The organism is Clostridium sp. AF35-15 (genome assembly GCF_003477745.1).
Taxonomy (GTDB): domain Bacteria; phylum Bacillota; class Clostridia; order Lachnospirales; family Lachnospiraceae; genus Otoolea; species Otoolea fessa.
In genome coordinates, this window is sequence record NZ_QUDY01000016.1 from 1 (window position 1) to 50515 (window position 50515).

42 protein-coding genes are annotated in these 50515 nt (G+C 50.0%); 22 read left to right on the forward strand and 20 right to left on the reverse strand.

The window, feature by feature from the left end; genetic code table 11:
- The first annotated feature begins 119 nt into the window (after nucleotides 1-119).
- The 6 genes from DWZ76_RS14040 (at nucleotide 120) to DWZ76_RS14065 (ending at nucleotide 5288) form a co-directional block, all read left to right on the forward strand.
- Nucleotides 120-1412, forward strand: a complete 1293-nt coding sequence (locus DWZ76_RS14040) for an IS110 family transposase (protein WP_118472998.1) — start codon at nucleotides 120-122, stop codon at nucleotides 1410-1412.
- Nucleotides 1413-1882: 470 nt separating this feature from the next.
- A complete protein-coding gene (locus DWZ76_RS14045) occupies nucleotides 1883-2188 on the forward strand; it encodes a (2Fe-2S)-binding protein (protein WP_022359568.1) in 306 nt (101 codons plus the stop codon).
- On the forward strand, nucleotides 2188-3312 hold the full coding sequence (locus DWZ76_RS14050) for an NAD(P)/FAD-dependent oxidoreductase (RefSeq protein WP_118473022.1): 1125 nt from the start codon (nucleotides 2188-2190) through the stop codon (nucleotides 3310-3312). Before DWZ76_RS14045 ends, DWZ76_RS14050 begins: the two co-directional genes overlap by 1 nt.
- A complete protein-coding gene (locus tag DWZ76_RS14055) occupies nucleotides 3306-3806 on the forward strand; it encodes a 4Fe-4S binding protein (RefSeq protein ID WP_118472999.1) in 501 nt (166 codons plus the stop codon). The genes DWZ76_RS14050 and DWZ76_RS14055 overlap by 7 nt, the downstream gene beginning before the upstream one ends.
- Nucleotides 3799-4146 carry a (2Fe-2S)-binding protein gene (locus tag DWZ76_RS14060; RefSeq protein ID WP_118473000.1) on the forward strand — a complete coding sequence of 116 codons (348 nt, stop codon included), beginning with the start codon at nucleotides 3799-3801 and terminating at the stop codon, nucleotides 4144-4146. The genes DWZ76_RS14055 and DWZ76_RS14060 overlap by 8 nt, the downstream gene beginning before the upstream one ends.
- The gene (locus tag DWZ76_RS14065) at nucleotides 4143-5288 is read left to right on the forward strand and encodes an FAD-binding oxidoreductase (protein WP_022359572.1); all 1146 of its coding nucleotides are present in this window, start codon (nucleotides 4143-4145) and stop codon (nucleotides 5286-5288) included. The genes DWZ76_RS14060 and DWZ76_RS14065 overlap by 4 nt, the downstream gene beginning before the upstream one ends.
- Before the next feature lie 61 nt (nucleotides 5289-5349).
- Here the strand turns inward: DWZ76_RS14065 and DWZ76_RS14070 are convergent, their stop codons facing one another.
- The 4 genes from DWZ76_RS14070 to DWZ76_RS14085 all read right to left on the reverse strand — a co-directional run bounded on the left by DWZ76_RS14070 (nucleotide 5350) and on the right by DWZ76_RS14085 (nucleotide 9715).
- Complete coding sequence (locus DWZ76_RS14070) at nucleotides 5350-6846, reverse strand: Na+/H+ antiporter NhaC family protein (RefSeq protein ID WP_107001699.1); 1497 nt, start codon at nucleotides 6844-6846, stop codon at nucleotides 5350-5352.
- 155 nt (nucleotides 6847-7001) lie between these two features.
- Complete coding sequence (gene spoVG, locus DWZ76_RS14075; RefSeq protein ID WP_107001781.1) at nucleotides 7002-7286, reverse strand: septation regulator SpoVG; 285 nt, start codon at nucleotides 7284-7286, stop codon at nucleotides 7002-7004.
- A 36-nt stretch (nucleotides 7287-7322) separates the two neighbouring features.
- Nucleotides 7323-8444, reverse strand: coding sequence for a glucose-1-phosphate adenylyltransferase subunit GlgD (gene glgD / locus DWZ76_RS14080; protein ID WP_022359575.1), 1122 nt, complete (start codon nucleotides 8442-8444; stop codon nucleotides 7323-7325).
- A complete protein-coding gene (locus DWZ76_RS14085; RefSeq protein WP_118473001.1) occupies nucleotides 8441-9715 on the reverse strand; it encodes a glucose-1-phosphate adenylyltransferase in 1275 nt (424 codons plus the stop codon). The genes glgD and DWZ76_RS14085 overlap by 4 nt, the downstream gene beginning before the upstream one ends.
- Before the next feature lie 418 nt (nucleotides 9716-10133).
- On the opposite strand from DWZ76_RS14085, the gene asnS reads away from it, so the two are divergent.
- The 3 genes from asnS (at nucleotide 10134) to DWZ76_RS14100 (ending at nucleotide 14588) form a co-directional block, all read left to right on the forward strand.
- A complete protein-coding gene (gene asnS, locus DWZ76_RS14090; protein WP_107001706.1) occupies nucleotides 10134-11525 on the forward strand; it encodes an asparagine--tRNA ligase in 1392 nt (463 codons plus the stop codon).
- Nucleotides 11526-11652: 127 nt separating this feature from the next.
- Nucleotides 11653-12723: a DNA repair exonuclease gene (locus DWZ76_RS14095; RefSeq protein WP_118473002.1), complete on the forward strand. Its 1071-nt coding sequence runs from the start codon at nucleotides 11653-11655 to the stop codon at nucleotides 12721-12723.
- Between the two features lie 5 nt (nucleotides 12724-12728).
- A complete protein-coding gene (locus DWZ76_RS14100) occupies nucleotides 12729-14588 on the forward strand; it encodes an AAA family ATPase (protein ID WP_118473003.1) in 1860 nt (619 codons plus the stop codon).
- Between the two features lie 122 nt (nucleotides 14589-14710).
- Here DWZ76_RS14100 and DWZ76_RS14105 read toward each other — a convergent pair whose 3' ends face one another.
- From DWZ76_RS14105 to DWZ76_RS14125, 5 genes are all read right to left on the reverse strand, one after another.
- Nucleotides 14711-15892 carry a ribose-phosphate pyrophosphokinase gene (locus DWZ76_RS14105; RefSeq protein ID WP_022359580.1) on the reverse strand — a complete coding sequence of 394 codons (1182 nt, stop codon included), beginning with the start codon at nucleotides 15890-15892 and terminating at the stop codon, nucleotides 14711-14713.
- 109 nt (nucleotides 15893-16001) lie between these two features.
- Nucleotides 16002-16994: an ATP-binding protein gene (locus DWZ76_RS14110; RefSeq protein WP_118473004.1), complete on the reverse strand. Its 993-nt coding sequence runs from the start codon at nucleotides 16992-16994 to the stop codon at nucleotides 16002-16004.
- Complete coding sequence (locus tag DWZ76_RS14115; RefSeq protein ID WP_118293765.1) at nucleotides 16981-18045, reverse strand: DnaD domain protein; 1065 nt, start codon at nucleotides 18043-18045, stop codon at nucleotides 16981-16983. Before DWZ76_RS14115 ends, DWZ76_RS14110 begins: the two co-directional genes overlap by 14 nt.
- Nucleotides 18046-18593: 548 nt before the next feature.
- Nucleotides 18594-19985 (reverse strand): UDP-N-acetylmuramate--L-alanine ligase, encoded by a 1392-nt coding sequence (gene murC / locus DWZ76_RS14120; RefSeq protein WP_118473005.1) that lies wholly within the window; start codon nucleotides 19983-19985, stop codon nucleotides 18594-18596.
- A gap of 225 nt (nucleotides 19986-20210) precedes the next feature.
- Nucleotides 20211-20720, reverse strand: a complete 510-nt coding sequence (locus tag DWZ76_RS14125) for a QueT transporter family protein (RefSeq protein WP_107001712.1) — start codon at nucleotides 20718-20720, stop codon at nucleotides 20211-20213.
- Between the two features lie 417 nt (nucleotides 20721-21137).
- On the opposite strand from DWZ76_RS14125, the gene sstT reads away from it, so the two are divergent.
- Nucleotides 21138-22361: a serine/threonine transporter SstT gene (gene sstT / locus DWZ76_RS14130; protein ID WP_118473006.1), complete on the forward strand. Its 1224-nt coding sequence runs from the start codon at nucleotides 21138-21140 to the stop codon at nucleotides 22359-22361.
- A 389-nt stretch (nucleotides 22362-22750) separates the two neighbouring features.
- Here sstT and DWZ76_RS14135 read toward each other — a convergent pair whose 3' ends face one another.
- Nucleotides 22751-23515: a type III pantothenate kinase gene (locus tag DWZ76_RS14135; RefSeq protein WP_107001714.1), complete on the reverse strand. Its 765-nt coding sequence runs from the start codon at nucleotides 23513-23515 to the stop codon at nucleotides 22751-22753.
- A 6-nt stretch (nucleotides 23516-23521) separates the two neighbouring features.
- A complete protein-coding gene (locus DWZ76_RS14140; protein ID WP_118473007.1) occupies nucleotides 23522-24145 on the reverse strand; it encodes an ECF transporter S component in 624 nt (207 codons plus the stop codon).
- 598 nt (nucleotides 24146-24743) lie between these two features.
- On the opposite strand from DWZ76_RS14140, the gene coaBC reads away from it, so the two are divergent.
- Nucleotides 24744-25937: a bifunctional phosphopantothenoylcysteine decarboxylase/phosphopantothenate--cysteine ligase CoaBC gene (gene coaBC, locus DWZ76_RS14150; RefSeq protein WP_118473009.1), complete on the forward strand. Its 1194-nt coding sequence runs from the start codon at nucleotides 24744-24746 to the stop codon at nucleotides 25935-25937.
- A gap of 109 nt (nucleotides 25938-26046) precedes the next feature.
- Here the strand turns inward: coaBC and DWZ76_RS14155 are convergent, their stop codons facing one another.
- The 3 genes from DWZ76_RS14155 to DWZ76_RS14165 form a co-directional block, all read right to left on the reverse strand.
- Nucleotides 26047-26322, reverse strand: a complete 276-nt coding sequence (locus DWZ76_RS14155; protein ID WP_107001717.1) for a hypothetical protein — start codon at nucleotides 26320-26322, stop codon at nucleotides 26047-26049.
- A 59-nt stretch (nucleotides 26323-26381) separates the two neighbouring features.
- Entirely contained in the window at nucleotides 26382-26651 is a 270-nt protein-coding gene (locus DWZ76_RS14160; RefSeq protein ID WP_022359590.1) for a hypothetical protein, read from the reverse strand.
- A gap of 426 nt (nucleotides 26652-27077) precedes the next feature.
- Nucleotides 27078-28211 (reverse strand): M20/M25/M40 family metallo-hydrolase, encoded by a 1134-nt coding sequence (locus DWZ76_RS14165; RefSeq protein ID WP_118473010.1) that lies wholly within the window; start codon nucleotides 28209-28211, stop codon nucleotides 27078-27080.
- Between the two features lie 270 nt (nucleotides 28212-28481).
- Between DWZ76_RS14165 and bsh the strand changes: the two genes are divergently transcribed.
- From bsh to DWZ76_RS14205, 8 genes are all read left to right on the forward strand, one after another.
- Complete coding sequence (gene bsh / locus DWZ76_RS14170; RefSeq protein WP_118473011.1) at nucleotides 28482-29456, forward strand: choloylglycine hydrolase; 975 nt, start codon at nucleotides 28482-28484, stop codon at nucleotides 29454-29456.
- A gap of 193 nt (nucleotides 29457-29649) precedes the next feature.
- Complete coding sequence (locus tag DWZ76_RS14175) at nucleotides 29650-30090, forward strand: FKBP-type peptidyl-prolyl cis-trans isomerase (protein ID WP_022359593.1); 441 nt, start codon at nucleotides 29650-29652, stop codon at nucleotides 30088-30090.
- Nucleotides 30091-30374: 284 nt separating this feature from the next.
- Entirely contained in the window at nucleotides 30375-30827 is a 453-nt protein-coding gene (locus DWZ76_RS14180) for a MarR family transcriptional regulator (protein ID WP_118473012.1), read from the forward strand.
- The gene (locus DWZ76_RS14185) at nucleotides 30817-32175 is read left to right on the forward strand and encodes an MATE family efflux transporter (protein ID WP_118473013.1); all 1359 of its coding nucleotides are present in this window, start codon (nucleotides 30817-30819) and stop codon (nucleotides 32173-32175) included. The genes DWZ76_RS14180 and DWZ76_RS14185 overlap by 11 nt, the downstream gene beginning before the upstream one ends.
- A gap of 294 nt (nucleotides 32176-32469) precedes the next feature.
- Nucleotides 32470-32988 (forward strand): Hsp20/alpha crystallin family protein, encoded by a 519-nt coding sequence (locus DWZ76_RS14190; protein ID WP_118473014.1) that lies wholly within the window; start codon nucleotides 32470-32472, stop codon nucleotides 32986-32988.
- A 158-nt stretch (nucleotides 32989-33146) separates the two neighbouring features.
- Complete coding sequence (locus DWZ76_RS14195; protein ID WP_118473015.1) at nucleotides 33147-34334, forward strand: J domain-containing protein; 1188 nt, start codon at nucleotides 33147-33149, stop codon at nucleotides 34332-34334.
- 366 nt (nucleotides 34335-34700) lie between these two features.
- Entirely contained in the window at nucleotides 34701-36542 is a 1842-nt protein-coding gene (locus DWZ76_RS14200; RefSeq protein ID WP_118473016.1) for an NAD(P)-binding protein, read from the forward strand.
- Nucleotides 36536-38290, forward strand: coding sequence for a [FeFe] hydrogenase, group A (locus tag DWZ76_RS14205; RefSeq protein ID WP_118473017.1), 1755 nt, complete (start codon nucleotides 36536-36538; stop codon nucleotides 38288-38290). The genes DWZ76_RS14200 and DWZ76_RS14205 overlap by 7 nt, the downstream gene beginning before the upstream one ends.
- Before the next feature lie 116 nt (nucleotides 38291-38406).
- Here DWZ76_RS14205 and DWZ76_RS14210 read toward each other — a convergent pair whose 3' ends face one another.
- From DWZ76_RS14210 to DWZ76_RS14230, 5 genes are all read right to left on the reverse strand, one after another.
- Complete coding sequence (locus tag DWZ76_RS14210) at nucleotides 38407-39369, reverse strand: carbohydrate kinase (protein WP_181357259.1); 963 nt, start codon at nucleotides 39367-39369, stop codon at nucleotides 38407-38409.
- Nucleotides 39370-39466: 97 nt separating this feature from the next.
- Nucleotides 39467-40942 carry a glycoside hydrolase family 32 protein gene (locus DWZ76_RS14215; RefSeq protein WP_118473018.1) on the reverse strand — a complete coding sequence of 492 codons (1476 nt, stop codon included), beginning with the start codon at nucleotides 40940-40942 and terminating at the stop codon, nucleotides 39467-39469.
- 36 nt (nucleotides 40943-40978) lie between these two features.
- The gene (locus DWZ76_RS14220) at nucleotides 40979-41965 is read right to left on the reverse strand and encodes an ABC transporter permease (protein WP_118473019.1); all 987 of its coding nucleotides are present in this window, start codon (nucleotides 41963-41965) and stop codon (nucleotides 40979-40981) included.
- Nucleotides 41965-43473, reverse strand: coding sequence for a sugar ABC transporter ATP-binding protein (locus DWZ76_RS14225; protein WP_118473020.1), 1509 nt, complete (start codon nucleotides 43471-43473; stop codon nucleotides 41965-41967). The genes DWZ76_RS14220 and DWZ76_RS14225 overlap by 1 nt, the downstream gene beginning before the upstream one ends.
- 99 nt (nucleotides 43474-43572) lie before the next feature.
- Nucleotides 43573-44601 carry a sugar ABC transporter substrate-binding protein gene (locus DWZ76_RS14230; protein WP_107001728.1) on the reverse strand — a complete coding sequence of 343 codons (1029 nt, stop codon included), beginning with the start codon at nucleotides 44599-44601 and terminating at the stop codon, nucleotides 43573-43575.
- 377 nt (nucleotides 44602-44978) lie between these two features.
- Between DWZ76_RS14230 and DWZ76_RS14235 the strand changes: the two genes are divergently transcribed.
- Nucleotides 44979-46958 (forward strand): LacI family DNA-binding transcriptional regulator, encoded by a 1980-nt coding sequence (locus DWZ76_RS14235; RefSeq protein WP_118469467.1) that lies wholly within the window; start codon nucleotides 44979-44981, stop codon nucleotides 46956-46958.
- 6 nt (nucleotides 46959-46964) lie between these two features.
- Here DWZ76_RS14235 and DWZ76_RS14240 read toward each other — a convergent pair whose 3' ends face one another.
- Nucleotides 46965-47885: a LysR family transcriptional regulator gene (locus DWZ76_RS14240; RefSeq protein WP_022360660.1), complete on the reverse strand. Its 921-nt coding sequence runs from the start codon at nucleotides 47883-47885 to the stop codon at nucleotides 46965-46967.
- A 212-nt stretch (nucleotides 47886-48097) separates the two neighbouring features.
- On the opposite strand from DWZ76_RS14240, the gene DWZ76_RS14245 reads away from it, so the two are divergent.
- Both DWZ76_RS14245 and DWZ76_RS14250 read left to right on the forward strand, forming a co-directional pair.
- On the forward strand, nucleotides 48098-48961 hold the full coding sequence (locus DWZ76_RS14245; RefSeq protein WP_022360659.1) for a DUF6282 family protein: 864 nt from the start codon (nucleotides 48098-48100) through the stop codon (nucleotides 48959-48961).
- Between the two features lie 13 nt (nucleotides 48962-48974).
- A complete protein-coding gene (locus DWZ76_RS14250; RefSeq protein ID WP_107001732.1) occupies nucleotides 48975-50288 on the forward strand; it encodes an SLC13 family permease in 1314 nt (437 codons plus the stop codon).
- Nucleotides 50289-50515: the final 227 nt, after the last annotated feature.

Sequence of the window (50515 nt, forward strand, 5' to 3'; positions counted from 1 at the left end):
AAAGGAGCTTCCTGTATAATAAAAAGCGTAGACGTTGAAAATTGAAAATACCTCAGAGTACAATAAGACTACTGACTGGCAGGTTAGTAAAAATCTTATTATACAGAGAGGTATCTACAATGAAGTCTAACACACAGAACGCAAAAATTGAAGCTATTACAGAAAAAACTTTGGTACTCGGAATTGATGTCGGAAGTGAAATGCACTATGCCAGAGCTTTTGATTACAGAGGAATCGAGTATTCGAAGAAGCCATTTAAGTTTAGCAACACAGAGGCCGGATTTGTGACATTTAAGGAATGGATCCTGGACCTCAAAGAAAGACATGAGAAGGATAAGGTGATTCCAGGTATGGAACCGACCGGGCATTACTGGTTCAATCTTGGAAAGTTTCTACAGGATAATGAAATGAAACCGGTGCTTGTAAATCCTCACCATGTGAAAAAATCAAAAGAACTCGACGACAATAATCCGACTAAAAATGACCGTAAGGATCCGAAAGTTATAGCAGGATTAGTTAGAGAGGGACGTTACATGATCCCATATCTGCCGGATGGTGTTTATGCTGATCTTAGAACAGCATCAAACATAAGATTCCAGTTACAGGCGGAACTTACAAGAATTCAAAACAGGATCAGTCGTTGGTTCAATATATATTTTCCTGAATATAAGACGGTATACGGAAAGTCGGATGCCAAGAGCGGAATGCTAATCCTTAAAACAGCACCACTCCCTGAAGATATCCTGACGTTAGGTATCGATGGAGTGAACCAAATCTGGCGTGATGCGAAGTTAAGAGCAGTTGGAAAGGCGAGGGCGAAGATCCTGATAGAAGCTGCTGAGCACAGCGTTGGAAGCAAAGAAGGTGCGGTGTCTGGAAAAATGGAAATTCGAATGCTTCTGGAGGACTATGAATCCAGAAATACGCGTCTACAGGAAGTTATGGTTCTAATTGAAGAACTGGTAAGAAAGATTCCGATGACTGAAAAGCTGTTAGAGATCAAAGGTGTGGGAATCAGGACAGTGTCAGGATTCCTTGCAGAAGTAGGTGATATCAGCCGCTTCAACAATCCGAAGGAACTGCAGAAACTTGCAGGATTGGCATTGGTTGAAAATAGTTTGGGAAAGCACAAGGGCGAGACAACAATAAGCAGACGAGGTCGAAAGAGACTTATATATCTACTCTTTGAGGTTGCAATGTCACTTGTGTCGAAGAACCAGGAGTTCAGGGAACTCCATAATTATTACACAACCAGAAGACTAAATCCATTGAAGAAAATGCAGTCACTTATGGCAATTGCAGCTAAGCTGATACGAGTCTTTTATGCCATTCTGACGAAAGGTGTGGATTATGATCCGAAAAAGATGGTCAGTGACATCAAGAGACCAGCAGTTTATCTACAGGCTGCGTAAGAAAGATAAGTAACTGTAATGGAGGCTGTCATGTGGACAGCCACTGAATCAAGCGGAATGTAACAGATAACGTCCACTGATCACAGTGCTGGAACAGGAAGCGAGTCAGTAATCAATAATACAAAGAATGAGCCAGTAGTCGGCAGAAATCATCACCAAGGGGCATGACCCCGTAAAGGAGCATAGCTGACACCCTGGTTATGGGTAGGCAGAACGAAGGAAGTTAGGACCTCTGGAGACAGAGATGATCCTGGTGGATATAGGAGGTTAGCTGCCATAGAGGGAAGGGCATACGCAAGACCAGTAAAGCGAAAATCAATGACGTTTTATTTCGTATACCATTCAACCGCTATTTCAGTACCTGATACATCGAAATGCTCATAGCTGTGGCTTATTCACTGAGATATGAAAGGTTGAAAAACCTTGAATTTTCAATAAAAAACACTTGATTATATGAGGAGGAGATCTGTATGCGACTGGAAGAACATCCTGTCCTGGATTTTGACCGGGGAGAAGAGGTCGTTTTTTACTATAACGGTCAGCCCATCACCGGCTTTACCCACGAAACCATCGCCGCCGCCCTGCATGCGGCTGGCATCCGCACACTGGGACACAGTCCCCATCTGCACCGTCCAAGAGGTCTTTTTTGTGCCATCGGCAACTGTTCCTCTTGTTTCATGACTGTAGACGGTGAGCCAAATGTCCGCGTCTGCGTGACCCGCGTAAAGGCCGGCATGAAAGTGGAAGAACAGCACGGAAAGGGGGTTGTCCTATGATCAAACAGACCGAAATTCTCGTCATCGGAGGCGGACCGGCGGGTCTCTCTGCTGCCTGTGCCGCCGCCGAGCTGGGAGCCAGCGTCCTCTTATGTGAGCGCGATTACCTCCCCGGCGGTCAGTTAGTCAAACAGACGCACAAATTTTTTGGTTCCGAAAAACAATATGCCGGAGAACGCGGCATCCACATCGGAAACCTGCTGATAGAAAAAGCGAAACACCATCCAAATATTGAAATTTTGACAGAAGCAACCGTGCTGGGAATCTATGAGGACGGCATCGTTACTGTTTTTTATCACGGAAAACACATGAAAATCCGCCCATCCAAAATCATTCTCGCCACCGGCGCTTCTGAAAAGTTTCTGGAATTTCCCGGCAATGATCTTCCCGGCATCTACGGTGCCGGTGCCGTGCAGACCCTCATGAATGTCGCCGGCGTCAAACCGGCTGAACGTGTTTTAATGGTCGGTGCAGGCAATATCGGTCTGATTGTCTCCTATCAGCTGATGCAGGCAGGGGTTGAGGTTGCCGGCATTATCGAAGCCGCCCCAAAAATCGGCGGTTATCTGGTCCATGCCTCGAAAATCCGCCGCTCCGGTGTTCCTATCCGGACTGGCTATACGATCGAAAAAGCGTATGGAACCGATGCCCTTGAGGGCGTTGTCATCGTACAGGTTGACTCCCAGTTCCAGCCTGTCCCCGGCACGGAAGAGACGATTCCCTGCGATACGCTCTGTCTGGCAGTCGGACTGGCTCCGCTGACCGAGCTTTGCTGGCAGGCTGGCTGTGATATGGCATTTATCCGCGAATTATCCGGGCATATCCCGCTGACCGATGAAAACCTGGAAACCTCGGTTCCGGGCGTCTATGCAGCCGGCGATGTTTCCGGAATCGAAGAAGCCTCTTCCGCTATGGTGGAAGGCCGTCTCGCCGGATGTGCCGCTGCCGAAAGCCTCGGCTATGAGCCTGTCCGGGCGGCAGCCGAAAAGGAAGCTGCCCGTTCGGAGCTTTCTGAACTGCGCTCCGGTCCTGCCGGTGCCAGAATTTTAAGCGGTCTGGAAAAAGCCCGTAAACTTCGCCTGGAGCATGACATATGCAGGAAAGGAGGCGCGTCCGTATGTTAATTCAGACAGGAATCCCGGATAAAGAAGCCATTGAAGCAGTTACGCCGAATGAAACACGTTTTTTAAAGGGCGCCGTTGCCATCGCAGAGTGTTTTCAGAAAATCCCCTGCAATCCCTGTACAAAGGCCTGTGTAAAAAAAGCAATCCACATCGAGCCGGATATCAACGAGACACCCAAAATTGATTTTGATGTCTGCAATGGCTGCGGTGCCTGTATGCTGAAGTGCCCGGGTCTTGCCATTTTCATCGTTGATAAAACATACAGCCCGACCGAAGCCCTCGTAAAGCTTCCGTTTGAATTTCTGCCGCTTCCTAAAAAAGGAGAGCTTGCCTGCGGTCTGAACCGCTCCGGCGAAGCTCTCGGCTGGTTCCCGGTCGTACAGCTCATCCAGGGCGGCGCTAAAAATAAAACCAACATTGTCTGTCTGGCGGTTCCGAAGGAACTTGCCATGGACGTTCGGGCAATCAAAGTAGGGGGGTATCAAAATGGATGATAAAAACACAATCCTCTGCCGATGTGAAGATTTAACCCGCGAGGACATTTTAAAATGTATTCAGGATGGTTACCGCACCATCGACGAAATTAAACGTGTAACCCGCGCTGGAATGGGTCCCTGTCAGGGACGTACCTGCCGGATGTTGATCGCACAGGAACTCTCTTCCTATTATAAACTTCCTCTGGAAGAGGTCCTGATGCCAACCTTCCGCCCTCCTGTCAAACCTATCAGCATGGGCACTCTGGCAGACGCCTGGGAAGAAACCGTCCGGGACGGGGATGAAGGTTCTTACGGATCCTACGATCCGTCTGCTACAAAAGGAGGTGGCTGCGAATGAAAAAAGCCTACGATGTCATCATTATCGGCGGAGGCATTATTGGATGTGCCACCGCATTTGAACTCGCCAAGCGTGGAATCACGGACATCCTCCTGATTGAGAAACGCTTTCTGACCTCCGGCGCAACGGGCCGCTGCGGCGCCGGTATCCGCCAGCAGTGGGGATCCGAGCTGAACGCGCGGATCGCTCTGGAAAGTACCCATATCTTTGAACATCTGGAAGAATATACCGGCTATACGCGCAGCTGCGGTCTCCATCAGGGCGGCTATCTTCTGGTTGCTTATACAGAAAAAGAATGGGCACAATTTCAGGAAAACCTCAAAGTCCAGCATAAGCTCGGCATTGATTCCCGCGCCGTCGATTTAAAAGAAGCAAAAGAGATTGTTCCATACCTGAATACCGACGGTATGTTTGGCGCTACCTTCTGCCAGAAGGATGGTCACGCAGATCCGTTCCAGTGTACACAGGCCTACGCACAGGGTGCCAAACGGATGGGTGTTGAATTTCTGACCTACACCGAGGTCACCGGGCTTCAGACGAAAGCCGGACGCATCCACGCCGTTGAGACAACAAACGGAACCTTTGAAGCCAGAACCGTCATCAACTGTGCCAACGTCCATGCGCCAGAGCTGGCTAAAATGGTTGGTGAGGATATTCCTGTTACCTCGGAACGCCATCAGGCGCTGGTAACCGAGCCGGTTGCACCTCTCATCGACTGCATGGTTATGTCCTTCCACCGTTCCTATTATGTCCAGCAGACACCACATGGAAGCTTCGTCATGGGCATCGGTCCCCACGAAGCCCCCAGCTACAATTTCAATTCTTCCTGGCAGTTTCTGGAAAAGAACTGCGCTGTCATGTGTGAAGCACTTCCGATTCTGCGGAAACTGAAAGTGGTCCGCCAGTGGGCTGGACAGTACGATTTAAGCCCGGACTGCAACCCTGTCATCGACGAGGCGGCTGAGGCAAAAGGATTTTACAGCGTCTGTGGGTTCTCTGGTCACGGTTTCATGGTCTCCCCCCGCATCGCCATTCTCATGGCAAACCATCTCGCCGGGCAGGAGGACAGCATGGATATCAAGTTATTCAGCAAAGAACGCTACAAAACCGGCAAGCTCCTCCTGGAGCCGGCGGTTGTATAGATATAGCATAAACGCAAAAATCGGCAGTAAACGAACCAATTTTCGTTTACTGCCGATGCTTTTACGCCTCTTTCGTCCCTTTATTCTTTCGATCCAGAATAACCAGAACCACAATCAGCGCTGCGAATCCCACGCCGGTTCCCACCCAGCCATTGGCGGTAATTCCGGCCGCCAGATAACCGAGGAAACAGCACGCCGCTACGCACAGCACATACGGGATCTGGGTCGATACGTGGTTGATGTGGTGGCACTGGGCGCCAGCCGACGCAAGGATGGTCGTATCCGAGATCGGGGAAACATGGTCGCCGCAGACCGCACCTGCCAGAATCGAAGCCGTCACGATTGTAAGGCTGTTCATATTTTCAGCGCCAACCACCGCAAATGCAATCGGAAGCAGAATACCGAAGGTACCCCAGGACGTACCGGTCGAGAACGCCAGCCCCGCCGCGATGACGAACATCAGGGCCGGCATCAGGGAGCCGACCAGCGCATTGCCGCCCACTACCTCTTTGACATAGCCGCCGATGTTTAAGTAATCCGCACTGCAGATACCAGACAGAGTCCAGGCAAGGCACAGAATCATGATCGCCGGGATCATCGCCTTGACGCCGATCGTGAAGGATTCACAGAACTCATTGAACCGGATGACACGGCGGATCATGTAAAATGCAAAGATAAACACCAGTGTGAAGAAGGAACCAAGCACCAGGCTCAGTGCCGAATCACAGTTGGCGAACGCCTCGACCAGACCAACGCCGTCCAGGATGCCGCCTGTATACAGCATACCGCTGACGCAGAACGCAATCAGAACCAGGATCGGAAGAATCAGATCGATAACCTTTCCGTTGCCGGAGATCTCCATCGCCTCCGCCTCGACCGTCGTCTCTTTTCCGGTCTTTTTCACCTGTTCTTCATAGCGTTTCATCGCCGCGAAATCAAAATCGCCTGCTACCAAAAAGAGCATGAAGCAGATCGTGAGAAGCGCATACAGATTAAACGGAATCGTGTGAAGGAACAGACTGAAGCCGTCCACTCCGCTGTCCTCCGGAAGCGAAGAACCGACCGCTGCCGCCCAGCTTGAGATCGGCGCGATGATACAGATCGGCGCCGCCGTCGCATCGATGATGTAGGCTAACTTCGCACGTGTGATCTTGTGCTTGTCCGTCACCGGACGCATAACCGTGCCGACGGTCAGGCAGTTAAAATAGTCATCCACGAAAATCAGCATTCCGAGGAACATGGTTGCAAACAGCGCGCCCTTCTTCGTGCGGATCGCGTGGGACGCCCACTCACCATAAGCCTTCGACGCACCAGACTTTGTGATCAGTGCTACCACGATGCCGAGAAATGCCAGGAAAAGCAGAATGTTGACATTGCCCCCGATCTTCTCGCCCATGATCGCGATCATTGTTTCCACCGCATGAAGCGGATTTGGACCCGTAAATAAAAACGCGCCCGACATAATACCTATCAGCAGAGACAGGTACACCTCTTTCGTAATCAATGCAAGCGCAATGGCTACGATAGGCGGTATTAAAGAAAAAATCGTACCGCTCATAATTACCCCCTTATGGATTATCTGTACACATTCGGGCAAATTCTGCCCGTTTTTGAGCACACTATATCTACATAATAAATGTCCCCGGGCACTTTGTCCAGCGTCCGGGGACATTTTTTCATATTTTCTCTCTTTTTACTTTCTTTTCCTGCTTTTTACTCTGCTTTCTCCAGCTCTGCCAGTTCCAGAGCTGTCGCCTCGTATTTGGCAAGAATGACATTTTGAATCATGTCTCTGGTTTCCGAATTAATCGGGTGGGCAATATCCCGGTATTCTCCATCCGCAGCCTTACGGCTCGGCATAGCAATAAAAAGTCCTTTCTCTCCCTCAATAACCTTGATATCATGAACCACAAATTCATTGTCAAGTGTGATGGATACGATGGCTTTCATCTTACCTTCCTTCTCTATCCGCCGCACTCTTACGTCTGTAATCTGCATACCCATTTACCCCTTCCGTCTGTTCTTTGATGTACCCTATAATGTAAACCGCTCGTTCTTCTCAATGACAATCTTTACATCTTCCGGCGTACCGATGTGCGTCGTGTTGGCGCGGATCGTATCACGGCTCTCTACAATACAATTCTCAATCACTGTATTGTCCCCGATGTAAACATCATTTAAAATAACAGAATTCCGGATGATACAGTTATTGCCTACATATACCTTCTTAAACAGAACCGAGTTCTCCACCGTACCATTTAAGATACAGCCGCTGGATACCAGGCTGTTCTTGACATTTGCACCCGGATTGTATTTTGCCGGCGGAAGATCATCTACCTTGGAGTAGATCTCCGGGTATTCCTTGAAGAAATAGTGGCGTACATCCGGTTTTAGGAAATCCATGTTCGTCTTGTAGTACGAATCAACCGAAGCGATGTTGCTCCAGTAAGTTCCTAACTTATACGCGTAAATGCGTTTGAGGTTCTTATATCTGACTAAAATATCGGTAACAAAATCATACCGATCCTCTGCTGCACAGCGCTCCAGAAGTTCGATGAGCTGACGGCGGCGGATTACATAGATACCGCAGGAGATCATGCTGGAGGTCGCCAGCATCGGTTTTTCCTCAAAATCTGTGATACGTCCGTCATCATTTAACTTCACCAGACCGAAGCGGGTAACGTCCTCCTCCGGAGGCATCTCCTTGCATACTACGGTAATATCCGCTTTCTTTTCAATATGATACTCCAGTACCTTGCCGTAATCCAATTTATAGACACAGTCGCCGCCTGCAATGACCACATACGGCTCATGACTTTTCTTTAAGAAATCGAGGTTCTGATACAGCGCATCTGCGGTACCGCGGTACCAGTCGCTGCTCTCTGCCGTGATCGTCGGTGTGAATACATACATGCCGCCCTGCTTACGTCCGAAATCCCACCACTTGGAAGAACTCAAGTGCTCATTCAGGGAACGGGAGTTGTACTGCGTCAGTACCGCCACACTCTGGATGTGGGAATTGCTCATATTGCTCAGAGCAAAATCGACACTGCGGTAGCTGCCTGCGATAGGCATCGCTGCGATGGCTCTCTTATTGGATAATTCTCTCATTCTCTTGCTGTTGCCGCCAGCTAAAACAATCCCGATCGCTCTCATTGTATTCCACCTGCCTTTATGATATAATCGCCGCTCTCCAGCTCGCCGCCGTGATAATCGTCTGCCGTCGTCACACCGGAAATCGCTGTGTTCCGTCCTATCTTCACTCCATCCGGTATCACGGAGCGCTCTCCGATCGTTACCAGATCGAACTGATATACCTTCTTGTCGTACTTGCTCTCGGCATATTCTCCGACGCCGACCTCGGCATTCTCACCGATGGTAACGTCCTCCGCCACGATCGCCTTATCCACAACCGTGCCAGCGCCGATCGTCGTGCCCTTCATGATGATCGAATCACGGATCACCGCACCTTCTCCGATCGTAACGCCTGCTCCGATGACCGAGTTAATGACTTCGCCGTATACCTCGGTGCCCTCGCCGATGATACTGCGCTCTATCTTGGACTGCTCCGATATAAATTGTGGGGGAATAATATCGCTCTTCGTGTAAATCTTCCAGTATTCTTCATACAGGTTGAACTCTGGAATGATGTCGATCAGTTCCATGTTTGCCTCCCAGTAGGAGCCAAGGGTTCCGACATCTTTCCAGTAGCCGTTGTACTCGTATGCGAAGATACGTTTTCCAGCTGCATGGCAATACGGGATAATGTGCTTTCCAAAATCACATCCAGGCTCGTCCGAGAGCTTGATGAGCGCTTCCTTGAGCACCTTCCAGCTGAATATGTAAATACCCATGGAAGCTAAATTGCTGCGCGGATTCGCCGGTTTCTCCTCAAACTCCGTAATGCGGTTGTTGTCATCGGTTATAACGATACCGAAACGGCTTGCCTCCTCCATCGGAACCTGCATCGCCGCGATCGTCACATCCGCATTGTTTGCTTTGTGGTATTCCAGCATTACCTCGTAGTCCATCTTGTAGATGTGGTCGCCGGACAAAATCAGCACATACTCTGGATTGTACGTTTCCATGTATTCCAGGTTCTGGTAGATCGCGTTCGCCGTACCGGTGTACCAATCGCTTCCTTTGCTCCGCTCATACGGCGGAAGTACCGTCACACCACCTACGTTGCGGTCCAGATCCCACGGAATACCGATTCCAATATGTGCATTCAGCCGCAGCGGCTGATACTGGGTCAGAACGCCTACCGTGTCCACTCCCGAATTGATACAGTTACTTAACGGAAAATCGATGATTCGATACTTTCCTCCGAAAGAAACCGCAGGTTTTGCTACTTTTTGAGTTAAGACACCCAGACGACTGCCCTGTCCGCCTGCCAACAGCATAGCTATCATTTCCTTTTTAATCACGATATCACCCCTCGATGCTCACATATAATGTGTATTTTAAACCTGTTTTTATTATAACATACTTCACGAAAATAGTGAACAAATTTTTAATAGAATTTGTCCCAATTTTGTACATTTTCCGACATTTTTCGTTCCTTTTACATAATATTTTCGTAATTCCGGGATGTGGAATCTACCTTTGATTTTCCCATGGATAACCCCACGCTTCGCTTGGATATGCAGATGCAGTATTAAGTTCCCGTCATTTTGCTGCCCAGTGAAAAAGACTGATAATTTTTTCCTTCTATCCCCCCAGATTTTCCCTCCGTCCCTTGAATCTACAAGGAAAATACAGTATAATGAAAGTTAAACACGGTCTGCACACTGCAGGGCAGTCCGCATGAGAAAGTTTATTTTGCAAAATAAGGAGTTTACTGAGATGAATTTAACCACTGTAAGAGAAATTTACCGTTCCAGAGAGACGTATCTGGACAAAGAAGTTCAGATCGGCGGCTGGGTACGAAGCGTGCGCGGTTCCAAGAACTTTGGCTTCATCGTTGTGAGCGATGGCAGCTACTTTGAGACGCTTCAGGTTGTTTACCATGATACAATGCCGAACTTTGCGGAGATCTCCAAGTTAAACGTAGGCGCATCCATTATCGTAAAAGGTACCCTGGTTGCGACCCCGGAGGCAAAGCAGCCGTTCGAGATTCAGGCGACCGAGGTAGCCGTTGAGGGACCGTCCGCTTCGGATTATCCGCTTCAGAAAAAACGCCACAGCCTTGAATATCTGCGTACCATCTCCCACCTGCGTCCGAGAACCAACACCTTCCAGGCTGTGTTCCGTGTACGTTCCCTGGCAGCTTACGCGATCCATCAGTATTTCCAGGAGCGCGATTTCGTGTATGTCCACACTCCACTGATTACCGCAAGTGACTGCGAGGGCGCCGGTGAGATGTTCCAGGTTACCACGATGGATCTGAACAATGTTCCGAAAAAGGACGACGGCACGGTTGACTACTCCCAGGATTTCTTCGGAAAACCAACTAACTTAACTGTCAGCGGTCAGTTAAACGGCGAGACCTACGCGATGGCATTCCGCAATATCTACACCTTCGGACCGACCTTCCGCGCAGAGAACTCCAACACGACCCGTCATGCAGCTGAGTTCTGGATGATCGAGCCGGAGATGGCATTTGCGGATCTGAACGACAACATGGAAGTTGCCGAGGATATGTTAAAATATGTCATCCGCTACGTCTTAGAGCACGCACCGGAAGAGATGAATTTCTTCAACCAGTTCATCGACAAGGGACTCCTTGACCGCTTAAACCACGTATTAAATTCCGAGTTCGGTCATGTAACCTACACCGAGGCTGTCCGCATCCTCGAAGAGCACAACGACGAATTCGACTACAAGGTATTCTGGGGCTGTGACTTACAGACCGAGCATGAGCGCTACTTAACCGAGAAGATCTTCCAGAAACCGGTCTTCGTTACCGATTATCCGAAGGAGATCAAGGCATTCTACATGAAGATGAACGAGGACGGCAAGACCGTTGCAGCGATGGACTGTCTCGTACCGGGCATCGGCGAGATCATCGGCGGCAGCCAGCGTGAGGACAGCTTAGAGAAGTTAGAGGCGCGTATGGACGAGCTTGGACTCAAAAAGGAGGACTACGATTTCTATCTGGATCTGCGTAAATACGGTTCCGCAAGACACTCCGGATTTGGTCTTGGATTCGAGCGCTGCGTGATGTACTTAACCGGCGTTTCCAACATCCGTGATGTCATCCCGTTCCCGAGAACCGTAAACAACTGTGAACTGTAAACAATAAGCAACTATGGGGCTGTCGCAAATACTGGAATCCGCTTTCTGCTATTTGCAGCAGTCCCTTTTCTATTATTATTTCAATATGTACATACGGAGTGACAGACTCCTGAAAGGGGGAGAGAATGTGAAATTTATCCATACCGGCGATATCCACTGGGGCATGTCCCCGGACAGCGACAAGCCGTGGAGCCGGGAGCGCAGCCGCGATATCCGCGATACGTTTACCGCCATCATCGCCAAGGCAAAGGAACTGCGCGTGGACTGCCTGTTCATCGCGGGGGATCTGTTCCACCGCCAGCCGCTGCTGCGCGACCTGAAAGAGGTCAATTACCTGTTTTCCACGATCCCGCAGACACAGGTTATCATCATCGCAGGCAATCACGACCGGATCCGCAAAAATTCCGCTGTTTTAAGCTTTTCCTGGGCTTCCAACGTGACGTTTCTGGAAAGTGAGGATGTCTCATCCGTCTATTTTGAGGATATCAACACCGAGGTGACCGGCTTTTCTTACTATACTGCGGAGATCCCGGAGCCGCGCCTCGATACTCTTGAAGCGCCGGAGGATGGAAAAATCCACATTCTGCTGGGGCACGGCGGCGACGCGAACCACGTCCCGATTGACCGGGCGGCGCTGGCTTCCTCCGGATTTTCGTATATCGCACTGGGGCACATCCACAGGCCAGAGATCCTACTGGACAAAAAGATGGCATACTGCGGTTCCCCGGAGCCGCTTGATAAGACCGAGACCGGCAGGCACGGCATCCTTTACGGCGAGATCGACCCGGAAAGCTGTCAGGTAACGACACTGGACTTTATTCCGATGGCGAAGCTCCGCTACATCCCGCTCATCGTCCGCGTCACGCCGGATACGACCAACACGGAGCTGTACTTAAAAATTGCCCATGAGATCGAACAGCGCGGCAATGACAATATTTTCCGCTTCAAGGTGCAGGGCATGCGCGATCCCGATATTTCCTTCGATCTGGACGCCTTAAAGCTGCGTTTCCGCATCGCGGATATCATCGATGAGACGGAACCGCAATACGATTTTTCCGCCCTGTTTGCCGAGCATCCAAGCGATATGATCGGCTTTTACATCCAGGCACTGAAAAAACCGGACATGAGTCCGGTGGAGAAAAAGGCGCTGTTTTACGGCATCCACGCCCTGCTTCTCACCACCGATGAAAGGAGTTAGCTTCCATGCGTTTTCTTGATCTTTATATCAGTGGGTTTGGAAAATTTCATGACACAGCCGTCTCCTTTGAGGACGGGTTAAACGTCATTTACGGTAAAAATGAAGCCGGCAAATCCACGATCCACACCTTTATCCGCGGCATGCTCTTCGGCATCGAGCGTCAGAGGGGGCGCGCCGCCAGAAACGACATCTACAGCAAATATGAGCCGTGGGAAAACAGCGGCACCTACGAGGGGCAGCTCCGGCTTGAATCCGACGACGGCACCATTTACCGGATCGAGCGCTCGTTCCAGAAAAACAAGAAGGAATTTACCGTCATCAACGAGACGACCGGACGCGAGGAACCGGACGGCCGCGCCGTATTGCAGGAAATTTTGGGCGGCATGAGTGAAACCATGTACAACAACACCATCAGCATCAGCCAGTTAAAGAGTGCGACCGATGAAGGTATGGTTTCGGAACTGAAAAACTATATTGCTAACATGAATACCTCTGGCAATATGGCGCTCAATATCACTAAGGCGACCGCCTATCTGAAAAATCAGCGCAAACAATTTGAATCCCAGTTAAGCCCGGAGGCTTCGGTCAACTATACCTCCCTTCTTAGCGAGATCCGCGCGCTGGAACGCGAGCTTTCTTCGCCAAAATATGAGAATCAGTTACAGGAATACTCAAAGCTGCGTGACTCGGTTCGAAATGAACTGGAACATCAGAAAATAGAAAAAGAAGATTTATCCGACCGGCTGCAGAAGAGCCGTCAGGTACTGGATGAGTTTTCCTTTACGGATGAGGCGTCCATCGAGGCGTACCGCAGTCAGGCTGAAACACTCTACCAGGACTATCAGCATGCACAGGTGTCTTCCTCCAGCAAGGGATCCCGGTTTTTCCAGGTGTTTTTCTTTATCGCAGCGGCGATCTGCGCCATCTGCGCGGCATACTGCGGATATCTGGCGTTCTTCCCGCTTCCGTCCCCGTGGCTGGGAGCTGGTCCCACCGCCCTCATCTTTGGCGTCGCTGCTCTTGTGCTTCTCATGCTGGGAATCTGCGTCACACGGCACCGGAGCCGCCGCAGGCAGGAGGCGGAGAAAAGCGCCTCTGTTTTATCGGAGATTTTGCGCCGCCACCTGGGCGAATCCGAGATTTCGGATGAATCCATGAAGCTTTTGTCCCAGCGGCTGGACCGCTTCATCACGCTCTGCCACGCCGTTACAAACTCGGAGGATTCACTGGTAAAACGTTCCGAACAGATCTCGGCGCTGATGGCAAAGCAGAATGACTGCAGCCTTGTCATCGAGGAACAACAGCGCGTCCAATGGGAGTTAGAAAAAAAGCTGGAGCACCTATCCGCCTGCAAAGACCGGGCAGCGGCGCTCAAACACATTTTAAATGAAAATGAGCGCATCCATCAGGAGATCGCCTCCGTGGATCTGGCGCTTGATACCTTAAAAGAGCTTTCCACGACCATCCGGGATTCTTTCGGCCTGTACTTAAATAAGACTGCATCCGACCTGATCGCCGGAATTACCGGCGGAATTTATTCCAGCATCAGCATCGATGAGAACCTGAATGCGTTTTTAAACACCCGCCGGAAGCTGATCCCGCTTGAACAGGTCAGCAGCGGCACCGCCGACCAGATCTATCTGGCGCTGCGCCTCGCCGCCGCCCACTTTATCCAGGGCGATGCAGACCGGCTGCCGCTCATCTTTGACGACAGCTTCGTCCTCTACGACGACGAGCGCCTGAGAACCGTCCTCAAATGGCTGCCAAGTGCCTATTCCGGGCAGATTCTTGTATTTACTTGTCATGAGAGGGAGATGCGGGTGCTGAAGGAAGAAGGAGCTGCGGTGCATGAGGTGCGGTTGTAGGACCCTTTTCATACATAACCGTGACGTTGCCTGTTTCCTATGACATTAAAAAGAACGCCATTTTCTGACATGTACTGGTCCGGAAATGACGTTCTTTTTGTTTCTATTTTAAAGGTCTATTTTTAGTCCCGTATTCCCGCCCGATACTTCGCCAGCAGCTTATTGATACGTCCAGTCGGATTTAACAGCTCGCTTAAGGAGGCATCGTGGTTCAGGTTATCGATGATGAGCGCGATGTATTTGCTCATATCGACGCTGATATAGTACGGTCTGGAGAGAAGCTCCGGTGTCTGGTATACCAGGTTGGTGGTCAGGACGCGGTCGATCAGACCGTTCTCATAGTACTCGTCAAACTTCTGCAGTCCGTTGGTAAACAGACCGAAGGTCGCACATACGAATACCTTTCTCGCCTTGCGGCTCTTTAATTCCTTCGCTACATCTAACATGCTCTCGCCGGAGGAGATCATATCATCGATGATCAGGACATCCTTGCCCTCTACGCTGGATCCCAAGAACTCATGAGCAACGATCGGGTTGCGTCCGTTGACGATCCTGGTGTAATCGCGGCGTTTGTAGAACATACCCATGTCGAGTCCCAGCACGTTGGAGAAGAAGACAGCGCGGGACATACCGCCCTCATCCGGGCTGATGACCATCATGTGATCGCTGTCAATCTCCAGCTCTTTCTCATTTTTCAGCAGATATTTGATAAACTGGTAAATCGGCTGAACGGTCTCAAAACCCTTGAGCGGAATCGCGTTCTGGACACGCGGATCGTGTGCGTCAAAGGTAATGATATTCTCAACGCCCATATCTACCAGCTCTTCCAGTGCCAGCGCGCAGTCTAAGGACTCACGGCCGGAGCGCTTATGCTGGCGGCTCTCATACAGGAACGGCATGATTACGTTGATACGGCGTGCCTTTCCGCCTGCTGCCGCAATGACACGTTTCAGATCCTGATAATGATCATCCGGGGACATATGGTTTACCATGCCGCACAGAGAATATGTCTGGCTGTAGTTGCAGACATCCACGATCAGATATAGATCATCGCCGCGCACCGACGCCTTGATCTCGCCCTTTGCCTCGCCGGAACCAAATCTCGGTGTGTTTGCCCCGATGATGTAGGAGTCTCTCTGATAACCTGAAAATGCGATCGACGTCTTGTGCTCGCTCTCGCGCTCATTTCTCCAGTCCACCAGATATTTGTCTACCTTACCTACCAGTTCCTCACATCCCTTTAATGGAATCAGTCCCAGCGGACCTACCGGTATCGTCTCAATGATTTTCTCTTCGTACAGCATTTTCCATTTTCCTCCAGCCTGTTTACTCTCTGTTAATTCGCTTTTTTTGCATATGTTAGCGCATTCTAACGTCTCTTTTATATCATTATGTCCCTTATAAGTCAACCCATTACCGGTTTTCCAGCTTTTTTCGTATCCGGATATCCTCGCCGTAGAGCGGAATGATCTGATACTGGCTTATGATCCGTGACATGACGCGATCGGTAAACTCGTCGCGCATCTCATTGACCGGCAGATTGGTGGAAATGATCGTGCCTTTCTTCCGGTTTAAGCGCTCGTTGACCACATAGAAGAGCTGGGAAGTCGTAAACGTATTCACCAGTTCCGTCCCCAGATCGTCGATGATCAGCAGATCGCACTCTAATAAATACTGGGAGCGGTCGCGATCCTCATCGGTCGCATCATTTGCGAAGCGGTCCCTTGAAAATATCTCATACATCTCCACCGCTGGGAGATACACGACGCTGAAACAGCGCTCAATCAGCTCTTTCGCGATGCAGTTGCTTAAAAACGTCTTTCCAAGCCCCGTTTTTCCGGTAAATAAGATATTTCCCTTTTCTTCTTTAAATCCGTCCACATAGCGGTGGCAGAACGCCGTCACTTGCTCCATATACGCGCGGGCAGTCTTGCCGCTACGCGGATCGATCTTCGTGTCATCAAAATAATCATAGGAAAAATGAGAAAAATTTTCCCGCTCCAGCACTTCCCGGATATTCGACTGGGCGTATAACAGATCGATCTCCCGCTGACGGAAACAGTGGCATTTTTTGCCGTCTTTGTACCCGGTATCCTTACAGTTCGGACAATTATACTGCATCTCCAGATAGTCCGCCGGATAGCCGTAGGCGCTCATCAGCACCTGGCGCTGCTCTTTCAGGTCTGCGATTGTCCCTCGCAGACGTTTCACCGCGTCCGCATCGCCCGCCAGAAGCTCTTTCGCGCTCTTGACCGCCGCGGCGGCGATCGCGTCGTTCATCTCCCGGACCGCCGGTATTTTCTCATAGACCTCATCAACCCGCGCGTCCAGCTCATGTTTCTTCTGAAGCTGTGTCCGGTTATAAACACGCATGATCGATTCATACTGCGAATTACTGAGTGCCATCGTCCCCTCCTGTCTTCTGCGCTCCGTTTATCATGCTCCATACCATCTCGTCGTAATCATATCCGTGTTCCTCCAGATTGTGGAACCGGTTGGAAGAACGGCTGCTGCCTGCAGACGCCTGCCGGCGCTTCGCCCCGCCTTCTTCCTTCCGTTTTTTATCTAGCTCTGACACATCCCGGAAGCTCTTGACCCCGGCATTTTTCCAATCCCGCAGGATCTTGTCTGCATAGTCAAACGACGGTTTATGTATCTGCCGGATCGTGCGGCTGCACGCCTCGACGATCAGCTCGCGTGTGAAACCGTACTCCCAGAACCATTTTTCGATAAATTCACTCTCGACCTCCGCCGGGCTCCGGTCCGAAAGCCCCATCGCCCGCATAACCGCGAATGAACCCTTCGTGTAGCCTCTGCCGCTCGCTTTCGCCTGTTCCACATCCTTGATGCCGCGCTTATGCCAGCCGAGCGCCACCTTTTCCATATAGCGCAGGCTGGTGTGGTGGTTCTGCACGCAGTACTCAATCAGGTATTCCAGCAATTCCCCGGAAAATCCCAGATTCGAATAGAGATTTCCAAGAATCTGGCAGTCCGTCGGTGTGAGCAGCTTGTTTAAATACTGCTGGGCAATATAAATAAGCTGCTTAAACGACTCATCCGAGGTCAGGCGTGACATATCGCAGGCTGCGGCTTCCCGCGCGGCAGTTTTTGTAGATGGCGCAAAGGAACCAGCGCCTGCCAGGGATTCCGTTGAAGCAAAAACCGGCGAAATTTGCTGTCCCGGCGTCTCCTGAAACGATCGCTGTGCCTCTTCACCGACTTCCGTTCCCAGCACCCCGGCTCTCTGCCAGTATGCCAGCGCGCGCTGCACGTCCGCCTCCGTGTGGTTGAGCGCGTCCGCGATCTGTCCGATCGAGACTTCCTCCTGCTGGTGGCGGAGCAGGTACAGATATACCTTCACATATTCTCCACTGGCTCCCGCCATATATGTATCAATAAATACGTCCGGAACCGGCGTCGCGCCCACCGCCAGCCGGTTTTTGAGTCCTATTCCCATCTTCTAACTTCCCTCTTAGCCATTCTGCGTTCTCACATTTCCTGTTACCATTTATCTATCAGCAGCCTGTGGCTGTGTGAACCGTTCAAACTGCTGTATTTTACTTTCATTTTAAAATATTCTCTATTTGTTCCATCTAAATCTTCCTGTTTTCTTACTTTTCCACCGTTTTTATTTTGTTTCCGGACTTTTCCACAGTTTTGCTCCGGACAAGACAATTTTCATCCATTTATCACAGGCTCACTGCGTCTGTTCCTATCATAACATACCTTTTTTTAAAAAGAAATACTCCTAATTATGGTTCGCGACCGACACTTTTAGACCGATTTTTCCACTATTTTGATTGTGGATAATGTGGATAATGTGGAAAAAGCCTTCAAGAATCCTCAAAAAACAACCCTGCCCCCGACAAAATCCTTATTTTATCAACATTTTCGGCATTTCGCCATTTTCACATTTAGGCGCAAAAAATCCACATAGTTCCTTTACATAATATGTTGAAAACTATGTGGATAATGTGGATAACTATATGTACTCTGGGAGTGCATCTATTTCGCAAGGAGGTTTTCCCCTACATTTACAACGTCTCCGGCGCCCATGGTTATCAGCAGGTCACCCTGTGCACAATGTTCCATGACAAATTTTTCTATTTCATCGAACGTCGGCAGATACCAGGCTTCTTTTCCTTTTTCTTTTAGAAGCTTCACGATATCCTCCGAGCTGATGCCCAGTGTGTCGGTCTCGCGCGCCGCGTAGATATCCGCCAGAATGACCTTATCTGCCAGTGAGAGCGCCTCGGCAAACTGCGGCAGAAATGCCTTCGTCCGCGTGTAGGTGTGCGGCTGGAAGATGCACCAGAGTGTCTTGTGTGGATAGTTCTGCGCCGTCTTTAAGGTAGCCTCGATCTCATGCGGATGATGCGCATAGTCGTCGATGATGGTAAATCCATTTACCTCACCCTTCTTTTCGAACCGGCGGTTGGTTCCAGTAAAATGTGCCAGTCCCACGCGGATGGCGTCCATGGAGATGCCATTTTCCAGGGAAACAGCGATGGCTGCCAGCGCATTGTATACATTGTGCTCACCTGCCACACCGAGCGTCAGGCGCTCTTTCTTCTCACCGCCGATATAAAGATCGAAGGACGGATGCGCGTAATCGTCATACTGGATATCACCGGCACTGTAATCGTTGCCGCGGCTGTGACCAAAAGTAATAACCTTGCCTTTTGCCGCTTCTATGATCTCCTGATAGTTCTCGATATCGCCGTTGATGACAATCGCGCCCTGAGCCGGTACGCGCTCGGCAAACAGCTTGAAGGAATGACGGATATCCGCCAGATCCTTGAAGAAATCGAGATGGTCTTCTTCTATATTAAGAATGACCGCCATCGTCGGGTAGAAGGATAGGAAGCTGTTGGTATACTCACACGCCTCCGTCACGAAAAATTCCGGTCCGCCGACGCGGATGTTGCCGCCGATCGCCGGAAGGATGCCGCCGACCGAGATCGTCGGGTCATTTTTCGCCTGCAAGACAATCTCCGTTACCATTGAAGTGGTTGTCGTTTTGCCGTGTGTTCCAGCAATCGCGATCGCATTTTTATAGTTCCGCATCATCTCGCCCAAGAGCTCTGCACGGGTCAGCATCGGAATGCCGCGCCGTTTTACTTCCTGAAATTCCGGGTTATCCGGGTGAATCGCTGCGGTATAGACAACCACATTGATGCCATCCTGGATATTCTCCGCTTTCTGTCCGATATATACCTTCGCGCCGCGCGCCTCCAGGTTATCGGTCAGCTCCGAACGGTGTGCGTCCGAGCCGGACACAGTGAATCCCTCGTCCATCAAAATCTCTGCCAGTCCGCTCATGCTGATACCGCCGATTCCGATGAAATGGACGGATTCTGGTTTATTAAAATCAATCTGATATACATTCTCACTCATATTTGTGCATTCCTTCCCCGCCGCAGGCGGTTTTTGTTTTCGCAGACGCCATAGAAAAACGATATGGAACCGCGAGGCATTGTGTTTTCACGTCCTTTTAATTTAACTTCTTTTACATGAAATTGTCAATATAAGGCAAAAAAAAATAAAAGATACACGCCAGCCATCGCACTGCGATCCGTCTGTAACATGCATCTTTTATATCATTTAAGTTATGTCTTTTTCTTAGCGTCCCGTTGCCAGACACTTGCCGAACAGCATGGTTTTATAACGGTTTAACGCCGCCAGAAGAATGCTTCCCAGCACGCCGATTGCCAGCACCTCGCCGATCCCGACGGTCAGCATCATGAACGGAATCAGATCCTCAGAGCCGTATGCAAACCGGAGCACCCACGGTACAATGATCGTGTTGGCCAGGATCGGCGGTACACATACTAAAACCTTGCTTCTGCGAAGCGCATAGGAGCCGACTGCCCCGATCAGGGTTGCCAGGCTTCCGAATACGATATCCAGTCCGGCTGCCCCGCAGAACAGATTGGATAAAAAGCATCCGACAAAGAGTCCCGGAATCGCTGCCGGGGTAAAGAACGGCAGGATGCAGAGTGCTTCCGAAATACGGAACTGCACTGGTCCGAAGCTGATCGGTTGGAATGCCATCGTCAGCGCTACGTAGATGGCCGCGATCGCCGCGCCATACGCCAGAAAATACGTGTTTTTCAGGTTGTTTTCTTTCATATTCAATTCTCCTTTAGTTTTGTTTTACGAGTGGAAGGTCACGAACACTCGATTCATTTTACGCCGGAAATCGGCGGCAGCCCTGTAAGACCTTGTTTTTGCGGGCTTTGCAACGGGTATGAGTATAACATAGAGCAGATAGAAATACAAGTTTTCTTTTCGCTTATCGCCACTGCAAGTTCTGCCACTGGCCACACGGAACACGGGCAAAAATTTTTTCTCTATTTCTCTATCACTCTGCCATAAAAAAGCACTTTCCCTTTCTTTCTATCTCCTGTATAATAGAATCCACATGATTTTGTGCCGGATGCTGCACAGACAGTTGAATCATTCGGGAGATATTGCATTTGCACATTTGACTCAGCTCCCCGACACTCGTCAACCCCATTTCATCATCACAAAGGAAGTATGTATTTTATGAAAGCACTCTATGAACGCTGGACAGCCATCAGCCTGCCTAAACGAATTCTGGGCGGCATGATTCTCGGCGCTGTCCTGGGAATGATGATTCCGCAGGCAGTCGGACTCTCAATCCTTGGAAATCTATTTGTCAACGCATTAAAGGGCATCGCGCCCCTGCTCGTATTTTTCCTTGTTATCAGTTCCCTCTGTCAGGCAAAGCAGAGCCACGGCGGCATCATCCGCACCGTTGTCTGCCTTTACCTGTTCAACACACTGCTCGGCTCTGTGATCGCGGTCGTCGCAAGTAAACTGTTCCCGATCACCCTGACACTTGCACAGGCTGCAGAAGAAACCTCTGCCCCACAGGGAATCGCAGAAGTCCTGCAGACACTTTTATTAAATGTCGTAAAGAACCCGATCACCTCCATCGCAGAGGCAAACTACATCGGTATCCTGGCGTGGGCGGTTCTCTTCGGCGTGGCGATGCGCGGCGCCAGCGAACGCACGAAAGAAATTATGGACAATTTTGCGGCGGCACTGTCCAAGGTTGTTACCTGGATCATCAACTTTGCCCCGTTCGGTATTCTCGGACTTGTGTTTGACACTGTATCCACCAACGGTTTACAGGTATTTACCGAATATGGACGGCTTCTCGCCGTGCTGGTTGGCTCGATGCTGTTTATCTACTTCGTAACCAACCCGATTCTCGTATACTGGTGCATCCACCAAAACCCGTTCCCGCTGATTTTCAAGTGTCTGAAACGAAGCGCGGTCACCGCCTTCTTTACCCGGAGCTCAGCGGCAAATATCCCGATCAACATGGAAGTCTGCGAGGAAATGGGACTGGACAAAAATACCTACTCCGTTACCATCCCGCTCGGTGCGACCATCAATATGAACGGTGCGGCTGTTACCATCACCGTCATGACGCTGGCGGCAGCCAATACGCTGGGAATTCCGGTGGATATTCCGACCGCCATCATTTTAAGCGTCCTGTCGGCACTTTCCGCCTGCGGCGCATCCGGTGTTGCCGGTGGTTCCCTGCTCTTAATTCCGCTTGCCTGCTCCTTGTTTGGCATCTCCAGCGATGTGGCCATGCAGGTCATCGGTGTCGGATTTATCATCGGCGTGGTGCAGGATTCCGTCGAGACCGCCCTCAACTCTTCCTGTGATCTTCTGCTTTCCGCAGCGGCACAGTTTAGGGAGTGGAGAAAAGAAGGACGAGAGATTACCTATTAAAATTATATTATATGCATATTGAAATCAATTTTTCCATATGCTATAATGCCAATAGGCAAACGAATGACAGTACTCACAGAGTACACAAAAAGCCCCCGGTGTGTGCTGACACCGGGGGCTCGCCTTTTTTGAAAAGGAGGCTTAAACCTTTGCTACCTACTCATCTCCATCCAGCCACTTACAAATATAGTAAGCCACAATGCTGGCTATCACAGAGAGCACGAATGACAGTATTCCTCCCACACAGTACACCCCCTTTCCGCACCTGTCTAGGGGTGGTAGCTGTATCAGTATAACACAGAAATTAATCACTCGCACTATATTTGTGCTTCTGCATCTTTTTTAATTGCATTTTAAAAGCGGCTTGATTTTTTCCAGCCGCTTTTATCTTATTTATTCTTCTTATAGATAATCCACAACCCCCGCAATAACAATTCATCATCTAATTCTATCTGATGCCGGCACAGCGGAATGATTTTTCTGGCAAGACCGCCGGTGGCTACAACGGTGGCTTTCTGGCCGAGTTCCTCTTCAATCCGATCTACCATACCGTCGATGCAGGACGCATTGCCATAGAGCGCGCCGCTCTGCATACATTCAACCGTATTCTTGCCGATCAGGCGCTTTGGCGGGTCAAGGCTGATGCGCGGAAGCTGGGCAGTCCGGCTGGTCAGGGAATTCATCGATACACCTATTCCCGGCAGAATCATGCCGCCGATGTACTGCTTGTTCTCATTCACCACGCAGATGGTGGTTGCCGTTCCCATATCGATCAGAATGAGCGGCACCGGATACCGGTTGATTCCCGCGACGGCACCGACGATTAGATCGGTACCGACGGAGGACGGATTGTCCATCAGCACTTCCAGACCGATATTCATATCCACATTGACGACCAGAGCTTCCTGCCCCGTCACCTTGCGGATCGCCTCCCGCATCAGAGATGTAACCGGCGGCACTACCGAACCGATGATCGCGCCGGTGATCTCACTTACCTTGATTTCCCGCAGCTCCAGCACCATTTTCAGGGAAATCGCATAGTCAAGCTCTGTTTTCCCGCTGTCTGTCGCCATCCGCTCGGTAAAGAGAATTTCCCCATCCGCAATACAACCGAGAACCACATTCGTATTTCCGATATCCAATGCCAAAATCATACTGTCTTACCCCCTGCTTTTTTCCAGAGCCGGTACAAATTTTGCCCGGTAAAGCGCTGCACCGACTGCACCGGTGAGGATTGTGGACGATACCATCTCGCATACTGCATTGATTCCTACGAAACCGCATACGAACAGGATGATATTTTTTCCGCCGATCAGCCCCTGCATATATTCGGTATTGCCAAACAGAACGACTAAAGCCGTCATAAAGAAAACTGTATTTAAAAACGCGGAACAGAATCCGGTTACCAGACTTGCCATGTACACATCGGTTCTGCGGCGTACAAACTGGAAAATGTAGCCTAACAGAAGACCATCCAGCATACGCGGAACGAATCTCTGTACAAATGCCAAAAACGGGTTAATGCTGAAAAGCATCGCGCCCATCGCACTGCTGCCGCCGATGCCGATGCACTGTAAAAAGCTGGTCATGCCAAAGACTGCACCGATCGCTGCGCCGCCTGCCGGTCCCAGTGTGATCGCCGCGATCGCAACCGGAATCACATTAAATGTAATCGCCAGCGGCCCAATATTCAGATATCCGAGGGGAGTGTACGCTATCAGCAGAAGAATGCCGGTCATAAGACCTAAGATGACAAGTTTAGATGTGTTGTTTGTTGTGTTCATGAAATTTTCCTCCTTGTTATTATTCCCGTTCGAAAAACCTGCTGCACCTTTTGTTCACCAGACTGCCGCTTACCTGCGCCAATATCATGTGCATAAAATCCTTACAAATTCCGTTCTTTCCGGCGATACCATCCAGAAAAGCTGCGAGCCAGGGCATTTTAATTCCCCGTCTCTTCCGGTATGATTCTCCATCTCAGATACAGATCCGTATGCAGATACGCACATTCCGGCAGAAGTTTCTTCTGCCGCTTTCCGCGGATTTGCTGCCAGCACGTTCAGTGCCTGTTTTCTATGGGATACAATACAACTGCTGCCGCCTGTCCCTGTTCACATCCAGTGAAAACCAGGCCAGTCAGCAGACACTTCCACACTATATCACATCACTTTTCAACATACAACCAACAATTCTACCAGAATATGTACTGTTTTTTATTGTCTTTTCACAAAATAGATATTTCTTTCCTCTCCTGTTATATGCGCTTACCAAAGAATCTGGCAGAGAACGGAAGCCAAAAAGGGTTTACAATTTTTCCTCCAGATGCTATGCTGTTCGAAAATGACCCAGAAAACCAGAGTACAAACCGAAAGGATATATATTATGTTAACTGGAAAAACGATTATTTTGGGAGTAACCGGCGGAATCGCCGCATACAAGGCGGCGAACCTTGCCAGCCTTTTAAAGAAACAGCACGCGGATGTACACGTGATTATGACTAAAAATGCGATGGAATTTATCACACCGCTTACCTTTGAGACCCTGACCGTCAATAAATGCCTGACGGACACCTTTGACCGGAATTTTAAATTTGAAGTGGAACACATCGAGCTGGCGAAAAAAGCTGATCTCGCGATCATCGCCCCGGCGACTGCCAATGTCTGCGCCAAACTGGCACACGGACTTGCCGATGATATGCTAACGACCACGCTCTTAGCCTGCCAGTGCCCGCGCATCATTGCTCCGGCGATGAACACACGGATGTATGAGAATCCTATTACCCAAGATAATCTCCGCCTGTTAGAACATTACGGCTTTACCATCATCGAACCAGCAAGCGGTCTGCTCGCCTGCGGCGATTCCGGAAAGGGCAAATTTCCGGATGAGGGGCTGATCCTGGAATATATTCTCCGCGCGATCGCCTACCCGAAGGATCTCGCTGGAAAGAAGATCCTTGTGACCGCCGGTCCGACCCAGGAAGCGGTCGATCCGGTGCGCTACCTCACGAACCATTCGACCGGCAAAATGGGCTATGCGCTGGCACGGATGGCGATGCTGCGCGGTGCCGACGTGACACTCGTCACCGGCGAAACTTCACTGACTCCGCCTCCATTTGTCAATACTGTCCACATCAAAAGCGCACACGACCTCTTTAAGGCAGTCACCTCCCGGAGTGAGGAACAGGACATTATCATCAAGGCGGCAGCCGTCGCTGACTACCGTCCGGCAGTCGTTTCTGATGAAAAGGTCAAGAAATCCGACGGCGATCTGAGCCTGGCGCTGGAGCGCACTGAGGACACTTTAAGCTACCTCGGCGCACACAAACGTCCGGGACAGCTGCTCTGCGGCTTCGCGATGGAGACCTCCCAGCTCGAGGAACGCGCCCGCGGCAAGCTGGAACGCAAAAATCTGGATCTGATCGCTGCCAACAACTTAAAGGTAGCCGGCGCCGGATTCGGCACCGATACAAACGTCATCACGCTGATCGATAAGCAGCAGACCCGCCATCTGGAGCAGATGAGTAAGGAAGCGGCGGCGATGGAGATATTGACGGTTTTACGCGATATGATGAAATAGATTTTGATTGAAATAGATAGAGAAAGAGGAAGCAACCGAGGTTGATGGACGGATGCCTCCTCTTTCATTGAATATGGAATATATCATAAGCGTTATTTTTAGAATGTGGCTATTTAAAACGAATCCGCCATACTCCTATGATCAAGATAATTTCAGAAAGCAATCGCAATACTTTCGTGATTCGATAAGCTGTATCCTCTTTTATCTCTGGACTCTCCTGCAAGTATTTGCATTCAATAAAAGCCCTTGCCGCAATTTCTCCAAAAACTGCCAGCGCTAAAAATAAAGAAAAGCCTGCCATGCCTTTTGCATAACTGTACAATGACAGTAAGAATAAAATAGAGACGCCTATATTGTATAATGTCAGCCAGAATTTTTTCTTCATATTGATCACCTCTCGATTCAATCCAAGTGTAACAGAGTCTTTTATTAAGCAAAAATGTTCTAATGACGAGGCCATACTCCTACCACCAAAATAAGACCACAAAGATATCCGAGTGTTTTTGCGATCCGATAGGTTGTATCCTTTTTGATTTCCGGATTCTCTCGTAAAAATTTCCATTCAAATTTTGCCTCTATAATACTTGCTGCCAATACCGGTATCGCTAAACATAAGGTCACTGTTGTCAAGCCTTGAAGAGACGTGTACAGTAACAATAAAAGTACCACCGAACCGCCTAAATGGTATAATATCAGCCAGAATTTTTTCTTCATATCGATCACCTCTCGATTCACTATCCTGACAGGGCTGAAATCTCACAAAACAGCAACCTCTCTTTATTTTTGCAAAACCAGACATATCTCTTATTTATTCTAATAATATCAGATTTATATTCCAAAATATATAGACATTTCCTTACTTTTCTTACAAAATAGTTACAAAAATAACTCTACCAAAATGGAACGATACTTTTATAAATGAGAATATCCGCCCTCTTTTAATATCTGCTCTCGAATATCCCTTGCCTTTGGATATCCTTCTTCCATAAGCTGGATGGACATTTCATTCAGCGCTTGTCGATGTTATTTTCATTCCAAATCACCCTATTTTTTGTTCGAACGGCTATATAATTGTTTTGGTGAAATAATAAAGCCGTTCGGCTATGTCAACATTGTTCAGTTTTACTCTATACCCGCTTCTTACCCCTGCGTAATCAGTTCCGCGATCAATCTCGCCCCATTCACAATATCCCCCACCTTCGCATACTCCCGCACGGAATGAACATCGTACATACCGCAGGAAAGCACCGCGCATGGGATTCCGTGCTGCATCATCGTGTTTCCGTCGCTGCCGCCGAAGGTGCTGCCGAATTTCGGCTCGATTCCCAGGGTGCGGCAGGCCCCGGCAAAATGAACTGCCACCGGCGCGTCCGGTTCCAGATGGAAGGCTTTGACATGGAGGCGGTGTGTGAAAGAAAGCTCTGCCCCCGCCTCTTTGACAGCGGTTTCAAACACCGCACGGACATCTTCCAGGGTCTCCATTGCCTTTTCATGGCTGTAGCTGCGGATCTCGCCCCGGCAGGTGCAGAGTTCCGGCACGGCATTCACAACCGAACCGCCCGAAATCAAGCCCACATTCAGGGTTGTTTCCTCATCCACGTGCCCCAGCTTTAATGCGGCAATCGCGCGGGCCGCCGTCTGAATCGCGTGGATGCCTTTCTCCGGCTCAAATCCAGCGTGCGCTGCGCGCCCCTTGACTGCCGCCTCAAAGGAAAGGATCGTCGGTGCCTGCAGGATCGCTGTCCCGACTGGTCCAGTTACATCCAAAACGTAAGATTCCTTCGCTTTCATTTGGCTGAAATCGAACTCCGAGCTTCCTCTTGTAAACGGCTCTTCCGCCGCCGCAAAGAGGATCTCGATATCCCGGTGCGGGATTTCTGCCTCCTGCACGGCACGGATGCCTTCTAAGATGGCGATTACCCCGGTCAGATCGTCCGCGCCAAGCACGGTGGTTCCATCCGAAGTGATGGTTCCGTCCTCATGAAAAACCGGCTTCTTTCCGATTCCCGGCGCGACCGTGTCCATATGCCCGGACAGCAGGATCGGCGTGCCAGACATCCCTCCCTTTAACGTTCCAAACAGATTTCCCGCATTGCCTCCTATTTTCTCGGCTGTGTCATCTTCCTTTGCCTGGATTCCCAGCTCTGCGAGCTTTTCCTTCAAGCGATCCGCCATCTCGCGTTCCCCGAAACTTTCTGAGTCGATCCGCGCCAGCTCATCAAATTCAGCGCGGATGCGGGCTACGTTTATCTGGATTTTATCTGTATCAGTCATGAGTGAATCCTCCTGTGAAAAATTTATATGCCTATCATTTCTATCTGTTTTTATCCCTTATTATATACCCAGACAAAACATCTGTGAAGCTGATTAATTCTACTTTTAATTTTTCTATATTTTTCTCAAAAATTTGATATACTAAATATACTAAAAAACAGCAAGATTCACTTTCACTTTTACAGTAATACAGTTGAATATAGAGTATGCAACAAATAGGCCGGCGCAATCTGCCCCACACACTTTGAAACAGAGAAAGGAGAAATGACTATGTGTACAGCAGCAACTTACAAAACCATCGATTTCTATTTCGGCAGAACTTTAGATTATGAATTTTCTTACGGGGACGAAGTAACCGTCACACCTCGCAACTATCCACTTACTTTCCGCCACGCAAGCGCGGTTTCGACCCACTATGCCATCATCGGCATGGCACATGTGGCGGGGGATTATCCGCTTTATTATGATGCTTTTAATGAGAAGGGGCTTTGCATGGCGGGACTAAATTTCGTCGGCAATGCCTCCTACCAGAAGCCGCAGGAGGATCATGACAACATCGCACAGTTTGAGTTCATCCCCTGGATTCTCAGCCAGTGTGCGTCCGTGAAAGAGGCTCGCGTCCGCCTCGCCCAGATGGTACTGACCGACACTCCATTCAACGAGCAGTTTGCCCCGGCGCAGCTTCACTGGATTCTTGCCGATAAAAATGAATGCATCGTCATCGAGCCGATGGCGGACGGACTGCATATCTACGACAATCCGGTGGGTGTCCTGACAAACAATCCGCCGTTCCCGCAGCAGCTGTTCTCCCTCAACAATTACATGAACCTGTCCCCGAAGCAGCCGCAGAATACATTTTCTGCCGATCTGCCGCTTACAACCTACAGCCGCGGCATGGGCGCTCTCGGACTTCCGGGAGACCTCTCCTCCGCTTCCCGGTTTGCACGGGTCGCTTTTACAAAATCAAATGCCCGCTCCGGCGCATCCGAACTAGAAAGTGTCAGCCAGTTTTTCCATATCCTAGGTTCGGTTGACCAGCAGCGCGGATGCTGCGAGGTCTCCGATGGAAAATATGAAATCACACTCTACACCTCCTGCTGCAATGCGGATAAGGGGATTTACTACTACACGACATATGAAAACCATCAGATCACGGCAGTGGATATGAACCGGGAGAACCTGGACGGGGAGACGCTTTCGCGGTTTCCGCTGGTGCAGGGGGAGCAGATTCGATGGGAGAACTGATCTTCTCTGCTTCCAGCTTGCCCCATCCTCGTTGCAAAAACTGACAATATCGGTACCGGAGAGACAACATTTCTCTTCCCATTCGCCTTGTTTTCTAGTATACTGATAAATATGCATCTGAAATCACTGGAAATTGTCCGTTTGAGGAAAATTGTCCATTACCGCATATCAATATCATTTGGAGGATTTTAAAATGTCTGAAATCACAGGACGCAACGTCGGCAAAACCTGCCGCACACATTACAGAGGTACTTTTAACGATGGCACACAGTTCGATTCTTCCTACGATCGCGGCGAACCGCTGGAGTTCGTCTGCGGCGCCGGTCAGATGATCAAGGGCTTCGATGCCGCTGTCGCTGATATGGAAGTCGGCGAGGTAAAGGAGATCCACCTGATGCCGGAGGAAGCTTACGGCATGCCGGATCCGAACGCAATTCTGGAGCTTGAGATTGCCAAACTGCCGGGTTCCGAGGAACTGCAGGTAGGTCAGCAGGTTTACTTAACCAACCAGATGGGACAGCCGTTCCCGGTAAAGGTTATCGCAAAGGATGAAGTAAATATCACGTTTGACGCCAATCATGAGATGGCTGGTAAGGAGCTGAACTTCAAGATCGAATTAGTTGAAGTAAAGTAATTACTATTATTTATGGTAAATACCATGGAAAGTGAACGTACTATCCAAACACATTGCGGCTATGGAAATTTTTCATACTTCATAAAATGCCACGCCGCTGCATTCTGTGTTGCTGCCCACCTACATACAAACAGCAACACAACTGCCCTTACATTATAACAACACGCGCCGTCAGCGCCCATCCCGGGAGCTGGCGGTATTTTTTTCTTGACAACTTCTCATTTCCCTATATAATTATCTATGGTAATTATCGCAAGCAACTATTTGATAAGGAGACTTTCTATATGACCATCGAAACAATCAAGCGGATGTTGGACGCCTGTTATCAGGGCAAGCGGATCCGGGATATGCTTCCGCCGCTGCCGAAGGGAGTCACTTCCTCCTATATTCAATATCTGGATGTCATCCAGTCGCTGGAACGAAACGGCGTCCACGTGAAAATATCGGACATCAGCGATGCGCTGAACCTGCCGCGCCCCGGCGTGACCCGGACCGTCAAGGAGATGGAGACGGGTGGTTATCTGCAAAAGAAAACCTCGCCGGACGACAGACGCATCACCTACATTTCCATCACCGAAGCGGGCAGGGCGCTCTCACAGACGTATGACGCCGAATACTTCAGCGCGCTCGCCCCATCTTTAGATACCATCTCTGAGGAAGATGCCCGCCAGATGGTTCAGACGATGGAGACATTTTATCAGATTATGTGCAAACGGAGGGATTCCCATGAACAATGATAAAGCTGATTTTACACAAGGCAGTATTCTGAAAAAACTGATTGCCTTCATGATTCCGGTACTCGGCGCACTGATTCTGCAGGCGGCATACGGCGCGGTCGATCTGCTGGTGGTTGGACGGTTCGGTTCGACTTCCGGCCTTTCCGCTGTCTCCACCGGCAGCCAGGTCTTAAACCTCGTCACCTTCGTCGTAATCCAGTTCGCTATGGGTATCACGGTTTTGATCGCCCGCTATCTCGGTGAAAAGAAACCGCAGCAGATCGGCGCGGTTGTCGGCGGAGCTTCGATCGTGTTTACGCTCATTTCCGCCGTTTTATTCGTCGTCATGGTCTTTTTTGCCCGCCCGATCGCCATTCTCATGCAGGCGCCCGAGGAGGCGGTGGATCTGACCGCCAGCTACATCCGCATCTGCGGAGGCGGCATTTTCTTCATCGTCGCCTACAACCTGCTGTCCGCCATCTTCCGCGGGCTCGGTGACAGCCAGTCGCCGCTTCTCTTTGTCCTGGTTGCCTGCATCGTCAATGTGATCGGCGACCTCGCACTGGTAGCTGGTCTTCATATGGACGCCGCCGGCGCCGCCATCGCGACCGTCTCCGCGCAGGCGCTCAGCGTCGTATTTGCTATTCTTCTTTTAATTAAGAAAAAACTGCCATTTACGATCACCCGGCATGATTTCCGGTTCAACACCCAGTGCCCGAAATTTCTTTCCATCGGGCTGCCGCTCGCGCTCCAGGAATTTTTAACCCAGCTTTCCTTCTTAGCCCTGTGCGCGTTCGTCAACCGCCTGGGACTGGAGGCATCCTCCGGTTACGGTGTAGCCTGCAAGATCGTCAATTTCGCCATGCTCGTCCCGAGCGCCCTGATGCAGTCGATGGCTTCCTTCGTCTCCCAAAACGTAGGGGCAGGGAAAGTCAAGCGTGCCAAGCACACCCTTTTTACGGGAATCGGCGTCGGTCTGTGCGTCGGCTGTATCGTCTTTACCCTGGTTCTCCTAAAGGGCGATATCCTGTCCGGCTTCTTCTCGACGGATGCGGCGGTCATCCAGAACAGCTATGATTACCTGAAAGGATTCGCACTTGAGTCCATCGTGACCGCGGTTCTGTTCAGCATGATCGGATATTTCAACGGAAATAACCAGACACTCTGGGTTATGACACAGGGACTCATCCAGACGCTTCTGGTGCGTCTCCCGCTAGCGTATTTCATGAGTATCCAGCCGGACGCCAGCCTGACGAAAATCGGTCTCGCAGCCCCGGTTTCTACGATCGTCGGCATCATCCTGAACATCGGATATTATATCTACTGGACCCGGAAACAGCAGCACCCGCCAGTGGAAGAAATCATATAAAAACATAGGAACTGCTCCGTAACAGGCAGGCACTTTCAGAGCGAAGGTGTCTGCCTGTTATCATTACGGTACTTTCGGTTCCAAAAGTGCCTACCCGTGAATAATTGCGTTGTTCACAAAAACTTCACAGAAAATTAGCACTCACCTCTTGACAGTGCTAATTATGTGTGTTATATTACAGCTAGAACAAAGGAAAGGACAAGGAAATGAATGAGTTCCCCTTTTCCTCCCAATGTTTTTACATAGATGATAACTACAAAGACATTTACAGATAACTAAAAGGAGAGATGACTTATGTATATGCCGAGTATTTTTAATAATAGTGTATTTGATAACTTTGATAACTGGATGGATTTTTCCTTCCCGAGCTTTAACCAGAGACTGTATGGCGCTTCCTCTTCCCAGCTGATGAAGACGGATGTCAAGGAAACCGATAAGGATTATGAAGTTTCCATCGACCTGCCGGGATTTAAGAAAGACGAACTTCAGATTGAGCTGAAAGATGGCTATCTGACCGTCAGCGGTTCGAAAGAAGTCACATCGAAAGATATGCCGGAGGAGAATCAGAAAAATGCAACGACCGCAGAATCAGATGCTTCCAAGAAGGACGCTAAAGCCGAGCAGAAAACCGTTAAATATATCCGCCAGGAACGCTACAGCGGCAATGTAAGCAGAAGCTTCTACGTCGGCGAGAACTTGGAAGAAAAGGATATCCATGCCAAATTTGAAAATGGCACTCTGACCCTGACCTTCCCGAAAGAGCTGGAAAAGAAAGCGGTTGAAGAGAAGCATTTCGTTTCCATCGAAGGTTAATAATCAGATAGGCAGCTGCGGCTCACACATTGTGTTGCCAGCAGCCAGATAGCTTCAGGAGCTGTCGCAGGAATGCGGCAGCTTCTATCATACCCAATCTTTTATCATAACCTAAATAATTGAAACTTAAATCACTGCATCTACGGAGGTGATAATCAATGGCAGAGAAAAGAGACTATTATGACATACTGGGGATAAAGCGGGACGCCAGTGCGGAGACGATCAAAAAGGCATTCCGGAAACTTGCCAAAAAGTATCACCCGGATTCCAATGCCGGTAATCCCCAGGCAGAGCAGATGTTTAAGGATGTCAACGAAGCCTATTCGATCTTAAGTGATCCAGAAAAAAAGAAACTCTACGATCGCTTCGGTCACGCCGCATTTGACCCGAACAGCGCCGCATACGGCGGAGCTGGCAGTGCCGGCGCTTCTGGAAATGGTCCATTTGGCTCCGGCTTTGGCGGTACCGGTCAGGGCGGTGCCTGGCACTATCAGAGCGGTCCGGGCGGTTATGCAGAATACCATTTTACCGGGGATGACATGGACGATATGGGTGACATTTTTGGAGATATGTTTGGCGGCATGTTCCACGGCAAGAGTTCGGGCGGCAGTTCCCGCAGCCGACATTTCACGGGCGGTTCCGGGTTTGGCGGCTCTGGGACTCATTTTACCGGTGGTTCCAGTTTTGGCGGTTCTAGCGCTCATTTTGGCGGCGGGTCTGGCTTTGGCGGCTTCGGCGGCAGTCAGGGCTTTCACAGCGCCAATTCCCGTGAGAAAGGTTCTAACCTCACGTCCGATGTAACCATAAGCTTTGATGAAGCCGTATCCGGCTGCGAGAAGCTCATCACTCTGCAGAACCCACAGACCGGCAAGCGCCAGTCTTTACAGGTTCACATCCCAGCGGGCATCGATACCGGTAAATCTATCCGTCTGAAAGGAAAGGGCATGCCGGGAACGGGCGGCGGCGAGGCGGGCGATCTTCTTTTAAATATCACCGTCACCGCAAAACCGGGATGGGAGCGCAAGGAGATGGACGTTTACTCGACCGTCCGCATTCCGTTTACCACCGCAGTCTTCGGCGGTGAGGCGCTGGTTTCCACCCTGTACGGCAATGTCCTGTGCAAGATCGCAGCCGGGACGCAGTCGGGAACCAAGATTAAATTAAAGGGAAAAGGCGTTGTTTCCATGAAGAATCCGTCCATCCATGGCAATCAGTACGTGACGGTTCAGATCGATGTCCCGAACCATCTGACCCCCGAGGCAGAACAGAAACTTCGCGAATTTGAACACGCCTGCGGACTGAACAAAAACAGTCAGGGCGGACCCAACGGCAGGAGCGCAGCTTGACGGCTCCTGCCGTTTTTTACTGAACGTCTGTAAAGCCAAAAATATCATAGAATTTTCGCCTTATTATTTTCATATATATGGTTGTGATTTTCATAAATATGATATTTTAATTGCGAGCAATCCACAATTTCATCACTTTTTAATTGTCATGAAATTACCGCAGCTATATATTCAACATTTTTTCACACTTTATACCTATCTTTCTTATCTATTTTATCTGTTTTTACCTCACTTTCATTTCTTTTTTTAGATATTTTGCAATAAATATCTTGTATTTTTCGCTCGTTTTATGTTATAGTAAACACATAATTGCATCGAAAAATATAACGCATTTTATTTCACATTTATGAAAGGAGTTTACACCTTATGAGCAGACTCGTTATACCTACTAACAGCGAGGCTCAGAATGTCGTAGAAGGGCTTTACAAGGATCTGGAGCGGCGTATCATCGCCAGCCCGCCGGGCCTGTGTCCTGTCGATCTGACCGCTGCATTTTTAAAAATGTGCCATGCACAAACCTGCGGCAAATGTGTTCCCTGCCGAATCGGTCTCGCGCAGCTCTCCAATCTTCTGGAAGACATCCTGAACGGAAAAGGAACCATGAAGCATTTAACCATGCTGGAGGAAACAGCCCGTGTCATCGAAAGCACGGCTGACTGTGCCATCGGCTATACCGCTGCCCAGATGGTTTTAAAAGGACTGGACGGCTTCAAAGAGGATTTTATGGAACATATCTTACACAACCGCTGCCGCAGTAATCTTGATCAGCCGGTTCCCTGCGTAGCTCTGTGCCCGGCCGGAGTTGATATTCCGGGTTACATCGCCCTGACCGGCGAAGGACGCTATGCCGATGCAGTCCGCCTGATCCGCAAGGATAACCCATTCCCAACCGCCTGTGCGCTGGTATGCGAGCACCCATGCGAGTCCCGCTGCCGCCGCAACATGCTGGATAATTCTATCAATATCCGCGGTATCAAACGTGTAGCTGTGGATATGGCAGGATATGTACCGGCACCGGCCTGTCCAACCTCCACCGGCAAGCGCATCGCGATCATCGGCGGCGGCCCCAGCGGCCTGAGCGCTGCTTATTATCTGCAGCTGATGGGACATCAGACCACTGTATTTGAAAAACGCAAGAAACTCGGTGGCATGCTGCTGTACGGAATTCCAAGCTACCGCCTGCCACGAGCGCGCCTGCAGGATGATATCAATGTTATTCTGGAAACCGGTGTGGAAGTCCGTCTCGAAACTTCAGTCGGCAATGAGCCGGGACAGCTGTCTCTGGAAGAACTCCGCAAAGAATATGATGCTATCTACATCGCCATCGGCGCTCATAGTGATAAAAAGATTGGTATTGAGGGAGAAGATGCCGGCGGTGTTATCTCAGCCGTCGAATTCTTACGTGCCATCGGTGACGGCAAATATCCAGATCTTAGCGGCAAGAAGGTCTGTGTTATCGGCGGCGGCAACGTAGCCATGGACGTAGCCCGTTCTTCTGTCCGCCTGGGCGCAGACAAGGTGGCAGTTGCCTACAGACGCCGCAAAGCTGATATGACAGCTCTTCCGGAAGAGGTTGAAAGTGCCATGGCTGAAGGCGTAGAGATCATGGAACTTTACGCACCGGAGCGGATTGAAGCAGACGAGGACGGCCAGGTAAAAGCTCTCTGGGTAAGCCAGCAGATGCCGGGAGAAATCCGCGGCGGACGTCCTTCACCGAAGGCTATCGGCACCGACTCTATCCCGGTTGAATGTGATATCGTCATCGCAGCTGTGGGTCAGGGCATCGAAAGCCGTTACTTCGTAGAACAGGGTATCGACGCAAAATGGGGCATCATCCAGGCAACCGGATGGACCTCCATTCAGAATATGCCGGGTATCTTCGCCGGAGGCGACTGTGCAACCGGACCGGCAACCGTGATCCGTGCAATCGCTGCCGGCAAGGTAGCCGCAGCCAACATCGACCAGTATCTCGGCTACAACCACGAGATTACCTGCGATGTGAAGATTCCGGAACCGGATCTCTCCGACCGTACTCCTTGCGGACGTGTCAACCTGACAGAGCGTCCTGCCGGAGAACGCAAATGTGACTTTACACTTACCGAATGCGGCATGAGCCTCAAGGAGGCTGGCCAGGAAGCCAGACGCTGCCTGCGCTGTGATCACTTCGGTTATGGAAACTTCAAAGGAGGGCGGACCACATCATGGTAAATACGAATCTTGTATCCATCAAAATTAATAATATACCACTGCAGGTTCCAGAAGGAACCCGGATTCTGGACGCCTGTCGCGACAACGGTTTTCACGTTCCTTATCTTTGCTATCTGAAAGATATCAATGAGATCGGTGCCTGCCGTGTCTGCGTTGTAGAAGTGAAGGGAATCCACCATCTCGTTACCTCCTGCAACAACCAGGTTCAGGAAGGCATGGAGATTCTCACAAACTCCCCGCGGGTCCGCGAAGCCCGCAAGATCAACGTGGAACTGCTTCTTTCCCAGCATCACACCAACTGTCCCACCTGTGTGCGCAGTTCCAACTGTGAATTAAAACAGGTGGCAAGTGATCTGAACCTGACCGTTGACCGTTATAAAAACGAATATCCGGAAATGATCTGGACTTCTACTTTCCCACTGATCCGTGATGCAGGAAAATGTATCAAATGCATGCGCTGCGTCCAGATCTGCGACAAGATCCAGACCTTAAATATCTGGGATGTGTCCGGAACCGGTTCTCATACAACCGTCGATGTTTCCCACAATCTGGAAATCAAAGAATCCGACTGTTCTCTCTGCGGACAGTGCGTTACCCACTGCCCGACTGCCGCTCTCCAGGAGCGGGATGATGTGGAAGCCATCAATGGTATCCACGGTGAACTGGCAAATGATGACAAGGTAACCGTAGCGGTTGTCGCTCCGGCTGTCCGGGCCGCATGGGGTGAAGAATTTGGTCTTTCCCCGGAATTTGCTACTGACAGACGTTTCGTATCCACCTTAAAATCCGTTGGATTTGACTATGTATTCGATGTTGACTTTGCAGCCGACCTGACCATTATGGAGGAAAGCAACGAGCTTTTAGCCCGCTTACAGCAGCCGGATAAATACAGCTGGCCAATGTTCACCTCCTGCTGCCCTGGCTGGGTCAGCTTTGCAAAGAGCCAGTATCCGGAGCTTCTGCCGCAGCTTTCCACTGCCAAGTCCCCGCAGCAGATGTTCGGTGCTGTCATCAAAACTTATTTTGCACAGAAAAAAGGCATTGCACCGGAAAATATCACCTGTGTTTCCATCATGCCGTGTATGTCCAAGAAGCGCGAACTGATTCTTCCGGGCATGGACAGCGCCGGAACCGGACAAGATATTGATTATGTTCTGACCACCCGTGAGATATGCCGTCTCATCAAGGCCGATCATATCGATGTATCCAGACTTTCGGAGTGCGATTTTGACGATCCTCTCGGTGAAGCAACCGGAGCCGGTGTGATCTTCGGTGCCAGCGGCGGCGTACTGGAAGCAGCGCTTCGTACCGCTTACCACACCGTAACCGGTGAAAATCCGGAGATCGGCGAGCAGAGTCCGCTGAAGGTTCTGCGCCAGATCGGTTCCTTTAAGGAACTGGAAATCGATATCAAGGGTGTGAAACTGCACTGTGCAGCACTCAGCAGCCTAGGAGAGGCCAGACGCCTCATTCAGGCGATGAAACGCGGCGAATGCCGCTATGATTTCGTTGAAGTCATGGCATGTCCGGGCGGCTGTATCAACGGCGGCGGTCAGCCGATCCGCCCATCTTTCCAGAATAAGCCGAAGGACTGCGCAGACCGCGACCAGTGCCTGCGTGCTTATGATGTAAACAGCGCAATCCGCTTCAGCCATGAAAACCAGGCCGTTCAGACACTGTATGACGAGTATCTTGAAGCTCCGTTATCCGATCGTGCACATCATCTGCTGCATGTGGAGGAATATTAATATATCCAAACGGTCACACAACAAAACCCCAGAGAGTTGCCGCTCTCTGGGGTTTTGTGTCATTCACAGATGACCAATCTGAGGCTAGTTACCAACTACTTACTCCATCTTTTCTTCTAGCCTCTCAGCCTCTCTTCAATCTCCTCCATCTCCGGAATTGCCGAGATTCCGCCGCGGCGTTCGACGCACAGGCTTGCCACTGCGTTGCCGACCCTGCCAAACTGAATCATCTGCGCCCGGGTCAGGTGTTCCGGCGAGGTTTCTTCCTGCAGATAGGAGGCGAGAAAACCTCCCCAGAAGGAATCACCAGCGCCGGTTGTATCGACCGCATGGGAGGAAAAGCCCTCCGCTTTTACGATTCCATTTTCATTGCCGATCAGGGCGCCATCTCTTCCGAGCGTCACTGCCACCAGGTGCACGCCCTGACGGAGCAGATACTGAATCGCTTCCTCCGGGTCCTGATAGGGGGTCAGAAGCGAGGTTTCTTCATCCGAAATCTTCATCATATCTACATAGGGAATCAGCGACTGCATCCGAAGCTGTGCGGTCTCCGGATCACTCCAGAGCGCCGCCCGGTAGTTCGGATCGTAGGAAATCACCGCACCGCTGTTTCTAGCAATATTGATCGCCTCATAGGTTGCCGTCCGGGATGGATCATCGGTCAGCGACAGGGAACCGACATGAAATACTCTCGTATTTTCCAGGATCTCCGGATCGATCTCTTTCATGCACAGATTCGTATCTGCCCCCGGCTTTCTCGCAAAGGCAAATTCGCGCTCCCCGTTTTCTTTCAGGCTTACAAATGCAAGCGTGGTAAAATACTTCTCATCCTGAATCAGGTTGTCCGTATTGATACCTGCCCGGATCAGGGTTTCCTTCAGGAAATCGCCGTGCATATCCTTACCCACCTTGCCAATAAATGCTGTCTTCCTTCCAAATTTCGCAGCAGCCGCCAGCAGATTGGCCGGCGCACCTCCCGGATTCTGCTCAAACAGACGCATTCCCTGCTGTGAAACACCTGCTGGAGTAAAATCAATCAGAAGCTCTCCCAGCGCTGTGATGTCTGTTTTTATTCTCATACGAATCATCCTCCGTATTACAAGTTATATCAATGGTGCCGCCATCCAGCCCTCTCACAGGCGGACAGCCACATCCGTTCGTCTCTCACAAGGAATTTTACTTCCGAATCGCGATATTTGCAAATTCTACTTTCGCGTCCTGCGCCAGCAGACCGATCTCGTACTCCGGTTTCCGGAAAATACGATAGGTAAATGCCACCTGCTCGCCCACGAACACCTCAACCATATCATGATCCACCGAAATCTTTACATCAATTGCCTGTCCATCTTTAATCTCAAAGGTCTTCTCAGCCACCCGAACGCCATCCGGTCCCGGTTCGGTTGCCTTCGGAACTGCCTGGCAGGACTGCTCCCAGAACGGGTCAACTCCCATCGGCAGGGACAGAAGGGACACTCGCTGCATCGCCACATCAAACTCTAAGAACAGGCAGCCGCTTGCCTCCCAGTCGGATTTCAACAGGATTCCGAAGGAATCATTCGCTTCTTTCGGGATCACCGTGCCGGTAAACAGGAACTTTTCTTCCGGCTGCTCCAGGAAACCATACGAGGTTGTCCCGCATCCATCCAGCTCAACCGTTGTATCTCCATACAGCTTGTATTCTCCCATGACCGGAAGGTATTTCCAGTCAACTTTCTCTTTAAAGCAGTTTACATATTCTTCCGGAAGCTTCACATCCAGCTGTCCGTCTGACGTTGCAACGACCTCATGCGGAATACAGAACGTGCCACCCCAGTACCACTCGCCGCGGTCGCTGTTTTCTGCACGGTCATGCGCCCAGGCAAAGTAGAAACGGCGCCCGTTGTCATCCTGCATGGATTTAGCTGCATAGAAGCGGCGTCCGCCGATGCCGTCTTTCTTCGGCTTTTTCCACGGTCCAAACGGAGATTTGGAAGTGCGGTAAATCGTGTTGACAAACTCGGAAAAGCGGGAATAGGAAAGATACCAGGTATCGCCTATCTTGTACATCTCGCTACATTCCGGACAATTCGTATTGCCTGCCGAATACAACGGACCATAATACTCCCAGTTTACCAGATCCTTTGAGCGGTACAGGACGATACAGCCGCGTCTTGTCACCGGCATATCCAGCCGTCTCGCCGAGATCAGAATCCAGTAGCATTTATCTTCCTCATTATAAAATACATACGGATCACGCCAGTCCAGCTTTTCATATAACTCTATCATCGGCGTGATAACCGGGTTTGCCGCGTCCTTCGTCCAGGTGATACCATCCTCGCTCGTCGCATGGCAGATCGTCTGCTGATATTCTGCCGTCAGGCAGTAACCCGTATAGAATGCGTGATATTTTCCTTCGCCGTAGATAACCGAGCCCGTCCACACGCCGGACGCATCCGGCTCATCGCCCTCGCCCGGATACAGGGCTGTCGGCAGCTCCTCCCAGTGCACCAGATCCTCCGAAACAGAGTGGCTCCATGTAGTACGCAGTCTCGCCGGATATACCGTGGTTCCTGGCGGGGATGTCAGTGAAAAAATATGATATTTACCTTCATGATAAAACGGAATCGCGTCACCGGTCGAATCCGCAAATGACATTTTTCTGAAAAAGTCCATTCTTCTCTCCTTGCCTTTCTAAATGTGCTCTTGGAATCATTTCTTTTTTCTGAGGAGTGCCAGATTGCCCTTCTGGGAATCCAGTACAACCGCGCAGGCAATGATCAGACCCTTTACAATCAGCTGCCAGTAGGAGCTGACACCGATCAGATTCAGACCATTGGAAATAATACCGATTACCATCGCACCGAATACTGTGCCGCTGATACGTCCGCGTCCACCTGCCATCGAGGTTCCGCCGAGGACACAGGCTGCGATCGCATCCATCTCATAGCCACTTCCGACGGACGGCTGTCCGGAATACATTCTCGATGCCAGAACCAGACCTGCAAACGCCGCCAGAGCGCCCGACAATGTAAACACGATGATCTCGACTTTCTTGATCGGAACACCTGAGAGACGCGCCGCCTCACGGTTTCCGCCGATTGCATACACATAGGTACCAAATTTTGTTTTAGAAAGCAGAAAACTAAATACGATAATTAAAATAATCATATAGACAACCGGCAGCGGAATAATGTTAAACAGATAACCCGTTCCGATTGCAATGAAAAACTTATCCGTAATACGGGTGGACTGTCCGCCCGAATATACATACGCGATACCGTTGCAGACATTCATCATTGCCATCGTAATGATAAATGCCGGAACACGGAATTTCGATACAACCATACCATCAATCAGACCAGCCACAACACCGATGATGATGCCAGCCGCAATCGCTACGCCAATCGGAAGTCCCTGATTAACTACAAATCCTACCGTCAGAGTTCCGCTCATCGCTACGATCGCGCCAACTGCCAGATCGATGTGTCCGAGAATAATAATCAACGTCATTCCCAGTGCAATGTATGTATTAATGGAAATCTGTCTGAGCACTGAAATGATATTGCTCGGTGTCAAAAATTTATCGGTTGCCAGTGCGACTACCACACATAAGATAACCAGCACTCCAATAATTCCTGTATTTCCGGTAAATACCGAGAGTACCGAATTGCCTGCTGTACTTTTCTTTCCGTTCATCACTCTTCGCCTCCTGCTGCATACTGCATGATTCTCTCCTGATCCAGTTCTTCTCTTCCGAGTATTCCCGTCATTCTTCCCGCCTTGATGACACATACGTTATCGCACATATTGATGATCTCCGGCAGCTCGCTGGATACCATGATAACGGCGATACCCGCTTTCGCCAGCTCATTAATAACGGAATAAATCTCAAACTTCGCATTGACATCGACACCTCTCGTCGGCTCGTCCAGAATCAGGACATCCGGCTTGATTGCCAGCCATTTTCCAAGGACAATCTTCTGCTGGTTTCCGCCGGAAAGACTTCCCGCTTCCACCAGTTCCACCCGGTCTGCCACTGCTTTGATATGAAGCTTTTCTTTATAATAATCAATCACTTCCTGACATTTCCGGTCGCTGATGGCAATTCCGTTAATATAAGAGTCAATCGATGCCAGCGTGAGGTTAAAACCGACCGTATTGCCAAGGACAAGTCCCTGTTTTTTCCGATCCTCCGGCACCAGTCCGATGCCCGCCTTGATTGCCTGGATCGGTGTCGTGAAGCGGACTTCCTTTCCATTTAAAAGAATGGTTCCGCTCTGGTATTTTCTGGCTCCAAAGATACATTCCATGATCTCGCTTCGTCCGGCTCCGACCAGACCCGCAAATCCCAGGATCTCTCCCTTTCTTACCCGGAAGCTGATATCTGAGAACACACCCTCACAGGTTAAATTCTTCACTTCCAACGCCGTTTCTGCATGTCCCAGATCGTTGTAATCTCTGGCATAGAAGCTCTCTAACTCCCGTCCTACCATCATGGCTACCAGCTCGTTCGCATTCGTCTCCGATTTTTTTTTCGTTCCCACATAGGCGCCATCGCGGATGATGGTAACCCGATCCGAGATCCGGAACAGTTCTTCCATACGGTGGGAAATATATATAATGCTTACCTGTTTTGCTTTTAATCTCTCAATGATTCCAAATAACTGTTCTACCTCGTCATTGGAAAGGGAGGACGTCGGCTCGTCCATGACGATGATCCGTCCGTCGAAGGATACCGCCTTTACAATCTCAACCATCTGCTGCTGGGCGATCGTCAAAGATTCTACCAGCGTATCCGGGTGGATATTGACCCCGAGGTTTGCCAGCATCTCGCCTGCCCGGCGGTTCGTCTCCCGCATATCCACGGTGCCGAATTTCGTCTTGATTTCCCGTCCCAGGAACAGGTTCTGCGCGACCGTCAGATACGGAACCAGGACGATCTCCTGATGTATGATTCCGATTCCTTTCTCCTGGGCGTCCGAAACACCATTTATCTCAACTTCCTGACCATTAATCTCGATTGTCCCGCTGTCCGGTTTATAAATTCCTCCAAGGACCTTGATAAGCGTTGATTTACCCGCTCCATTTTCTCCCAGAAGCGCATGAACCTCGCCCATTTCCAGGGAAAAATTGATCCCTGACAATGCATAGATCCCGGAAAAACTTTTCTTGATATCTATCATTTCCAGAATTGTTTTTCCCATAGAACCCTCCGTTTTTTAGAAATGCGGCAATGAACCCCATCGCCGCATTTTCCATGTTTTATTTTATTTCACGTAACTGTTAAGCTTCCTCGCAGTTCATTACTGCCAGTCGTTCAGAGTCTTCTCTGCCTCTTCTTTCTCTACCAGATGGGAATCCAGATATACTTTCTTCTCATCGATTGCGGTATCGCCGCCTACATATTTCTCAGCTGCGTCAAATGCATATTCTGCAATCTGAAGCGGAACCTGGCATGCAACTGCGGTGAACTCGCCGTCTAAGAGTGCCTGTTTTCCATCCGGGGATGCATCGATGCTATATACACCGATCTCGCCGGTCTTGTTTGCTGCCTTGATAGCTGCTGCCGCACCCAGGGCAGACGGGTCATTGATACAGAAGAATGCTTCCAGATCCGGGTTTGCTGTGATGATATCCTCAGCCAGTCCCATCGACTGATCGAGCGCTGCACCGCCATCCTGCTGTGCTACAATCTCAAATTTATCTTTCTGATCGCCAAGACCCTCAAGGAAACCATTGACACGATCCACGCAGCTTTCATTGGACGGGAAATCCAGAACTGCAATCTTTGCGCCATCCGGATAATCTTTCGTCATCTGCTCGCCCACTAACTGGCCTGCCATATATGCGTTGGTTCCAACGAACTGTGTCACGAACTGTTCGATATCATCATCGATGACCGCGGTATCTACGTTGAAAATCGGAATACCCGCATCTGCAATCTCAGCCAGTCCGGAGGTAATACCTGCGGAGTCAACCGGGATAACAAATACTGCATCGTAACCGCTGTTTGCACAGTCAGATAACTGGCTGAGCTGCTTGTTTAAATCATAATCCGGATCCAGGCAGGTATAGGAAATGCCGTTTTCCTTGCACAGCTCGCTGAGCTTTGCATCAATGGAACTCTGGAAAGTATTGTTTAAAGTATTCGTACAGAATGCAAACGATAAATCGCTGGTCTTTGCCTCAGCCCCCTGCGTATCTGCCGCTGCCTCAGAAGCATCGGCTGCCGCTGTTGTATCGGTACTGCTGGAAGAGCCGCATCCTGCCAGCATTGCTGCCATCATGCAAACTGAAAGACCTGCTGCTGTAAATCTAAGACTTTTTTTCATAAATCTGATCCTCCTCTTACTTCATCACTGTTTAGTGCATTTCAAACGGATTGTTATAGTTTTCTTTTTTACGTAAAAAATTTTCTCTCTGGAAGGAGTCTCCCTGTCTGATATCTAGATATTACTCTATTCCATGCTCTTTCGTCAATACTCTTGTGGCATATTGCACTAATTTCAGCGATATATTCATCCTGTTTTATTGATATTTATGCACTTCTACCGCTCTTTCTAATTTTTTACGTAAATTATATTTACCTTATCGTTTTGCTCCTATTTTTGTGCTATAATCAAAAAAACAGAAACACAAAACTGCGGCAAATTCAAATCCAGCCGCGCAGGAACAGCCGGACTAATCCGTGCCAGCAAGGGGGAGTTTTATGACCATCAAAGAAATCGCCGCAAAGGCAGGCGTCTCCATCGCCACCGTTTCCCATGTTATCAACCATACGCGCTATGTCAGCCCGGAACTGGTGGATAAAATCGAAGCTATTATTGAAGAAAGTGGATATTCTGAAAAAATCAAAAAAAAGGTGCGTAAAATCCGCAGCGGACGCAGTTCACAGATTGTCGCTGTCTTTCCAAATATCAAGAGCGCGCTCTACTGCGATCTGTGCAATCAGCTGCAGTCCTACGCGACCAGCCAGGGCTATCAGTTTTACACCGCCGTCACCAACGACAACCTGGAAGAGGAGAAAAGCATCCTGCAAAACTTAATCTCCAGTGCCAAGACCATCGGCATCTTTCTCTCCCCGGCAAGCAGCAATCCGGCTACCTATTCATTTCTCTATGAATCCGGTATCCCGTTTGTATGTGTCGAACGATTCATCGATGACGATGTCACTCCGCGGATCCTTTTTGATTACACCAAAGCATTTCACTCCGCTACTTCCTATTTTTTTGAGAGCGGACACGAAAATGTGCTGTTTCTGGTAGAAAAAACAGACAGCCTCGCCAAACAGGACAAGATTGCCGGATATGAGCGGGCGCTTCTCTCCGCCAACCATACCCTGAGCAGTTCCTGCATCGCGGAGATCAATCTGTATCAGTCCAGTGATACCATCAGCCTGAATATTCAGAAAAGCATCACCCGGTATCTCCCCACCGCTATCATCGCCGGTGGAAACCGGCTGACTATGTTTCTTCTCAAGGCGCTGCGGGAGCTGGGAAAAGACTGTCCGCGCGATATTTCCATCATCGGATTTGACGATATGCTCTGGTGCGAGCTGACCGCCCCACCGCTATCCTGCATCCACCGGGACATCGACCAGATGGCAGAACTCGCCTCGCAGGCACTCTTTGACGAGATCAACCACCTCTCCGGCGCACCTTTGACCCGCTACGCAGATGTAGAGCTGATTTTGCGTGATTCCACCCGGATCATCGACAACGGTCCGCTCGGTGAACACGCCGTCTCCCCGGACAGCATCCGCCTCTCCAAGGAGGAAAAACAGCTTTTGCGAACTGGAAATTACCGCGTCGCCATCTCCTTCCACTACACTGGAACCGCCTGGGCTGCCCTGCATCAGAAAGGCATCCGGGATGAACTGGAACAGTACGGAATCGATATTATTTCCACCATGGACGCCCATTTTGATCCTGCCCTCCAGAATATGCAGCTCGAAAGCATCAAAATGCAGCACCCGGACGCCGTCATCGCCATCCCCACCGACGATGTCCAGACGGGTCCGGCATTTCAGGAATTGTCCAAAATGACGCGGCTGATCTTTTTAAGCAATGTCCCGCAGAATTTCAGCCGGAACAATTACGTCTCCTGTATCTCCGTCAATGAGCGGGAAAATGGCACCAATACAGGGCGCATGATCGGTGAATATCTGAAAGAAAAACCGCACGCCAAAGTCGGCTTCATCATCCACGGTGCCATGTTTTATGGCACTACCGAGCGTGATAACTGTGCCGAAAAAATATTAAGGGAATCCTATCCCGACATTGAAATCACTGCCAGAAAGGGATTTATTCAAATTGAAAATGCCTACAAGGTATGCTATGAGATGATAAACGAGCACCCGGATATCCAGGCGCTCTATGTGAGCTGGGACCGCCCCGCCCTGCTCGCCATCAAGGCCCTAAAAGCTTTGAACCGGACAGATATCGCTGTCTTTACCACAGATCTGGATTTTGAGATTGCAGAAGAAATGAATCAAGGATTTGTAAAAGGACTCAGCACCCAAAGACCATATGACCAGGGAAAAGCAGCCGCTCTTGCAGTCGCTAAATCCCTGGTTAGTGATAAGGTTCCAAAATATATTGGAGTGCAGCCTTATGTAGTTCATGAAAAACAGCTGAAACGTGCGTGGAAGGATATTTTCTTTGAGGCACTGCCGGAGGAGCTGGGGTAAAAAAGCTCACCGCTTCAGCAGCTCCGGCGCCATCTCCTGAAACAGCTTCGCGAGCGCCATCGCCGCCCGCGAGCGGTATTTTCCAGCGGGCCAGGCGAGCGCCAGATCGAGGAAAATACCATCTTTCCCGATCCGCAGATAGCGGAACTCATCCCGCATGATGCGGCAGGAACGGTAGGTGAATGCGAGTCCGACTCCCTCCCGCGCCATCGCCGCAGCAAAGGAGGCGGAGAGGTAGGTGTCGAGCCCCAGCGGTTCCACGCCAGCCTCGCGCAGGGAGCGGCGGCCAGTCCGTCCGAGGACGGTGCTGGGCGGTCCCAGAATATACTCAAATGGTGCGGTGTCCTTTAGGTCGATCCACATCTGTTCCGGCTCCGATTCACATGGCTTCGCAAACGCCATGACCGGGTGGTCGGCGGTGGTGGCGATCATGATCTCATCCCGCATCAGGAAATCCACACCGTGTTTGATCCGAACCGGTGGCGCGGCTATCAGCGCCAGATCTAAAAGTCCCTCTAAAATCTTATTTTCCAGATCAATACTGTCCATCTCACAGATCTCCACATGAACTCGTGGATACAGGGCATGGAATTTTTTCAGGACCGGCGGCAGCAGGTAGGTTCCCCGGTAGGTACTGATGCCGAAAATGACAGTGCCGCCCTTTAAATTTTCAATATCCGAAGCCTCGCTGCGTGCCTCCTGGTACTGCTGTAAAATCTGTCTGGCATGGAAAATAAACGCCTCCCCGGCAGAGGTTGGACGGACTCCGCGGGCTGTTCGGACGAAAATCGGCGTTCCCAGATCCTGTTCAAATAGGCGGACTGCCTGACTTAAGCTTGACTGCGCCATAAACAACTTTTCGGCCGCGCGGGAGATGCTCCCCTCGTTAGCGACGGTTACGATATAGTCTAGTTCTTTTAAATCCATGAGAATCCCCCTCACGAGATATCGGAATTTCCGATATCTGGTATAACAAATCTTGCCTTTCTCCTATAACAAAAATAGTATAAGATAAAAACAAGCAAAAATCAATGGCAGAGACTGAAGCAGCGGCTGGAAAATCGAATAGGAATCCGGCGAGGGAACGCAGCTTTGAAAAAGTCTCTGTGGACGATTATAAAATAGGAGGAATAAGCAAGATGAAACAGGATTTAATGAAGGGTGTTATCGACATGCACGTTCACACGAATCCGGATCTGCGTCTGCGGGCGTATGATGATTTCGAACTGATGGAGGCGGCGATCCGGGTTGGGGCACGCGCTATCGTCATCAAGACGCATCAGGGAACCACGATGGATCGGGCGTATCTGTGCAACCGCCACAACGAAATTGTACACGGGAAAACGAACAATTTTACGATGTTTGGCAGTATTACCTTAAATAAGGTAGTCGGCGGCATCAATCCGAAGGCAGTCGATGTGGCGCTTCGTCTGGGTGCTAAGGTAGTATGGCTTCCGACCCAGTCGGCAAAAAACCATATGCAGAAGATGAACCAGGATCTGAGCCAGAGCGTGGAGGTCGTAAAAGATGGAAAGATCGTGCCGGAGCTTCGTTCCGTGCTGGAACTGATCCGCGACCACAATGCGGTACTGGGAACCGCTCACATCGCACCGGAGGAAATTTTTACTGTTGTGGAAGCTGCCCGGGATATGGGAGTAAAAAACATCGTTGTAACCCATCCGGAATGGTGGATCGTAGGCATGAGCCATGAGGATCAGCTTCGTCTGGTAAAGGATTATGACGTTATCTTAGAGCGCTGCTATGCACAGAACATGGGTGGCGGAAAGTATAAGAGCAATCTGGCAGACAACCTGGAGCTTATCAAAGAGGTTGGCTATAAAAATGTCATGGTTGATACCGATGGCGGCCAGACAGAAAACCCGCATTGGGAGCTGGCGCTGGCAGAATATATGCAGTATCTGGTAGATCATGGAATTCCGGAAGAACACGTGTACCATATGACACACACTATTCCGGCAAAACTGTTGGGCATCGAAGAATAGGGGGACGCATCATATGTTAAGTGCAGTTTTGGTGGCATCCATTGCGGTTGCCGTTATATTGGGATATAAAACGAAAATCAATACGGGATTTTTCTGTATTGCCTTTGCATACCTGATTGGTTGTTTTGGCATGGGATTGAAAACAAAAGAACTGATTGGCTTCTGGCCGGTCAGCACCATGTTTGTCATCCTGTCAGTATCACTGTTTTACAACTTTGCAGCTGTGAATGGAACCCTTGAAAAAATGTCGGCCAGTCTTCTCTATATGTGCCGCAAGTTTCCGGGCATGCTTCCTTTTGCATTATTTTTTGTAGCAGTTGTACTTTCTGTTATGGGTGCTGCATACTTTACCGTTCTGGCATTCCTGGCACCGATTACCATCCTTATCTGTGAGGAAGCAAAGATGGACAAGCTGACCGGTGCGGTGGCGATCAACTGCGGTGCACTGGCAGGCGGAAACTTCCCCACAGCTTCGCTGGGCGTCGTATTCCGCGGTCTGATTGATACTGCTTATGAAGCAGAACCGGCATTTGAAGCAACGAATTCCTTTGTAGATGAAATGAAAATTTTTGGTTTCGCGATTGTATTTTCCCTGATTCTGATTGCAATTTTTCGCTTCGGTTTCAAGAGCAACCGCGGTATCGGAAAAGGCGTAACGTTCAATCGCCCGGAGCCGTTTGACAAGAAACAGAAAACAACCCTGCATTTAATGATTCTGATGATGGTGATTGTTCTGGTATTCCCGCTCTTAAAGATGGCGGTTCCTGGCAATGAACTGATTGGAAAAATTGCCGGAAAGGTTGATGTAGGACTGGTGGCATTCTGCTTTACCATCATTGCACTGCTCTTTGATCTGGCGCCGCAGAAGGAAGTTATCGCACGTGTTCCGTGGAACACCATCCTCATGATTGCCGGAGCCGGCATGCTTATCGCCGTTGCAGTTCAGGCCGGTACCATTGATGCATTATCTGCATGGATTGGTTCCAATGTTCCGACAGCCCTGATTCCGCTGGCATTCAGCTTTGTAGGCGCATTTATGAGTTTCTTCAGTTCTACAACCGGTGTTGTAGCACCAGCCCTGTTCCCGCTGATTCCGGGACTTGCGGCAGCAACCGGATTAAATCCGGCAGCACTCTTTGCCTGCACGATTCTTGGTGCACAGAGCAGTGCGATCAGCCCGTTCTCATCCGGCGGCAGCCTGATTCTTGGTTCCTGCGGAAACGAGGAAGACCGAAATCACCTGTTCAACCGCCTGCTTTTTGTGGCAGTGCCGATCAGCGTTATCTGCTGTGCGGTATATAACCTGATTGTAGCAGTTGTTCTGTAAGGGAAATTTTATCTCAGTCGAGAAAACTCCCACATCTTCAGGTGGTGAGTAATAGCAAATTTGTCTCAGTGGAAGCCTTGTCTCCGACTGAGATAAACGCTCCGCGAGGATGCGCAGTGATTCTGTAAAGAATATGTCAGCTTACGCTGACCAGAATCACGCGCCAAGTCTCACGGACGTTCGACTTGAATGAGAAGTTGTTTGTTCGAAAAGCTGTCAGCCTGTTC

Bases quoted from the DNA above. Each gene is read 5' to 3' on its own strand.
- DWZ76_RS14040 (WP_118472998.1), top strand. From the start codon at position 120: ATGAAGTCTAACACACAGAACGCAAAAATTGAAGCTATTACAGAAAAA.
- DWZ76_RS14045 (WP_022359568.1), top strand. From the start codon at position 1,883: ATGCGACTGGAAGAACATCCTGTCCTGGATTTTGACCGGGGAGAAGAG.
- DWZ76_RS14055 (WP_118472999.1), top strand. From the start codon at position 3,306: ATGTTAATTCAGACAGGAATCCCGGATAAAGAAGCCATTGAAGCAGTT.
- DWZ76_RS14060 (WP_118473000.1), top strand. From the start codon at position 3,799: ATGGATGATAAAAACACAATCCTCTGCCGATGTGAAGATTTAACCCGC.
- DWZ76_RS14065 (WP_022359572.1), top strand. From the start codon at position 4,143: ATGAAAAAAGCCTACGATGTCATCATTATCGGCGGAGGCATTATTGGA.
- DWZ76_RS14070 (WP_107001699.1), bottom strand. From the start codon at position 6,846: ATGAGCGGTACGATTTTTTCTTTAATACCGCCTATCGTAGCCATTGCG.
- spoVG (WP_107001781.1), bottom strand. From the start codon at position 7,286: ATGCAGATTACAGACGTAAGAGTGCGGCGGATAGAGAAGGAAGGTAAG.
- glgD (WP_022359575.1), bottom strand. From the start codon at position 8,444: ATGAGAGCGATCGGGATTGTTTTAGCTGGCGGCAACAGCAAGAGAATG.
- asnS (WP_107001706.1), top strand. From the start codon at position 10,134: ATGAATTTAACCACTGTAAGAGAAATTTACCGTTCCAGAGAGACGTAT.
- DWZ76_RS14100 (WP_118473003.1), top strand. From the start codon at position 12,729: ATGCGTTTTCTTGATCTTTATATCAGTGGGTTTGGAAAATTTCATGAC.
- DWZ76_RS14105 (WP_022359580.1), bottom strand. From the start codon at position 15,892: ATGCTGTACGAAGAGAAAATCATTGAGACGATACCGGTAGGTCCGCTG.
- DWZ76_RS14110 (WP_118473004.1), bottom strand. From the start codon at position 16,994: ATGGCACTCAGTAATTCGCAGTATGAATCGATCATGCGTGTTTATAAC.
- DWZ76_RS14115 (WP_118293765.1), bottom strand. From the start codon at position 18,045: ATGGGAATAGGACTCAAAAACCGGCTGGCGGTGGGCGCGACGCCGGTT.
- murC (WP_118473005.1), bottom strand. From the start codon at position 19,985: ATGAGTGAGAATGTATATCAGATTGATTTTAATAAACCAGAATCCGTC.
- DWZ76_RS14125 (WP_107001712.1), bottom strand. From the start codon at position 20,720: ATGAAAGAAAACAACCTGAAAAACACGTATTTTCTGGCGTATGGCGCG.
- sstT (WP_118473006.1), top strand. From the start codon at position 21,138: ATGAAAGCACTCTATGAACGCTGGACAGCCATCAGCCTGCCTAAACGA.
- DWZ76_RS14135 (WP_107001714.1), bottom strand. From the start codon at position 23,515: ATGATTTTGGCATTGGATATCGGAAATACGAATGTGGTTCTCGGTTGT.
- DWZ76_RS14140 (WP_118473007.1), bottom strand. From the start codon at position 24,145: ATGAACACAACAAACAACACATCTAAACTTGTCATCTTAGGTCTTATG.
- coaBC (WP_118473009.1), top strand. From the start codon at position 24,744: ATGTTAACTGGAAAAACGATTATTTTGGGAGTAACCGGCGGAATCGCC.
- DWZ76_RS14155 (WP_107001717.1), bottom strand. From the start codon at position 26,322: ATGAAGAAAAAATTCTGGCTGACATTATACAATATAGGCGTCTCTATT.
- DWZ76_RS14160 (WP_022359590.1), bottom strand. From the start codon at position 26,651: ATGAAGAAAAAATTCTGGCTGATATTATACCATTTAGGCGGTTCGGTG.
- DWZ76_RS14165 (WP_118473010.1), bottom strand. From the start codon at position 28,211: ATGACTGATACAGATAAAATCCAGATAAACGTAGCCCGCATCCGCGCT.
- bsh (WP_118473011.1), top strand. From the start codon at position 28,482: ATGTGTACAGCAGCAACTTACAAAACCATCGATTTCTATTTCGGCAGA.
- DWZ76_RS14175 (WP_022359593.1), top strand. From the start codon at position 29,650: ATGTCTGAAATCACAGGACGCAACGTCGGCAAAACCTGCCGCACACAT.
- DWZ76_RS14180 (WP_118473012.1), top strand. From the start codon at position 30,375: ATGACCATCGAAACAATCAAGCGGATGTTGGACGCCTGTTATCAGGGC.
- DWZ76_RS14185 (WP_118473013.1), top strand. From the start codon at position 30,817: ATGAACAATGATAAAGCTGATTTTACACAAGGCAGTATTCTGAAAAAA.
- DWZ76_RS14190 (WP_118473014.1), top strand. From the start codon at position 32,470: ATGTATATGCCGAGTATTTTTAATAATAGTGTATTTGATAACTTTGAT.
- DWZ76_RS14195 (WP_118473015.1), top strand. From the start codon at position 33,147: ATGGCAGAGAAAAGAGACTATTATGACATACTGGGGATAAAGCGGGAC.
- DWZ76_RS14200 (WP_118473016.1), top strand. From the start codon at position 34,701: ATGAGCAGACTCGTTATACCTACTAACAGCGAGGCTCAGAATGTCGTA.
- DWZ76_RS14205 (WP_118473017.1), top strand. From the start codon at position 36,536: ATGGTAAATACGAATCTTGTATCCATCAAAATTAATAATATACCACTG.
- DWZ76_RS14210 (WP_181357259.1), bottom strand. From the start codon at position 39,369: ATGAGAATAAAAACAGACATCACAGCGCTGGGAGAGCTTCTGATTGAT.
- DWZ76_RS14215 (WP_118473018.1), bottom strand. From the start codon at position 40,942: ATGGACTTTTTCAGAAAAATGTCATTTGCGGATTCGACCGGTGACGCG.
- DWZ76_RS14220 (WP_118473019.1), bottom strand. From the start codon at position 41,965: ATGAACGGAAAGAAAAGTACAGCAGGCAATTCGGTACTCTCGGTATTT.
- DWZ76_RS14225 (WP_118473020.1), bottom strand. From the start codon at position 43,473: ATGGGAAAAACAATTCTGGAAATGATAGATATCAAGAAAAGTTTTTCC.
- DWZ76_RS14230 (WP_107001728.1), bottom strand. From the start codon at position 44,601: ATGAAAAAAAGTCTTAGATTTACAGCAGCAGGTCTTTCAGTTTGCATG.
- DWZ76_RS14235 (WP_118469467.1), top strand. From the start codon at position 44,979: ATGACCATCAAAGAAATCGCCGCAAAGGCAGGCGTCTCCATCGCCACC.
- DWZ76_RS14240 (WP_022360660.1), bottom strand. From the start codon at position 47,885: ATGGATTTAAAAGAACTAGACTATATCGTAACCGTCGCTAACGAGGGG.
- DWZ76_RS14245 (WP_022360659.1), top strand. From the start codon at position 48,098: ATGAAACAGGATTTAATGAAGGGTGTTATCGACATGCACGTTCACACG.
- DWZ76_RS14250 (WP_107001732.1), top strand. From the start codon at position 48,975: ATGTTAAGTGCAGTTTTGGTGGCATCCATTGCGGTTGCCGTTATATTG.